43 protein-coding genes (2 of these 43 running past the window's edge) are annotated in these 57,671 nt (G+C 46.3%); 15 read left to right on the top strand and 28 right to left on the bottom strand.

Annotated elements, in window-relative coordinates; all coding sequences use genetic code 11:
* From BC643_RS11825 to BC643_RS11850, 6 genes are all read right to left on the bottom strand, one after another.
* Positions 1–1,376, bottom strand: partial view of a hybrid sensor histidine kinase/response regulator transcription factor gene (locus BC643_RS11825; RefSeq protein WP_170154532.1) — the 5' portion only. 2,824 nt of this gene lie to the left of the window's left edge; only the first 1,376 of its 4,200 coding nucleotides appear in the window; its start codon is at positions 1,374–1,376; its stop codon lies off the left edge, out of view.
* A 274-nt stretch (positions 1,377–1,650) separates the two neighbouring features.
* Positions 1,651–4,485 carry a TIM-barrel domain-containing protein gene (locus BC643_RS11830; RefSeq protein ID WP_120273284.1) on the bottom strand — a complete coding sequence of 945 codons (2,835 nt, stop codon included), beginning with the start codon at positions 4,483–4,485 and terminating at the stop codon, positions 1,651–1,653.
* 92 nt (positions 4,486–4,577) lie between these two features.
* On the bottom strand, positions 4,578–6,089 hold the full coding sequence (locus tag BC643_RS11835; protein ID WP_170154533.1) for a cellulase family glycosylhydrolase: 1,512 nt from the start codon (positions 6,087–6,089) through the stop codon (positions 4,578–4,580).
* Between the two features lie 116 nt (positions 6,090–6,205).
* On the bottom strand, positions 6,206–8,206 hold the full coding sequence (locus BC643_RS11840; protein WP_147377207.1) for a hypothetical protein: 2,001 nt from the start codon (positions 8,204–8,206) through the stop codon (positions 6,206–6,208).
* 16 nt (positions 8,207–8,222) lie between these two features.
* Positions 8,223–9,851, bottom strand: coding sequence for a RagB/SusD family nutrient uptake outer membrane protein (locus BC643_RS11845; RefSeq protein ID WP_120273286.1), 1,629 nt, complete (start codon positions 9,849–9,851; stop codon positions 8,223–8,225).
* A gap of 14 nt (positions 9,852–9,865) precedes the next feature.
* Positions 9,866–13,006, bottom strand: a complete 3,141-nt coding sequence (locus BC643_RS11850) for a SusC/RagA family TonB-linked outer membrane protein (RefSeq protein ID WP_245994925.1) — start codon at positions 13,004–13,006, stop codon at positions 9,866–9,868.
* Between the two features lie 452 nt (positions 13,007–13,458).
* Between BC643_RS11850 and BC643_RS11855 the strand changes: the two genes are divergently transcribed.
* Both BC643_RS11855 and BC643_RS11860 read left to right on the top strand, forming a co-directional pair.
* Positions 13,459–13,701, top strand: coding sequence for a GIY-YIG nuclease family protein (locus tag BC643_RS11855; RefSeq protein WP_120273287.1), 243 nt, complete (start codon positions 13,459–13,461; stop codon positions 13,699–13,701).
* Between the two features lie 98 nt (positions 13,702–13,799).
* A complete protein-coding gene (locus tag BC643_RS11860; RefSeq protein ID WP_120273288.1) occupies positions 13,800–14,315 on the top strand; it encodes an SPOR domain-containing protein in 516 nt (171 codons plus the stop codon).
* 93 nt (positions 14,316–14,408) lie between these two features.
* Here BC643_RS11860 and BC643_RS11865 read toward each other — a convergent pair whose 3' ends face one another.
* The 6 genes from BC643_RS11865 to BC643_RS11890 form a co-directional block, all read right to left on the bottom strand.
* Positions 14,409–15,572 (bottom strand): methionine aminotransferase, encoded by a 1,164-nt coding sequence (locus BC643_RS11865; RefSeq protein WP_120273289.1) that lies wholly within the window; start codon positions 15,570–15,572, stop codon positions 14,409–14,411.
* 86 nt (positions 15,573–15,658) lie between these two features.
* The gene (recO, locus tag BC643_RS11870; RefSeq protein WP_120273290.1) at positions 15,659–16,384 is read right to left on the bottom strand and encodes a DNA repair protein RecO; all 726 of its coding nucleotides are present in this window, start codon (positions 16,382–16,384) and stop codon (positions 15,659–15,661) included.
* Between the two features lie 11 nt (positions 16,385–16,395).
* Positions 16,396–18,720, bottom strand: coding sequence for a type IX secretion system anionic LPS delivery protein PorZ (gene porZ, locus BC643_RS11875; protein ID WP_120273291.1), 2,325 nt, complete (start codon positions 18,718–18,720; stop codon positions 16,396–16,398).
* 11 nt (positions 18,721–18,731) lie between these two features.
* Positions 18,732–19,304 (bottom strand): non-canonical purine NTP diphosphatase, encoded by a 573-nt coding sequence (locus BC643_RS11880; RefSeq protein ID WP_211338043.1) that lies wholly within the window; start codon positions 19,302–19,304, stop codon positions 18,732–18,734.
* Positions 19,305–19,727: 423 nt separating this feature from the next.
* The gene (locus BC643_RS11885) at positions 19,728–20,462 is read right to left on the bottom strand and encodes a LytR/AlgR family response regulator transcription factor (RefSeq protein ID WP_120273293.1); all 735 of its coding nucleotides are present in this window, start codon (positions 20,460–20,462) and stop codon (positions 19,728–19,730) included.
* Positions 20,459–21,541: a sensor histidine kinase gene (locus tag BC643_RS11890; protein WP_120273294.1), complete on the bottom strand. Its 1,083-nt coding sequence runs from the start codon at positions 21,539–21,541 to the stop codon at positions 20,459–20,461. Before BC643_RS11890 ends, BC643_RS11885 begins: the two co-directional genes overlap by 4 nt.
* A gap of 208 nt (positions 21,542–21,749) precedes the next feature.
* On the opposite strand from BC643_RS11890, the gene BC643_RS11895 reads away from it, so the two are divergent.
* From BC643_RS11895 to BC643_RS11915, 5 genes are all read left to right on the top strand, one after another.
* Complete coding sequence (locus tag BC643_RS11895; RefSeq protein WP_147377208.1) at positions 21,750–22,124, top strand: hypothetical protein; 375 nt, start codon at positions 21,750–21,752, stop codon at positions 22,122–22,124.
* Between the two features lie 123 nt (positions 22,125–22,247).
* On the top strand, positions 22,248–22,655 hold the full coding sequence (locus BC643_RS11900; protein WP_120273296.1) for a hypothetical protein: 408 nt from the start codon (positions 22,248–22,250) through the stop codon (positions 22,653–22,655).
* Positions 22,656–22,667: 12 nt separating this feature from the next.
* The gene (locus BC643_RS11905) at positions 22,668–23,519 is read left to right on the top strand and encodes a hypothetical protein (protein ID WP_120273297.1); all 852 of its coding nucleotides are present in this window, start codon (positions 22,668–22,670) and stop codon (positions 23,517–23,519) included.
* Between the two features lie 88 nt (positions 23,520–23,607).
* A complete protein-coding gene (locus tag BC643_RS11910; protein ID WP_147377209.1) occupies positions 23,608–24,480 on the top strand; it encodes a hypothetical protein in 873 nt (290 codons plus the stop codon).
* A 23-nt stretch (positions 24,481–24,503) separates the two neighbouring features.
* Entirely contained in the window at positions 24,504–25,058 is a 555-nt protein-coding gene (locus BC643_RS11915) for a DUF6515 family protein (RefSeq protein ID WP_120273299.1), read from the top strand.
* A gap of 208 nt (positions 25,059–25,266) precedes the next feature.
* Here BC643_RS11915 and BC643_RS11920 read toward each other — a convergent pair whose 3' ends face one another.
* The 7 genes from BC643_RS11920 to BC643_RS11950 all read right to left on the bottom strand — a co-directional run bounded on the left by BC643_RS11920 (position 25,267) and on the right by BC643_RS11950 (position 34,871).
* A complete protein-coding gene (locus BC643_RS11920) occupies positions 25,267–25,944 on the bottom strand; it encodes an ABC transporter ATP-binding protein (RefSeq protein ID WP_120273300.1) in 678 nt (225 codons plus the stop codon).
* 170 nt (positions 25,945–26,114) lie between these two features.
* Positions 26,115–28,532 carry an ABC transporter permease gene (locus tag BC643_RS11925; RefSeq protein ID WP_120273301.1) on the bottom strand — a complete coding sequence of 806 codons (2,418 nt, stop codon included), beginning with the start codon at positions 28,530–28,532 and terminating at the stop codon, positions 26,115–26,117.
* A gap of 263 nt (positions 28,533–28,795) precedes the next feature.
* A complete protein-coding gene (locus BC643_RS11930) occupies positions 28,796–29,356 on the bottom strand; it encodes a zinc ribbon domain-containing protein (protein WP_120273302.1) in 561 nt (186 codons plus the stop codon).
* Positions 29,357–29,533: 177 nt separating this feature from the next.
* Positions 29,534–30,670 carry a glycerate kinase gene (locus BC643_RS11935; protein ID WP_120273303.1) on the bottom strand — a complete coding sequence of 379 codons (1,137 nt, stop codon included), beginning with the start codon at positions 30,668–30,670 and terminating at the stop codon, positions 29,534–29,536.
* Between the two features lie 268 nt (positions 30,671–30,938).
* Positions 30,939–32,645, bottom strand: coding sequence for a sugar phosphorylase (locus BC643_RS11940; RefSeq protein WP_120273304.1), 1,707 nt, complete (start codon positions 32,643–32,645; stop codon positions 30,939–30,941).
* 72 nt (positions 32,646–32,717) lie between these two features.
* On the bottom strand, positions 32,718–33,944 hold the full coding sequence (locus tag BC643_RS11945; protein ID WP_120273305.1) for a glycosyltransferase family protein: 1,227 nt from the start codon (positions 33,942–33,944) through the stop codon (positions 32,718–32,720).
* 24 nt (positions 33,945–33,968) lie between these two features.
* Positions 33,969–34,871, bottom strand: coding sequence for an HAD family hydrolase (locus tag BC643_RS11950; protein WP_170154534.1), 903 nt, complete (start codon positions 34,869–34,871; stop codon positions 33,969–33,971).
* A 332-nt stretch (positions 34,872–35,203) separates the two neighbouring features.
* Between BC643_RS11950 and BC643_RS11955 the strand changes: the two genes are divergently transcribed.
* Entirely contained in the window at positions 35,204–36,382 is a 1,179-nt protein-coding gene (locus BC643_RS11955) for a multidrug effflux MFS transporter (RefSeq protein WP_120273307.1), read from the top strand.
* 283 nt (positions 36,383–36,665) lie between these two features.
* On the top strand, positions 36,666–38,189 hold the full coding sequence (locus BC643_RS11960; protein WP_170154535.1) for a hypothetical protein: 1,524 nt from the start codon (positions 36,666–36,668) through the stop codon (positions 38,187–38,189).
* 66 nt (positions 38,190–38,255) lie between these two features.
* Here BC643_RS11960 and BC643_RS11965 read toward each other — a convergent pair whose 3' ends face one another.
* The 5 genes from BC643_RS11965 to BC643_RS11985 all read right to left on the bottom strand — a co-directional run bounded on the left by BC643_RS11965 (position 38,256) and on the right by BC643_RS11985 (position 47,258).
* Positions 38,256–39,227 (bottom strand): DMT family transporter, encoded by a 972-nt coding sequence (locus tag BC643_RS11965; protein ID WP_120273309.1) that lies wholly within the window; start codon positions 39,225–39,227, stop codon positions 38,256–38,258.
* Positions 39,228–39,294: 67 nt separating this feature from the next.
* A complete protein-coding gene (locus tag BC643_RS11970; protein WP_120273310.1) occupies positions 39,295–40,842 on the bottom strand; it encodes a pectinesterase family protein in 1,548 nt (515 codons plus the stop codon).
* An 80-nt stretch (positions 40,843–40,922) separates the two neighbouring features.
* Positions 40,923–43,304 carry an ABC transporter permease gene (locus BC643_RS11975; protein ID WP_120273311.1) on the bottom strand — a complete coding sequence of 794 codons (2,382 nt, stop codon included), beginning with the start codon at positions 43,302–43,304 and terminating at the stop codon, positions 40,923–40,925.
* Positions 43,305–43,564: 260 nt separating this feature from the next.
* The gene (locus BC643_RS11980; RefSeq protein ID WP_120273312.1) at positions 43,565–45,838 is read right to left on the bottom strand and encodes a glycoside hydrolase family 20 protein; all 2,274 of its coding nucleotides are present in this window, start codon (positions 45,836–45,838) and stop codon (positions 43,565–43,567) included.
* A 67-nt stretch (positions 45,839–45,905) separates the two neighbouring features.
* Entirely contained in the window at positions 45,906–47,258 is a 1,353-nt protein-coding gene (locus BC643_RS11985) for an MATE family efflux transporter (protein WP_120273313.1), read from the bottom strand.
* Positions 47,259–47,478: 220 nt separating this feature from the next.
* On the opposite strand from BC643_RS11985, the gene nudC reads away from it, so the two are divergent.
* The 4 genes from nudC (at position 47,479) to BC643_RS12005 (ending at position 51,155) form a co-directional block, all read left to right on the top strand.
* Positions 47,479–48,351, top strand: coding sequence for an NAD(+) diphosphatase (nudC, locus tag BC643_RS11990; protein WP_120273314.1), 873 nt, complete (start codon positions 47,479–47,481; stop codon positions 48,349–48,351).
* A 44-nt stretch (positions 48,352–48,395) separates the two neighbouring features.
* A complete protein-coding gene (locus BC643_RS11995; RefSeq protein WP_120273315.1) occupies positions 48,396–48,596 on the top strand; it encodes a CDGSH iron-sulfur domain-containing protein in 201 nt (66 codons plus the stop codon).
* Between the two features lie 175 nt (positions 48,597–48,771).
* Entirely contained in the window at positions 48,772–49,962 is a 1,191-nt protein-coding gene (locus BC643_RS12000) for a hypothetical protein (protein ID WP_120273316.1), read from the top strand.
* A gap of 119 nt (positions 49,963–50,081) precedes the next feature.
* Entirely contained in the window at positions 50,082–51,155 is a 1,074-nt protein-coding gene (locus BC643_RS12005) for a sensor histidine kinase (RefSeq protein ID WP_120274255.1), read from the top strand.
* A gap of 73 nt (positions 51,156–51,228) precedes the next feature.
* Here BC643_RS12005 and BC643_RS12010 read toward each other — a convergent pair whose 3' ends face one another.
* Positions 51,229–51,885, bottom strand: coding sequence for a hypothetical protein (locus BC643_RS12010; protein ID WP_120273317.1), 657 nt, complete (start codon positions 51,883–51,885; stop codon positions 51,229–51,231).
* A 374-nt stretch (positions 51,886–52,259) separates the two neighbouring features.
* Between BC643_RS12010 and BC643_RS12015 the strand changes: the two genes are divergently transcribed.
* Both BC643_RS12015 and BC643_RS12020 read left to right on the top strand, forming a co-directional pair.
* The gene (locus BC643_RS12015; RefSeq protein WP_120273318.1) at positions 52,260–53,267 is read left to right on the top strand and encodes a YeeE/YedE thiosulfate transporter family protein; all 1,008 of its coding nucleotides are present in this window, start codon (positions 52,260–52,262) and stop codon (positions 53,265–53,267) included.
* Between the two features lie 305 nt (positions 53,268–53,572).
* Positions 53,573–53,779 (top strand): hypothetical protein, encoded by a 207-nt coding sequence (locus tag BC643_RS12020; protein WP_120273319.1) that lies wholly within the window; start codon positions 53,573–53,575, stop codon positions 53,777–53,779.
* A gap of 121 nt (positions 53,780–53,900) precedes the next feature.
* Here the strand turns inward: BC643_RS12020 and BC643_RS12025 are convergent, their stop codons facing one another.
* From BC643_RS12025 to BC643_RS12035, 3 genes are all read right to left on the bottom strand, one after another.
* Entirely contained in the window at positions 53,901–54,887 is a 987-nt protein-coding gene (locus tag BC643_RS12025) for a DUF4097 family beta strand repeat-containing protein (RefSeq protein ID WP_147377211.1), read from the bottom strand.
* A gap of 257 nt (positions 54,888–55,144) precedes the next feature.
* Positions 55,145–57,490 (bottom strand): ABC transporter permease, encoded by a 2,346-nt coding sequence (locus BC643_RS12030; RefSeq protein WP_120273321.1) that lies wholly within the window; start codon positions 57,488–57,490, stop codon positions 55,145–55,147.
* Between the two features lie 21 nt (positions 57,491–57,511).
* Positions 57,512–57,671 carry the 3' end of an ABC transporter permease gene (locus BC643_RS12035; protein WP_120273322.1) on the bottom strand. 2,165 nt of this gene lie beyond the right edge of the window, so 160 of the gene's 2,325 nt are visible here — the last part of the coding sequence; its start codon lies off the right edge, out of view — the gene reads right to left on this strand; it ends in the stop codon at positions 57,512–57,514.

The raw sequence follows: 57,671 nt of genomic DNA on the forward strand, positions 1-57,671 counted from the left end.
GAGGGATTATGTTTGTGATGATGGAAGACGTTGCCGTCAAAACGATCCAGTCCTCCGAAATAGGAACCAACCCAAAGCTGGTTATTCCGGTCGAACAGCAAAGTCACAATCACATTGCTGCTCAAACTTTGCGGATCAGAAGGATCGTTCTTATAAGTTTTAAAGCTCTTTGCTTTGCGGTCAAAATAAATCAGGCCGCCACCGTTGGTCCCAATCCAAAGATTGCCTTTGTTGTCTTCGGCAAAACAGTTCACATCGTCGTAGGGCAAGCTATTGGGTACCGACGGAAGGTAACTGTAGTGCTCAAATTGAACCAGGTTCGGGTGATAGTAGCTGATTCCCTTTTTGAAAGTTCCGGCCCAAACAATCCCTTCGTCATCACAATAAATGGTGTTTACACTATTCTGACAAAGGCTGAAACGATCGTCGCGATTATTAACCAGCGAAAAAGTCTTGCCGCTTTTCTTATCGAGCACATTAATTCCACCATGGTCGGAAGCAATCCAAATCAGCCCATTCTTTTCCTCCACAATCGACGACACCATGTTGGCATTTAATTGCAAAGGTGACAAGCCATCGGTGTAGTGCACAACACTACCATCTTTCGCTTTTATCTGGAAAGCACCGTAGGGTTGCCCCGGAGCCCAGATCCAAACATCGTCGTCGCTGTCAACAAAAATATTGCAGGATGTATTTTCGCCCGGAGGCTCCTCAAAAAGTGAAAACTTCTCGAGCACCTGTTTCCGCTCAGGATCTATTTTAAAAATCTCGAAATACCTGGAAACAAGCCAGCCTTGATTTTTCGAGTCGAATGCGATGGCCTCGAAGGAGTCATTTTTTGTTAAATCAAAGTTATCGGTTCCTACCGGAATCGAGTCGGCACGTTCCGCCTGGTGATCGTAATAATAAAGGCCTTTGCTTGCATTTACAAACCAGGTTCGCTTCTCCCGATCTTTTGTGATCGTTCGCAAATTCGCCAGAGCAATTTTACTTCCCTTGTAGTATGCTGGAAGTGACGAAAAAGAATCCTTTCCCGGGTCGAAAATCACATAATCATTGATTGATTTCAACCAAATGCACTGGTCGAAGTCTTCAAACAGAAAGTCTACCGAATTATAGGGGATTGTTGTTTCGTCAAACGAATCGTGCGTGTAAATCTTGAAGTTCGTTCCGTCAAAACGGTTCAGGCCTCTCCCTGTTCCAAACCACATAAAGCCTTGACTATCCTTCAAAATCGCTTTTACCTGGTTATTCGACAATCCGTCGTTGATCGACAATTGCATGAACTTGTACCTGTCCTGCTGTGTGTTGTCGGCGCCGAACAATTGATGCGCAGCTAAAACAAGCAGTACTATAAGTTTTATCGGATTGTTCATCGGGTTCATTTGGCCTATCTAAAGACAAAAATTACAAGAATTTTCGAATATCCAAGTTTCAATTCTGATAAAAAGCCGTCAGCGAATCAAATTATGTTACAAAACTTGATTTTCAGGAAATTCAGCAAATCACAAATAAGGGCAAATACAGACAAAGAAGCAGAGACTATTGCTACTGAATAGTCTCTGCTTCCTGAAAAAACATCCATCCTTTTTCGCTTCAACCAAATATCATTCTTCCAATTAGACTCAGATGGACTTTTAGAACCACATACTACAGGGAAACTTCCACTTTCTCGCCGTTATAATCAATCTCCTTGCCCGATACGTCCGAATCAAGGAAAGGCACGGCATTGTCGCGGGACACCACGATTACCCGGAATTTTCGATTGGCAACCATTCCCGGGAATTCACCCTCTCGCGCTTGTATTGTTAACTTCTTATCAGCTTCGTTATAGTTGAATTGAATGGTACTGAATGCACCGTTTTCATAATTGTAATTGGTGTTTTCGTCTTCGTACAATTCAAAACTAGCGTCTTTTCCGGCGTAAACGTACAGATCTAGTGGTGCATCCGGTTTCTCGGCTGCATACTCAATCTCCGGACCAACCGGGATAATTGAACCTTCGCGAACGAATAAAGGCATACGTTCGTAAGGTGCATCAACACTTTGCTTTTGGCCACCAGCCATGTATTTTCCGGTGTACAAATTATACCATCCGCCACTGTTCGGGAAATACACATCGCGCTGGCGATCTTTGAAATGATACACCGGGCAAACCATCAATGAAGGCCCAAACATAAACTGGTCGTCGATATTCAGCACGCGTTTGTCGCTTGCAAAATCCATCGCCAAACCACGCATCATGGTGTAATCGTGGTGGTAAACCGCACCGGTCAAGCTGTAGATGTACGGCATCAGGTGATAGCGCAATTTATTGTAGTACAACATCGACTGGTAAGCCGGGTGGCTTTCGGGAGCCAGGTTGTAAATCTCGCGGTAAGGGTACTGACCATGCACACGGAACAAAGGAACGAAAGCACCAAACTGGTACCAGCGGGTATTCAACTCGCGCCACTCCGCCATTTCTTCCGAACCTTCCTTCGCGTTTTCAAATTTCTTTTGAACGCTGAAACCACCAATATCCATGGTCCAATAAGGAAGGCCAGACATGGAGAAGTTGATTCCGGCAGGGATTTGAGCTTCCAAATCTTCCCAGCAAGTACCAATGTCACCACTCCAGGTTGTGGTTCCGTAACGCTGCATTCCGGCAAATCCGGAGCGGGTCAGAATAAATACACGGTCAACCGGATTCTTGGCGCGCTGTCCCTCGTAAATACCTTTTGCATTCATCAAGGCAAAAGCGTTGAAGTATTGAGTTGATGATCCCAATGCAGTTGGGTTCATCAGCTTTTTGCGGTATTCAACACTCGCATTCGACAGGATATCCGGTTCTGTAGCATCCAACCACCAGGCATCAATTCCTTTCGAATACAACTTTTCGTCGATTTGCTTCCAGAACAACTTGCGGGCTCCCGGCGAGTAGGCATCATAGAACGATCCCAGATGTCCCGGATAAATCCAGTCCAAAATGCTATCCTTAATGGCTTGTTGGTACATCCAGCCATTTTTGTCAAACTCTTTGTAGTGCTCTGTATTGGGGTAAAACTTCGGCCACACCGAAATCAGGATGTGCGCATTGTTATCGTGTACCGTTTTGATCATCGCTTCCGGATCGGTGAAACGTGCCGGGTCGAACTCGTGGCTTCCCCACTGATCAACTTTCCAGTACGACCAGTCCATCACAATATTATCAATCGGGATGTGACGTTTGCGGAATTCTTTCAAAGCGCCTTCCAGCTCATCCTGCGTTTTGTAACGCTCGCGACTTTGCCAGAAGCCCATCGCCCATTTCGGCATCACCTGAGCTTTACCGGTCAGCTCGCGGTAACGGCTGATCACGTCGTCCATCGAACTTCCTTTCATGAAATAGTAGTCGATCTGATTTCCCATTTCAGAGTAGAATGAAATATGTTTTTGCTGCTCCGGATCGACCGGAGAAAGCGCCTTCAACCCTATATAAGAAACACCACCATCCGGAATCCAGTCAAGCTTCACATGGAAACGCTGACCAGCCTTCATATCAACCTGAAACTTGGCAACAGATGGGTTCCACGCCGTACGCCATTTATCCACCATCAACTGTCCGTCGATGTACAATTTGGTGTAACCTGCGTAGTACAACAGAAAATTAAACACGCCATTTTCCTGCGCTTCAATATCTCCCTCCCAGGTAATTTGGGCATGATCGAAGCTGAAACCTTCCGGAAATTTATTGATGGTTTCCAGGTTTTCGTAGTCGATCGTTGGTTCCTGGCGTTCAACAAAGACGTGTCCTTTGCGCGAATCATCAATGTAGGTCGCTGTCAAGCCTCCTTCTTTCCCATCTTTGCCGTATTGGATAAACTGATCCATCTGTCCGTAAGGACGAGGATCTCCAAAGCGCGACAAAGAATAGTTGTCCCACAGGATCCCGTAATTCTGAGTTGAAAGGATAAACGGAACCGACACCTTCGTGTTGTATTGGAACAGCTCCTCGTTTTTGCCTTTATAGTTCATTTCGTCAGCCTGGTGCTGCCCCAAACCGTACAGTGCTTCATCATCCGACGAGTCGAATACTTGCTGAAGCTCGAATGCTTTCACACCATCAACCTCCATCGGTTTCATCGTCGTTCCGTTCTCGGCACCAGCCAGAATTTCATTTCCGTCCTGATCGAAGAAACGAACCACGCCGTTTTCTTTTGAAATTTCAACCGTTGTACTGGCTGTGGCGACTTTCACAACCTGATCATCTTCGCTGGTTGTGAATTCAACTTGTTTATCTTCAGGGAGAGCGATCAAGCTTGAATCAGCCGAAAACTGACCTGTTGCCGAAGCTGACACCCGAATTATCTCATCGCTAACGGGCATTACCCGAACAGCCTTCGCCCCATTCTCTGTTGTTTGTTTCGGGAATACGGTTACTCCGCTCTCATCTGCCTGGTAGCCCTTGGGGCTACACCCTGCAAAAAGAGCACACAGTAACGCTACTACTACTATTGTCTTCATTCGTTCTGTATTTAAAGGTTGATGGACTTCCTCAATGTTAGCTCGCTGAACTCCAGATTCTGCCCGTCAATTATGGTTTACTATTCAATTCCTTAGAAAGGATAAGTTCCGGCTGCCGCACCACGCGTCAAACCATCCAGTAACTGTTGGTCTCCAACTGCGTTTGTAGTCCGGTCGAAAATACCGGAAGCTCCCGCAGAGGTTGGTCCATTGTCCCAATAGAATGGCACCATACCGTGCGCTTTAGCTTGCTTAACGACGTACTCTGAAAACCAGGCGCGCGAGTCGTCGTGTTTCTGTTGCCAGCTGGCATCGTAAGCACTCAAATCACGGCGGATAGGTGCAAATTCGCCTAAAATAACAGGTACACCCTGATCGACAAACTTCGTTTTCATTTTCTTGAACTGCGCATCAACGTAATCCTCTTCTCCCCAGCTGGCATTCCGGTCGCCACCATCAGTCATGTGGTTGTCGGCTCCCCAAAAGTAGAACATCTTGCCCCAACTGGCATCTGCTTCCAAACCGCAGAAATTCCAGGGTGAATAATAATGCACTTCGGCCATCAAACGATTGGCTGTTGCATCAGTCGGCAAGCTCATCAAATCATTTGTCTTATCAATGTCAGTATTTGGGCCGGGAATGATCAGGTTACGGTAGGTATTTTTTCCTCCCGTTGCCCGAACCACATCCACAAATGTCTGCATATAAGTTTTCAAAACATCGGCTTGCTCCTGCGTATCGGCATTCGGTTCGTTGGCTCCGGCAAACAGCAAGTATTCGTCGTAATCGCGGAAGTATTTCGCAATCTGCTTCCAAATGGCTGCTTGCTTCGCATTCACTCCGTCCTTCGCTACTACGGTACAATTGTTTTCCAGCCAGCCACCATCCCAGTGGATGTTCAGAATCACGTAAACGTTGTTGCTGACACAATAATCAACCACTTCTTTCACGCGGGCCAACCAGGTGTCTTTTATCTTGTATGTTGTTTGATCTTCCAAATATTGGTTCCAGGCACAAGGAACTCGAACCGCATTAAAGCCGGCAGTTTTCACTGCCTGAATCAGTTCGCTCGTAGCCTTTGGATTTCCCCAGGCAGTTTCGCTTCCAATGGATTCCAGGGTATTTCCAAGGTTCCAGCCCAGGTAAAGTTTTGCAGCCAATGCTTCGGCATTGCTGTCCATCCCCGTCATGTCCGGGTCAACGGTATCGGGACTTTCCGGGTCAACCGGCTCTTCCTCGGCAGCTGCCTGTATGCACTGCAGAGTCACTGTTTCGGCACCGTCAGCAGTTAATGTCATCGAGAGATTTCTCTCTTCAGTGGTCGAATTTGCTTCGGCTGTCAACGTAACGGTAGCATTTCCTTTGGTCGACTGGATCGAAGGTTTGCACCAATCTGTTGAATTGAAGTTAATGCGCCAGGTTGTGTTGCTACTAATATCAAAACTGGCAGTTCCTCCGTCAGCCGTAAAGCTGAACGTTGTCGGAGTTGCCATTAGCGTGGCCTCCGGTTCTTCGATGATTGTTCCGTTGTTGGAACTACTGCAACCTGCGATCGATAAAACGACAAGTAGCAGGTAGATCCATCTGTTAATATCTTTCGTCATTTGCTTGTTGATTCAATGGTTTTATTGGTTCAGGCGGGAATAAAGCTTCCTCTCTTTCGGTTTTATGATCCCCGGATACCGATACGATATCCGGGGAATAATTCTTACTTATCTATCTATTCTGCTGGAACAAAAATATAGGTCATGTCAAATTCACCTTCGCCGGAAAGATCCGGATCCCGGGTTTCCTGCAACAACAATGCGTTGCTTTCAATCCGGTAGATCTTCAAAGCACCCCAGTCAGCAACGGCATAGTCGCAAGTCCATGGGTGTAGCATGCCAACCGACATGGTAATTGTGTTTGCATCCAGGTCGATAGCCCATGTACCGTTTAGTGTCACTACTTCATCGCTTTGCAATGTAAAGGCACCGTCGTCGGGATTTGGAATACCGTTAATGACAGAACCATCTGCATCTAAAGTATAAATCCGTTTGCGTTGTTGCACGGTAACTGTTCCGTCCATTTCAAATTTCACAGTTCCATAGTCAACTCCTTCTTCACCGGCTGCATACTGTTGCCCTGGCAGCGGGTTCCAGGCCCAGGTTGCATAATCAGAGAAGATAACCGGTCCCTGCTCAGCGCCCCAGCTGGTTGTTTTATCGTAAGTGCGATCTGAATCCAACTTCCATGTTTTTGCGGTGATGATCTTTTTAGTCGCAGTTACAACATCGTCTGCACCACTTCCGGCAACCGGACTCAAGTGCAAGGATAGATATTCTGCTTTATCCGTCGAACGTTGGCCCAGCCAAATTCCTTCGATATTACCTATCGCATCCTTTTCAGAGATAATAATCCTCAATGTATTCTCTGCAGTTGTACCAAATGTCAACCAACCACCAACGTTGCTAAAGAATGTTACAGGTTGACCGAAATCAATATTATTACTCTCGTCAACAGTGTAACTTCCCTCATAGGATCCATCAAGTGTTTGGATCGAATAAGTGCCACCATCGTCACCCTCTTTTGTCAAAGTCATCGAAACGGCGCCAAATGCAGCCTCGTCGTATGGAGGTGTCCATGTCGAAAATGCGAATCCACCATCACTGGCAGTCGACGCGACTTCATTTAAAGCTGAGCCATCCAGACCATGCCAATTATATGGAATATCCATATCAATTTTCCATGTCTTTGTAGTGCTCACAGCTGTTGTTAAATCTTCATTTGCATCGCCGTCATAAGGTGGTTCCGGGTCCGGTTGATCTGGAGCGACCCAACTATCCGAGTAATCTTTAGCAATAAAGTTGTACACTAACAAACAAGCTCCTTCACCAGACAAAGCCGCGTCGCGCAAAGCTGCCAATTGCATTGTATTTTCTGTCAACGACAAAACTTTCAAATCACCCCAGTCAATAACGACTCCGTCACGTCCGGCATCGTGCAAAATGTAGGCATCAGTCGTGCGCATGGTGTGGTTGGAAGCGTCAAGCATAAAACTACCGCTTTCCTGGCGACCCAAAATTTTGTGGTCAACAGTCATGTGCGCGCCACCAATCAAGTCAAAAGTCATCGTTCCATAGTCCAATTGTGTTTCGGAGCCGAACAACCAGCTACCGTTTCCGGCCCAGTCTGCTTTCCAGTTCCAGCTGTCGCCTTCAACAGTTTGTCCCTCGGTAACAGTTGCCCAACTGTCGTCGGTGCCGTAGAAATATAGCGGTCCTACGAAATATTTAGCATAGCTAGGCGCTTCGTCTTTCGGGAACAGGTCAAGAACCCAGGTCTTGCTTTCGCCAACACCACCGGTCAACATCGTCCATAGCGGGTCAGTCACATAGTCGAAATTATCCGTTGTAATATTCAACTGGTAAGTATCAGCTTGTACCAAACCACCGGCACTTTCAACACCGTAAACAAATTGGTACTCTCCGGCAAAAGGGAATCGCAAAGTGTCCTTCACCCGGGTTGAACGGCCCATTGGTGTAACCCACAACGGTGTAACACCCGGCGTTAAGCTTTCGAGAATAACCATGTTGGGGTCGGTGGCATCCTGCGTGATGCTGTATTGCAAATCGCTTTTCGACAACACACCGCCCAAGTTAAATTCATCGGGCTGACAGGCGAACATGGCCAGGATCAATCCCAACAAAAGGCTGTATAATTTAAAATTTCTTGTCTTCATAAGATTTTAGTTTAGATTAGTTCCAACCATCATTTTGAGTTAAAACACCGGCAGATAAACTAATCTGCGTTTGAGGAATCAACATTAAACCGCGTTTGGAAGTAATGTCTGAAGCACTGATGACTTTCTGGAAGTCAACTCCACCGTCCTGAACAGTGGTTGAAACAGCAATTGTACTGGCGGCAACAGAACCTCCCTGGCGCATCAGGTCCCAGTAGCGCAATCCTTCGAATGCAAACTCGAACCGACGTTCAGTCATGATGTTTTCTTTGCTCACCGCTTTTGAAGTCAAACCGGCACGTTCGCGAACCTGATCGAAATAGCTCTGCGCATTGGAACTTCCCAATTCAGCAGCCATCAACAACACATCAGCATAACGCATGACCACGTAATCCTGGAACTGACCAATCTGGAAGTTCACAGCACCATTGGCTTCTGCCACATCTTTCACCACGTACTCGCCGGTTTCCGTATCCAAAACGTAAGTCGACATCGGTGTGTATTTCTTGTTGGTGTAACCGGTGTATTCGCGTTGGTCCGAGTTGTCGAAATCCAAACCTTCTTCAGAAAAAGCAATTACCGAAGCTACTTTCCGTGTGTCGTCGGTTTCGTAAGCCTGGTACAATGAAGGTAAAACCGTGCAGGCTCCCCACCCTTTTCCGTAAGGAGTGAAATGCTGACCACGGGCACCCAACATCACCAACCAATGGTTGCCATCGGTATCGCCATCGTAGTTTGAAGTAATGTTGTACTTCACCGCGAACAGGGTTTCCATATTGTCTTTACCGGCATAAGTTGTTTCAATTCCGGTCATATCATCGTTCACTGTTGCCGCAGCAGCAGGCCACAGGTTTTTATACTCGGGTACCAAACCGTAACCGGTTGTTCCAACTGAAGAAACAATGTCTTCCAGCCCCTGCAAAGCTTCCGACTTCGATACCAATCCAACCAAATCAGATTTTGCATAGTAACCGGTATAGTACAAATAAACTCGTCCCAACAATGCTTTTGCAGCCCATTTATTCACGCGGCCCGGCTCAACCGATTCAGCTCCGTTTTCGGCAGCAAACATCAGGTCTTTCGTGATAACCGTGTAGGTTGAATCGGCAGGCGATTGCGGAATATTTTCGTCTGAAGGCTCAGTCAGCAAAGGAACACGTTCCCACAAACGAACCATGTCGAAGTATGCGAAAGCACGCAGGAAACGAGCCTGAGCTTCAATCTCATTGCGATAGTCTGTATCGTCTTCCCAATCAATTTGATCCATTTTCTGCAGCAATACGTTGCAACGGTAAATTGACTTGTAATAGGCAATCCAGTTATTATTCAAGGCATCAACATCACCCGGAGAAACCTGCAAATCGAACTGGTCCAGCATCCGGTAATTCAAACCGTCAGTATTCCCGGTACCGCCAAAGCAGTTGTCTGATACGACTTCCGACAACACGGGGAAGGCAATGCCGTTGTTGTAGATTGCCTGAACACCGTCGTAGCAACCTACGATCGCCAGCTCAGCATCTTTTTTGGTTTTATAGAAGTTCCCGTCGGTCAACGAAGTTGTTGGCTCACTATCCAGGAAACTTTCCGAACAGGCGCTGAATAGCAGAGTGGTCAGCGCCAGCATATATATTAATCGTTTTTTCATTGTTCCTTCAGTTTTTAAAATTTGATATTTACACCAACCATCATTGTTCGCGGACGTGGGTAGTAACCCAAGTCAACACCAGATGAACCGTTTTCAACACCGTAGCCAATTTCAGGGTCCATACCGTTATACTTGGTAAAGGTGATAGCGTTCTGAACAGAAGCATACACGCGCAGTTGGCTGATGAAATCTTTTTTCACCAACTTCTTGGCAAAGTCGTAGCCTAGCGTAATGTTGCTGATGCGAAGGAAATCGCCGTCTTTCACAAAAACGTCAGAGAACAGGTAGTTCACGTTCGTTTCTGTTACGCGAGGAATTGTGGTTGAAGTTCCTTCGCCATGCCAGCGACTCAAAATCTCAGTAGTGTAGTTCGCATAAGCATTGGCATGGTTGCGGTACGATTGTACAATCTGGTTGCCGGCAACGCCGTTGGCATCCACCGTAAAGTCAAATCCTTCGTAATCGAAACCTACCGAGAAACCAAATACATAGTCAGGGTTCGGATCACCAATGTTTGTTTTGTCGCTCTCGTCGATAACACCGTCTTTATTTTGATCTACATAACGCAAGTCGCCTGGTTTGGCGTTTGGTTGAGTTACTTTGCCGTTGTTGGTATAGGCCTGAACTTCTTCTTCGTTTTGGAAAATGCCATCGGTTTCCCATCCCCAGAAATATCCGATTGGATACCCGGTTTCGGCACGATGGTAGAATTCAAGTGAGTTATCGTAAAGCATATTGGTTAACCCGTGTACAATACCATCTGTTGTTGGTACTTCCGACACTTCGTTTTTGTTTTTCGCGATGTTACCGGCAATGCGGTAGTTGAATTTGCCAATGTTGTTGTGGTACGAAACCGACAATTCAATACCGGTGTTATCCACGTTACCACCGTTAATGTATGGAGCATCAGCACCGGCAGTTGCCAGGATCGGAGCTTCAATCAACCAGTCTTTTGTTGATTTTTTGTACCAGTCCAAAGTCAGGTTCATGTGACCGTCTAACAGTTGCGAGTCGAAACCGATGTTGATTTGCTCTGAAGTCTCCCATTTCAATTCCGGGTTCGACAAGCGGCTTGGATAAGCACCAACAGTATTTCCGGAAGCGTCGAAATCGTCAGTACCAAAATAGTAGTTGGTGTTGGAAGTTTGGATCGGAGCCAGATACTGCCAAGCATCAATATTTTGGTTACCAACCTGTCCCCAGCTGGCACGCAATTTCAGGAAATCGAGGAAGCTTGCTGAATTTTCCATGAACGATTCGTTGGTCAAAACCCATCCGGCAGATACCGATGGGAAATAGCCCCAACGATTACCTTTTGCAAATTTCGAAGAACCGTCAGCACGGAAAGTCGCATTCAACATGTAACGTTCCTTGTAGTTATAGCTCAAACGACCGAAATACGAAAGCAACATGGCTTCATCGTTCGGAGCGCCGCCGTAGCTCAGCAGCGTGAAATCGGTGTTTGTGGTATTATCAATGTAAGCGTGATCCAGGTCTGAAGTGACCAAATCGGAGTTGCTAACGCTAACCCAAGAACCTTTGTTCTGGTAGATTGAGTTACCGGCCATCACCGTGAAAGCGTGCTCGTTCAGGTCGAAATCGTAAGTCAATACGTTGTCCCAGGTCAAAGCCAAACCTTTGCTCATGCTTTGGCTGGCACCGTCATTCAGGCGGAAGGCATAAATCGACAATTCGTAAATCGGGCGGTATGAACGTCCTTCGCTCACATAGTAGTCGAAACCGGCAGTAGTGCGGAAGCGAAGATTTTTCATCGGGTTCAGCTCGAAATAAACGTCACCAAAAATCTTTTGGTTGTTATTCTTGCTTTGGTTGTTCAGAATCATCGATCCGTATGGGTTGTTTTCTCCTTCGGCCCAAGGATCCCAAACTTGCAAATCGCCGTTTTCGTCGTAGTATTCAACGCCCGCTTTGTTATTCAGGAAGTCGCCGTTTACATCGTACATCGGTAGGAACGGGCTGGTGTTTAATGCACCACGCAAACTGTTGTTATACTGGTTGCCAACGCCGATACCATTTTTCTCGATATAACCCATTGTCAGGTGCTGTCCTACTTTCAGGAAGCCGTCGTACAATTTGTGCTCGCTGTTAACGCGCAGGTTGTAACGGTCGTAATTCGAAACTTCCGGTCCGCCCACAATACCTTCCTGTCCAGTGTATGAAAGCGACATAGAATAAACTGAGTTGTCAGAACCACCGGTCATCCCTAAAGTGTAGTTCTGTGTCACGGCGTTGTCGTAAAGCATGGCATCAACCCAATCGGTACCTTCGCCCATTGCTTCCAGTTCCGAAGGGGTAAAATAAGGTGCTTTACCCGAGTTGATCGCTGCTTCATTCATAATCACTGCATATTCTTTGCTGTTCAGCATGTCAACTTTGCGAGCAACATTTTGTAAGCCGTAATAAGCGTCGAAGCTGATTTTTGCTGTTCCTTTTTTACCCGTTTTGGTGGTAATCAAAATAACACCATTCGCAGCCTGCGAACCGTAAATCGCTGCCGAAGCAGCATCTTTCAAGACATCGATACTTTCGATGTCCGCATTATTTAAATAGGAAATGTCGCCGGTTTGCACACCGTCAACAATATAAAGAGGTCCGGAGTTACCAATTGTACCCTGACCACGAACAACAACTTTCAAGCCTTCGCCCGGCTGACCGGAAGTAGAGGAAATCTGAACCCCCGAAGTTTGTCCTTGTAATGCCTGTAAAGCGTTTGTTGTATTTCTTTTTTGAAGGTCTTCACCATCCACCTGTACCGTAGCACCGGTCACCAGCTTTTTCTTTTGAACACCGTAACCAACCACGACTACTTCGTCAAACAAAGCCACTTCTTCTTCCAGTAGAACACTGATTGTTGTTTGGCCATTCACCGGAATTTCCTGCAGGGTGAAACCAACAAATGAAACCTGAAGAACGTCGCCATCGGAGACCTGAAGAGAAAATTTACCATCCAAATCGGTGGATGTTCCGTTGGTGGTTCCTTTGACAACGACTGCTGCACCCGGAATCGGTTCACCAGTGTCCTTCTCAGAAACAACACCTGTTATTGATCTTTGGGCTTGCGCAAAGCCTGAAAAGACCAGAAGCAAAGCAAAAATCAAACAGAAGCTCCGAAAGAGCATAACTGTTGATTTCATGAAGAAACTTTTGGAAAAGCTTCCATCACTGCGTTTTTCTTTCATACGTTAAAGTTTAATAGTTAGATTTTATCAATTCACTTAGAGCAATTGTCTTCGCACTTTTGGTGTTTAAAAACCATCCCGTATCAAAAGGAGGATATTTAAACATAAAAGATCACGATAAAACTAGGTGTTTATCCTCCAATAAAAGGGGTGAAATTGTTTATAGAAAGCGGACAAATTGATAAGTCCGCACTACCAAAATGTTTCCCAGAGGGTATAAAGTTGTTAATCCAGCACACAAACAATCGCGCAATACACAACCATAAAAACCTGTATTTATGCACTTTAAATGAATTTCTCATTCACAACCTCTTCAAATACTTTCTGCCGGTGGGCACGACATGGAAAAAAAAAGATTAGCATGCTTCGGAAAGCGGAAAATATATCCGTTTTTCTATTTTTGTACCATGTATTATTCGTACGTACTATACAATCTCGAAAATCATCGCTTCCATTATGGATTTACGGTTGATTTGAAGCAAACGGAAAAAGCACACAACGAAGGTTTGATTGAAGATACCCGGGGCATTAAACCGTGGTCGATTATTTACCAGGAACCTTGCGGAAGTAAAAATGAAGCAATTCGGCGGATACGTTTCTACCGGACAATTGCCGGTCAGCGCTTTCTGAAAAGGATCTTAAACTTTTAGATTTCAACACCATTTGGTTAATAATCATTTATTGACAACCCGTTAAGCTGGCTTGGTTTTTCGTAGATTTGTTAATTGAAACTCTAAAAAGACTAGAAATGAGAAGAATTATTATTGGAGCATTTGCTTTGGGCCTATTTTTCACCGGATGTAAATCGATGCAGCGGATGAAAAGCAACGAAGCTGCTGAACCTGCCCCGCAGGAACAGACGGAAACAAAGGTGTTCTCGGTTGCTGAGCCTCAGCGTCCGGTGACTACAACACCTGCACAACCAACACAAACAGCCCCGGAATCAACTTACCAAGCCCCTATAAAGCCCGTAAGAACACAAACTGAAACATTTACTTTCGACCAAAAGGACGACGCAACCAAATACCAGGGAAGTACTTTCTTTGTGATTATTGGAAGTTTCAGTTCATTGGAAAATGCCAACAAGTATAAGCAGGAGTTGATCCCTCAAGGATTCAACCCGATTGTACTGCACAGCGAAACCGGTTATTACCGCGTATGTGTTAACTCGTATGCAGCCGAAACAGCGGCACGCCAACGTGTGAACCAAATCCGCACTGATTTCCCGAAATACGCAGATACCTGGCTATTGATTAAAAAGTAAGTTCCAAGCTCACAATATTGAAAAAGCTTATTCCTCGCGGAATAAGCTTTTTTTATGGTATCAATTCTGGATGAATCTAATTAAAGCGGTACACTACAAATCCTCGACAATCATCGACGGCACGCTTAACAACAGCGAAGCAGCTTTCTCCAACTTGTCGTTTTCCTTTGCAAAACAAACGCGAAGTAACTTGGCTTTTGTTTTTTCGTGGTAGAACGCCGAAACAGGCACAACGGCAATTCCGAAATCCCGGGCCAACCGATCGATAAAGATTTGATCTGAATCGTCCGACAAACGGGAATAATCGATTAACTGGAAATAACTTCCCTGCGTGGGAATGAACTTATACAGGCTATTTTCCAGTAAACGCAGGAAATAGTTCCTTTTTCCCTGGTACAACGCCGACACATCGTCGAAGTAGTGATGATGCGGAATATATTCAGCCAACGCGTATTGCATTGGTGTATTAACGTTACATAATTGAAACTGCTGCATTTTTCGATACTCGATCATCAGTTTCTCCGGTGCCAAACAGTAGGCTATTCCCCAACCATTGATATTGTACACCGCACCAAAGGATGAAACAATGAAGCTGCGATCAATCAATTTCTCGTAGCGGGCAATACTCTGGTGAACCTGGTTATCGAACACAATCGACTCAAAAGACTCGTCGCTCAGGATAATGATGTTCGTACCATTGGTCAACCGCTGCAGCTGCATCATATCGGCTTCGGAAAGCACGCTTCCGGTCGGATTGTGCGGCGAATTCAGAATGATCATCTTTGTCTTTGTCGTGATCATTTTCCGCAGCTCTTCCCAGTCGATGGTAAATCCGGGAGCCTTCAACTCCATGTAGACCGGTTTTCCACCGTTCAGAATAATCGAAGGCACATATGACTCAAAAGCCGGTTCAAAAACAATCACTTCATCGTCATCGCGAACCACCGCACTAATCGCTGTGTGAACAGCCTGCACGATACTCGCAGAGACGGTGACTTCTGTTTTGGGATTATAGCGATTTCCGTAGTTTTCCTCAACCAGGTCGGAAATAACTTTTCTCAGCTTCGCGATACCCTCCAGAGGTGCATAGTTATGGTCGCCGGACTTCATGTATTCAACCGCCAAATCGACCAGGGCCTGAGGGGTCGCAAAGTCAGATTTACCAATCGCCATGTCCAGTGCTCCGGTTTCTTCAATCAGCGAATACACAGAAGAAAAGATGCTCTTATTCGTATTGGGGAGTTTCGATTGTACCATATAACTAATTAGACTGGAAAGATACAAAAATACCGCGTTTAAGGCGGCGCCAAACCAAATTTAAAGAATAATAAAATAACATCCTTTTAACCCAACACCTCTTTTAAAACGGAGAGTGATTTCAGATCACCCCCTAAATCCAGGTGAATCCGATAGTAATCAACCAGATGGTCGAGCAAAACGCGACGATGCCTGTTAGTGAAATTTAATTTTTCGAGCTCGCTGAAATCGCAATTGAAAAGCTCGGTGAACTTGTGTGTTATTTCGTAGTTCATGAACTGATTATGTGCCGGTTCATTTTCGCGAAACGAGGCAGAAACGAGGTCGAAATAGCGGAAAGGCGCTTGAGGCGGCGCCTGCGGGTCAACCCCCAAATACCGGGTCAGACGGAACAAAAAACTAACCAGAAAATTGCAGTCACCATCTTCGGCCAAGTCGAGCAAACAAGCCGCATGAAACAAGAAATCGAACAATTCCGGATTGCTTTCTTCTTCCTTCAGGCATTTCATCAGCAGCTCCGAAAGAAAAATAGCCTGTGAGCTTTTGTACACATCGAAAGGCAGCTGGTTAAATGGGACTGAAAGTCGTGCATTTTTTAAGCGCTGAATCCCTCGTCCATCCTTGTGGTAAACCTCCAGATCCAGCAAAAATAAAGGCTGAAAAACGTTGATCCGGGTCGACGACTTTTTAGAACGTATTCCGCTGATAATGTAGGATTGCTGCCCGAATTTCTCGGTATAAATCTTCGCAATCACCGACGAATCGGAATAGTTGATGTAATGCAGAAATATGCCTCGTGTTTTTTCCAGCACCGCAGTTTCCTCTAATGAATAAACAGAATCTTTGTCACAAAACTTTGCTCACCGTAGCGATCATTTCCAAACACCAGGTAAACGCCTGTTGCCACCCGATGTCCACGCAGGTTTTTACCGTCCCAGGTTGCCTGTCCGCCCAGCGAAGTCGTTTTGTAAACCAAATTTCCGCTGATATCGGTGATCTTGATGTCGGTATCTTCAATCAAACCGGTAATCACAATGTCGCCGGAATATGTTTCCCGAACCGGATTCGGATAGGCATAAACACCACTGTAATCGTCATTCCCCTCCGTCGCTGTTCCCATGTACGAAATCAATCCTTTTGACGTCCCTATGAATACTTCTCCCGTCTGATCATTGATCGTCAGGCTGGTAATTTCATCCGATAACAACGGACTGTCGTCGGTTGTAAAATGGAGCAGCTCTTCGGTTCCGTCTTCGGAAATCAGGTAAACGCCGGAGGTCTTTGTGCCAAACCATTTTCGGTTGGCGCCATCCACTGCAATAGCAGTCACGGTTTGGGTGCTCAGCAAAGGATGATACAAACCATCTCCCTCATCCAAGCCTGGACGAGAAGCGTAAAACGAACCACCATCCCAAATATCCTCCGGATCGGAATAAACGCCGACACCAACGGCAGTTCCAAACCAAATAGCACCATCCTGATCCATTGCAATCGAGTAAATATCCGTCATATCGGTATAAACCTCATTTGAACCACTGTTGTAGTAGGCAATCACCGACAACTTTTTACTCGTGGAACTTTCGGCATTACGAACAATCATTGTGTTTTGGCTACGCGGAATTATGATCCACATGTCGTCATCTTCAGTCATCACCATGGTACCAACATCGGTGCTCGACTGAACGCCAGACAATGAATAGGACTCCCACTCTCCGGAAGTGGTCAAAACCGACAAGGGTTCATCAACGATCGAGTTTACCACCCAAAGGTTACCATTGCTATCGAATTTCAAGTCGCTAATTCGGCAATAAGGCTCGTCGGGTTGCGACGGAATCGCCGTTTGCAAACTGGAATTTTTGTTGTTGTACCGGGCGACAAACTGATTATCCTGAAATTCGAGTACACCTCCACCCCACGATCCGGCAAACACATGGTCCGCGTCGTTCGGGTCGACGGTTACACAAACAATATCGTGAAAACCACTCAAGTCACTGTAGGTCTCTTTATCGAAAGCTTCCCACTGGTCTCCTCTCAAAAGCTGAAAGCGTGGCGTATAAAACATGTTGTTCCAGGCTGAAGTTCGTCCTCCATCGGCCAGCCATAAATCCGAACCGTTCATGGTCAAAGCAAAAACATAGTTGCTAGCCGGCCCTTCGGGCTCTATCTGTTCCGACGATGCTCCGCTCACCTTCACGAGCGAATAACCGGCATCGGCAACCCAAAGCAGACCGTCATCATCCGTCACCGCACTTTGAGCAGCAATCGTACTAACCAATACATTATTTAGCTCATAGGAATTCACCCGGGCCGCCAGCTGGTCGCCGGCGCTGTATACTTCGACTTTCGTTCCGGATGATACGACCAGCTGATCGGCTGAAACCTGTACATCAAGAACCTGGTTGACCGAACTCAAATAGCGACTCCAATACGAACCATCCCATGCGTAAAGAGCGTCGCCGCCAGTACTCTCGCTGTTGTAGTTGACAATCACTTTCCCGTCGAAATAATCCGCCTGGTCAAATTCACTGTCAGCATTGGGGAGGGACGTCTGCTTCTCCCAATTGCCGAAATACTGTAGGTTCGACGAATTGATGTCGGCTTTGTAGACACCATTTTCAGTAGCGGCATAGAGGTATGTCCCATCAAACGCCATGTCGTTAACACGGATTTGAGCCGCGTTGTCGCCAATGTAATACGTGTCTTTGATTTCCCGCTTCTCCAGATTCACGGCAACAATCCCGAAACCACAGGATAAATAAGCCACCTGATCGACCACCAAAATATTGTAGATTGTCTTATCTCCCGAAATTTGCTTGCGTTTAATGTCAGACATGTTGTAAACTTCGCCGGAGTAGAGAAGGTCGAGATTACTATTATCATAGGCAACCACAACCACATCCGACTGCTCTCCATATCCAATTGCGGCAATGCCAACATCCGACAAACCTTCAATCATATTCAACTTTTGCAGGCTATTGTCTGACTTATCGAAACTGAATAAACCACCGCTGGCAACACAATAAACTTTGCCATCTGCAACAATGACTTTTTGAGCAGAACTGTAGGAAAGGTATTCCGTCCACTGTCCGACCGAAAAACCCGACGCACAGAGGAGTATCAATTGTATAAACAGCAGCGCTTTTCTCATACCAGTCAAATCTATCGATTCAGAAAAGCCACCAATTTCTCAACAGCACGGGCACGATGGCTAATCTTGTTTTTCTCGGTCAAATCCATTTCTGCAAAACTGATATCGTAACCATCGGGTTGAAAAATCGGGTCATAACCGAAACCTGCTCCTCCTCGTTTTTCTGTCAGAATGATTCCGTCCACCTCGCCTTGCATCAGAGTCGATTTTCCGCCGATCACCACTGCAATCACCGTCTTGAAACATGCTTTGCGGTTCGTTTCGTCACCAAGCTTTGCCAACACTTTATCCATGTTCGCCTGCGCATCCTTGGCTTCACCCGCATAGCGAGCCGAATAAACCCCGGGCTCACCGCCCAAAGCTTCAATCTCCAAACCGGTATCATCGGCGAAACAATCCAGTCCGAAATTTTTGTAAACGTACATCGCTTTTTGCAAAGCATTTCCTTCGAGCGTTGGCTCCGTCTCCGGAATCTCCTCTTTGCAGCCAATATCCTCCAAGCCAACCAACTCGACCTGACTTCCAAGTTTATGCTGTATCTCTCGTAATTTATTCGGATTGTTTGTGGCAAACACCAATTTCATGTGCAGTTATTTTTTGGGAGCATCTTCTGCCCGATTTTAACGTGACCAAATTAACAAAAATCAACAGATCTGCCGTTCGAATGCTGAATTTAAGCCTGTCACCGAACCTATAAATAAACAAAGGTCCGGACGGAATTTCATCATACGCTCGCCAATCGAACCCCGAATAATTTTCGGTGGATATTATCGACAAAAGGAAAGAAACCTTTTAAAATTCCATGACCAATTTTAGCAAACCCGAACGAAAGATTCTCGCTATTATTATCAGAGTTTTAAAATATATTCAACAGGATTAACTCAACCGGTGTCAAAACATGAAGATTAAGTGAATATTTCGAAATTGCGAACATTGATTTCTGCATTGCTCCTTTGGGCTATTCGCTCAAATTGCACGCAAATTTAGAATAGCAAAAACCGCAGATTTCAAGAGTTCATCCCAAGGACTTTCTCGATCTCTTCTTTATAGCTTCTTCCAATGGGTAATTGCAGACCACCGAGCTCCACTGTATTTCCGAAAACGGCTTCAATAGCGCTAATTGCAACAATATATGATTTGTGAATCCGCAAAAATCCTTGCCCCGAAAGCAGGTTCTCCAGGTTTTTCATTCGATCCAATTTCGTGTATTTTTTGTCTTTTGTGTGGATCACAACGTACTCTTTGAGACCCTCGACATAAACAATTTCCGACAAATTCACTTTGACCGATTTATATCCCGATTTCACAAATACAAAATCCCGACTCCCAGCGCCTTGCCCATTACTATCATAATCATTATTTTGCGCCTGAATTAATTGCGAAGACCCTATTGGGTTGATTTTACTTACAGCCTTCGCAAAGCGACTGAAGGGGATCGGCTTTAGCAAATAGTCTGTGACATCCAATTCATAGCCTTCAAGTGCATATTCTGAATAAGCAGTGGTTAATATGACCGCAGGCTTTCGCTGCAACGTGCGCAAAAACTCGAGCCCGGTAAGACCCGGCATCTGAATATCGAGGAACATCAAGTCAACTTTTCCTTCTTCTACAACCGGAAAAGCATCGGCCGCCCGCGAAAACGAAGCTAACAACTCCAACTGCGGCATTTTTTGCACATAGTCGCTTAAATACTGACGAGCAATCGGCTCGTCATCCACGATAATACATTTGATTTTTGTCATAACTCGTCTTTTTTACCGAACACCGGAAATTGCAGCGATACAAGGTATTCGTCATCCTGCTTCGTTGTTTGAAGCTCGTAGCGATGCCCGTATATCAGCTCCAACCTTTTTTTAACATTTGTGAGCCCTATTCCTACTTTACGACCAATCGGCGTTTGAGACATAAAACTGTTCTTACAGACAAAATACAACTTCCCGTCCTCGTCCCAAATATCCAGCTCCATCCAACCATCATCTTCCTTGCCTACCGTACCGTGTTTAAAACAGTTCTCAACAAAAGGTAAAAGCAACAACGGAGGGATGAAGGCGTTTTCCTGCTGAACATGTACCGAGGCGCGAATGTTCTCGGGAAAGGAAATCCGCATCTTTTCCAAATCAAGGTAATTGCGGATAAAATCCAGCTCTTTATAAATAGGTACCAGTTTTTGCTCCGTCTCGTAAATCAGATAACGCATGGTATCGGACAGACCTAAAACCATCTGCGGTGCGAGGTCGGACTTAGCGTAGGTGAGTCCGTATAAGTTATTCAAGGTGTTAAACAGAAAGTGTGGGTTGACCTGCGATTTAAGATAGAGGATTTGTGCTTCCTGCGAGCGCTGCAGCTTTTCTGCACTATCCCGCTCCACATCGGCTTTGTGTTCGTACAACCGCAAAAGCACCGCAATAACAGCAATTACCGAATTCAAAATTAAACCGACAAAAACCGGTGATTTGCGGGAATTCAAGCGTTCCGCCAACCAGATATTCCGATCGGTATCTAACCAAGCACTATTCTCCAACGCATCGTTCCAGCTCGTCCCAATGCCTCCCGGAAATACCACAAGAAACCGACTTCGAGCCACTGCTAAAACAAAAATCAAAACAAAAATGAGAACGCCAAATAGCAATGGACTTTGCCGTTTTATCAAAAACTGCTGGGTTAGTACTTCGCCCGATAAATAAAACATCAACGCAATAAAAAAGATACCCGGCAAGGTTCGCAACAACGCCTCCGTCCATGGCAGGAACAGGCTGAAAGAGACGTAAAAAAGGTAAGTCAACACAGCCCAGATAATCAAGTGGATGATCGCTTTCTTCATGCAACAATATTACGAAGAATAACGCTTTCAAAAGGGCTCCTTCAACCAACGGACAAAATTCATCAATCAACAACAGAAAACGACTACCCTGCCGTTTATTGAATAGCCTGGTCATTCGTGTAAGCGAATTCGTCGTTGGATGAAAAGATATCGGCAGAGCATGAGGAACACCGTAAGTTTGAACCAGAAACTTCAAAAAACACGAAAAATGAAAAAATTAGTTTTAACCCTTGCAGTCGTAATCGGACTGATAATTAACTGTAGCGCACAACAGGAAAATGGGCAAAGAACCCCGGAAGAACGTGCAGCCGCTCAAACGGAATGGATGAAAGAAAATATGGCTTTAACAACAGAACAACTTTCTACCGTTGAAGCGTTAAACCTTGAGTACGCAAACAAAATGGAAGAGGTTCGCGCTATCGACGGAAATCTGGCCAAATTAAAGAAAGCCAGAAGTATTACGGATGAGAAAGATGCCAAGCTGAAAACCGTGTTAAACAAGGAACAATTTCAGCAATACGAAGAAATGAAAAAAGAAATGCGGGCCAAAGCCAAGCAGATGCATAAAGAACAGCAACAATAGCTGTTGCTAGTCGAAACATTTCAATTTAATACTTATCCTCAACTCACTACCGATATCCAATTAAGGGGCTTGGCGAAGCTATGCCCTCGAAATACAAAGTCATTCAATTAAAAACAAAAAAACATGAAAACGAAACACTTTTTTACCGGAATGCTTGCTCTACTCGCAATCGTGGTACTGAGCAGTTTTATGGCCGCAAAGGGCTTAGATCCGCAACGATTCTTCCAACGTAGCCCTGAAACCAGGGCCAATGTGATTACCACTGTCATGAAAAACCGCCTAGACTTAGACGACGACCAGGCTGAAAAAGCTTACGCGATCAATCTTCGATATGCGCAGTTAAACCAAAAATTTATTGAAAACAATCCCGATTTAGAGATCCAACCCGAAATGGTTGCCCTGAACAAACAGCGAAAAGATGAACTGAAAGCCCTGCTCACACCGGAACAGGAAGAAAAAGCCGAAGCTCTTCGAGATAAACTAATCAACCGCCTGGAATTTGTATTAAAGCAATTGAAAGAAAACAATTAACAACGAAGCACCATGAAAACAAGAAACTTTCTAGTGGTCGGAATACTAATAGCCGGTGCAACACTTAGCTTCAGTGCGTGCAGCAAAGACGATAATAATACACCGGAAGACGAACTAAGCGACGAAACCATTGCCCTGGTTCAGGAATCGGCAAACGGCGACATGCTTGAAGAAGAACTGGATGCCAGTGTACAGGAGGCAATCGCCTATACCGAAGAAAACGCCATGCAAACCAAATCAGCTTCCGCAGAATCCGATTGTGCTGTGATAACCTACACTCCGGAAGACGGCACATTCCCGCGTACAATTTCCGTCGATTTTGGCGAGGGTTGCGAAAGCATCCGTGGAGTAACGCGTTCCGGCTCAATAACAATTCTACTGACTGACACTTTAAAAAATACAGGAGCTGAATACACGGTAACTTTCAACAATTACCAAGTTGAAAACACGACAATCACTGGTAGTAAATCGGTAACAAACATCGGAACACCCGCTGCTCCTTCTTTTACAGATGAAAGTCAACTGGAGTTGACCACACCAGCCGGGATTGTGATTACGAAAAGTAAGTCAATTATCCGGGAACAAATCGAGGGCATAGACACCTATTCAGTCGTTGATGATGTATTTCTGATCTCCGGTTCATCGGCCACAAGTTCGTCAGCCGGACGGTCCTACTCATATATCATTGTCGACCCACTAAAAGTAGCCCGTACCTGCGAAAATATTCTGTCAGGGGTGGCTGAAATTAACTGGAATGGTCAATCCGAACCAGTGACTATTGACTACGGCGACGGCGATTGCGACTGGAAAGTTTACGTATCTCGGGCACGTCGAATCATCCGCCGACAAGTTCTTTTAAACTAATTACAAATTCCCTACAGTGTTCGATTTCAATACACATATCGAACACCGTTAATAAACAAGATTATTCATTCATCAAACTAAATTTACTATGAATTTTTCCCTCAAATTATTTTCAGCTGCTCTTATCGTGCTTAGCATGGCAGCTTGTAGCAAAAGCGATGACGACAGCGCATCGAACATCAGTACCGAAAACGTAGCATTAGCAGAAGAATGCCTGACTACCGAAGCGATCGATAACGAAATCACCGCTAGTATCAACACAGCATTGCTCGTATCAGAGAGCAGCTATTCAACCAGCTCTACAACTATTGAAGAAACTGCAATGACTACCAAGTCAGCATCAACCCTGCCCGACTGTATGACTATCAGTATCAAACCGTTGATTGGTGGTTTCCCGAAAACAATCACACTCGACTTCGGCGATGGTTGTGTTGGAGATGATGGATTTACCCGCAGTGGATCGATCGCTGTTACAATTACCGACACGCTCCGCGCCCCAGGCGTTTCGTACAGCGTAGTTTTCGACGACTTTGCCATTGAAGGCTATTCGGTAGCCGGTACCTTGTATGTTGAAAACACCGGAACCGAAACAGTTCCTTCTTTTTACGAAGACATGGAACTGGTCTTCACCGGAACCAGTGGGCTGACCATCACCAAATCGAAAACAATCGAACGCGAATGGTCGGAAGGGGCGTCAACCGATGATCTGACCGATGATGTTTTCACCATTACCGGATCAGCCGATTCGCAATCGTCAAGCGGCTATTTCTACAGCTACGACATCACAACCCCATTGGTGATGAGCTATGACTGCGATCCGATTAGCGAAGGAGTGATGGTATTGACGATTTCGGGCCAAACCGACCCAATCACTGTTGACTTTGGTGACGGAACCTGCGACTGGAAAGCAACACTTTCGCAAGCCGGAAGGAGAAGCATTGAAGTCGATTTAAGTAACTAACAGAGAACAAAAATTTAAAAGCCATGAAAACCCTCTCGATACTTGTAGTTATAATTAGCCTGACACTTTCAGTTGAAGGCCTCTATGCCCAACGAACAGTTGTCAAAACGCCCCGCCGAACAGTAGTCCATTCCCCTCGTGGCACTGTTGTATACCGCAATCCGGTTGTAGTTCGTCCGGTAACCCGGTTGCCCGCATCGGCGGTCGCCATTCACTACCGCAACACAGCCTATTATTTCAATGCCGGAGTCTTTTACGCGTCGCAATCAGGAGCTTACGTCCGTGTCGCCCCCCCCGTGGGCATCCGACTGGCAGTTCTCCCAGCAGGCTATGCCCGCGTTGTTACAGGAACCGTACCCTACTACTATTATTCCGGCATTTTCTACACTTCAGCACCTGGCAACGAATACGTTGTTGTTGAAGCTCCGGTTGGTGCGGTGATTGAAACAGTTCCAGCCGAAGCGGTGGCTATTGAACTGGAAGGTCAAAAATGCGTTGAGTACAACGGTGTGATTTATCGCCCGGTTTACCGCGACGGAAAGAAATATTACGAGGTCGTGGGGCAGCTTGAAGAATAAATTCAGCTATCCGCGACTCTTAAACAAGGCCGGTCTTTGGGGGAAGATCGGCCTTTCTCTTTTGGGTTGAGGAGCGCCAATACAACTTGCTCTAAGGAAAATGACGAAAGGAGTCACCGAAAACCACTGTTTCCCATGCCCCTTTCGAATCAAATTTAAACGTATCAAAGAAAAAATCACAAAAAACTCGTATTCGGATTGGAATCGATTAACGAACCTCCTCGTCGCTTTCAACCCGCCCGTCCGCTATCCGGATAATTCGCTTTCCATAGCGGGCAAACTCCTCGTTGTGAGTCACCTGTATAATGGTGATTCCCTCTTCATTCAATGTTTGCAGCAACGCCATAATTTGCTTGCCCTGGTCCGAGTGCAGGTTGCCGGTTGGCTCATCTGCCAGCAACAGCTTTGGTTTCCCCGCAATGGCTCGGGCAATGCCTACCAGCTGCTGCTGTCCGCCGGAAAGTTGCGAGGGAAACAGATCTTTTTTGGCCACCATATTGAATCGATCCAACAGGTCAGCTACAATCGCCTTCCGCTCCTTCGACTTCACGCCTTTGTACACCAGCGGAGTTTCGATGTTTTCATAAACGGTCATCTCATCAATGAGGTGAAAGGCCTGAAAGATGAAGCCAACCAAATGGCGGTGGAATTCTACTTTTTGTTTTTCTTTTAACTGATGAGCCGCTTCGGTATTGAAGAAGTACTCGCCTTCGCTGGGCTCGTCCAGCAAACCGATAATATTCAACAAGGTTGATTTGCCGGCACCGCTGGGCCCCATGATCGACACAAACTCGCCTTCTTCAATATGCAGGGAGATATCCTTCAACACAAAACTGCGCTGAAACTTGTGATCGAAATACTTAAAAATGTTGTTTAGTTGTATCATAATAAAAGTCTGAATCTGGATTATAGTGATTTATTGATTACCAGGATTAATGGTTTTGGAAAAGCTTTCCTGTCTTCTGTATGTGTTCATATATTGAATGATAATTGACTCTATTCTATCTAAATTAAATCGTGTTCATCCTTTAATTCTGTCAATCCCAATTCTGACATTCACTCGTAGCGCAACGCCTCAACGGGATTTCGGACTGCCGCCCGCCAGCTTTGCCAACTAATCGTGGCCAGTGCCACCAGGATTGTCAGCAATCCACCAACGGCGTAGATCCAGTAACTGATTTCGGTTCGGAAGGCAAAGTTTGCCAACCAGTTGTTCATGACCCATATCGAAACCGGCGTAGCGATCAACAGGGCAACCAAAATCAGGAGCAGAATTTCGCGCGAGAACAAATAGAAAATATGATGTTTGTTGGCGCCGAGCACCTTTCGAACGCCCACCTCTTTTACCTTCTTCGAAGCGGTAAATGCGGCCAATGCCCAAAGGCCAAGCATCGAGATTAAAAATGCAAGCCCGGTGAAAACGCTGACAATCCGGCCAAAACGACGGTCGGCTTTATACTGGTTATCGAAAAACTGATCCAGGAAAAAATAGTCGAAACTGGCTTGCGGGAAATAGACATTCCAACGATCCTTTATCAATTGAATCGCGGTGTCATAATCCGCGGAACTCGTTTTCAAAGCGATATATTTCAGCGGTACCCAGCCAAGCCGACCATTCAGGATAAACATGATCGGCGTATAGCCATTGCTCAGCCCACGCTGGTGCCAGTTCTTCACGACCCCAATAATTTTTACCGCCTCAGCTTCACCCTCCAGTAAAACCATTTTCCCAATCGCTTCATCAGCAGTTGGAATCCCCAAAAGCGGAAGCGCAGCTTCGTTCACCAGCAAATTCGAAGGTTCGTTACCGAATCCCCGTTGAAAAGATCGGCCTGCGACCATTTCCAGCTTGAACGTATTGAAAAAATCATAGTCAACACTCATCATTTCGTACAACCGATACTGATCTACCGGCGCACCCTGCAACCGATTCGATGCATAAAAGGCTACTTCCATTCCGGGAACAGCGTCCGTCACCGTAACACTCGAGAATGCCTGCTCTTCCCGCAAATTCTCTGCAAAGCGCGCAACTGCATCATTCACATTCTCGCGGCTAACAGGGAATTTCAACACAATGGTCTGGTTGATATTCACCCCAAGTTCCTGCCGTTGCATAAACCGCACCTGCTTGTAAACAATGAAGGTACCGCAAATGAGGAACAGTGCAGCAGCAAACTGAAAAACCACCAACACACGCCGCATCATTCCAGCCGATCCCGAGTTGAAATAATTGCCTTTTAAAATGATTGCCGGTTTGACCTGTGTCATCACAAAGGCCGGGTAAAAGCCGGAGAGAAAAACGCCAAGCAGTAAAATAGCAACACTCGTCAGCCAAAATACGGGCTCGTGAAAAATAAAAAAGCCAATGGACTCGCCGGTCAAATCATCAAACAGAGGCTTCAACAGGAAGATTAGCAGTACTGCAAACACCACTGCAGTTAGATTCACCAGCCACGATTCGGCTAAATATTGCCGGATCAACTGAATGCGATGTGCTCCCGAAACCTTCCGGACACCCACATCTTTGGCCCGTTCCATTGAACGAGCCGTAGTCAGGTTAATGTAGTTGATCCAGGCAGTCAGCAGGATGACAATTGCGATCACAATCAGCGTGTACAGCGAGCGTCGGTTACCCTTCGTCTCCCGCTCGTATTGCTTTTGCGGAGTCAGATGAATATCGGTCAAGGGCGTTAATTTTGCGGCCCAGGTTTTATTGCTCAAAACATCTGTCGGACGGTATTTATCGGCCACTGCCGGAAAACCGGCTTCAATGTCTTGTGGATTTTTTCCGGGCGCCAGCAGCAAGTATGTATAAGCTTCGTGCAGTAGCCAAAACTCCCGCATCCAGTCGGGCAAAGTGGCATAAGATATGAGGTAATTGAAACGAACATGCGAGTTAAGCGGAAAGTCTTCCAGCACACCGGTTACTTCACATTCCTGAAAGTTGGAACCACTGGCGAACGTCAACAATTTGCCAATTGGATTTTCATTGGGAAAGAAATTTCGGGCAGCCGACTCCGTAATCACAATCGTATTTGGCCTGGTGAGCTGGTCGTTAAGATTTCCCTCTTTCAACTTAAAATCGAACACTGAAAAAAAGGAAGGGCCAGTGTAGGCAATGCCGGTTTCACGCAATCGCTTTTCATGATAGATTACCGTTTGCTCCGGGTTTTGGACTCCAATCCGCACATAGTCTTCCACACCACTCAGTTCGTCAGCAATGGCTTTGCCGTAGCCAAACGAACTGGTACCCCAATCATCAGTTAACTGATCGCCTTCGTAAAACTGACTTTCAACCCGGTAAATCCGATCACCTTTACTGTGCATCCGATCAAAGCTAAACTCGAAACTCACATAATTGATGATGAGAACCGAGACTGCAATTCCGAGGGCAAGTCCCAAAATATTGACCAGGGAGAACAGCTTATTTTTAAGCTGATTGCGGAAGGCCATTTTTACAAAATGCAGGTACATGATTTTTGTTTAGTGGTTCGTGATTGGCATTTCTGGTACAGAAAGATCAAAAAGGGTGCCCTCCAACTAAACTACTACATTCCTGCAAGTTAACAAATCAGACAATCGAAAAACTGTCAAATATTTTAACAAAAGCTGTCTAAGAATTAGACTGACATTTAGAAATTTATACAACTAATAAATCCCAAATCAACGAACACTTGGTGAAATTACGGGACGACATCTCTTTAAAAAGATGTCATTCTCCAACGGCAATTCAGCATTTACGATTCATAATCTTCCGGAGTAACCTCAACGGTAAGCAAATACACCCCAAACTTATCCTTGTATAAATAATTGAGTTTGACTTTCAACTCGCGGAACTTTTCCATATCCGGATTCGTCTTCACCCAATTTGTGATTTGCGGTGTCAGGTATTCCCTCAAGCTATCAATATCGATAGCATCTTTCTCCGCGTTTACCAGAGTGTAGGTATACTGAAATGTATTGTCAGGCATTGCCATGGCGTTGTCCAGCCGGGTATCGCTGTCAATCATGATCGGACAGGATTCGTTGATCTGACTGGCCATCTCCACCATTGCCTTGTCAAACATCGGGCGCTTAACTACATAATCAAAAGCCCAATTTCCGAGTGCAGAAAACACAGAAAAGGCAACAACAAATCCGATCCACTGCGCAGCAGAAAACTTTTTCTTCTTTGGTTTTTCGGGTTCTTCAACCTTAACTTCGGGTTGATAATTGGGAAGCGCGTAGCCACAATTCATGCAGTATCTGGCGCGTGTCGAGTTATCGGTACCACAGTTGGTACATTGGTTCTTTTCCATGAGGCAGGTTGGTTAATTTGGGTTTTTCGCGATACTTTCAAGAAAGAATCGTCATCACGAAATTACCAATTCTGCCCGGTTACTTTACAAAATTTCAATTAAAATTTTACGCCAGTCGAAATAAAAAATTGAATGAAATTCCCCCAATTTATCTTTTCCGACCCGGGAAAAAGGAAGTTACGATTTTGCTGGAAGTTTTAACACCCGAAACACCTGTTCAGCTGTATCAGCCAACAATTCTGGAGCATTGGCAATGCAGGCATCGAGCGAAGCGGGGCCATTGGGCAAGGCAAATATCGACGTGAATCCTTCATCGTACAGCTCCCGGTAACCATCGCCGAGGAAGCCTGCAAAAGCGAACAGTGGTTTACCATATTTTTGAGCAAGCTGAGCCACACCCCAGGGCGTCTTTCCCTGTTTGGTCTGCCCATCCATTTTCCCCTCACCTGTCAGGACGATGTCAGCAACTTTAACAGCCTCTTCCAAATGGGACTGCTCCTTTACGATATCGAAACCAGCCTGCAAACGACCTCCGGCAAATGCGACCAAACCTGCACCGAGTCCACCTGCCGCGCCACCGCCCGCTAAATCCAACACGTCAATGTTGAGGTATTTTTTGATCATTTTCGCCAGGTGTTCTAAGTTTGAGTCCAATCGTTCCACAAGTTCGGGAGTTGCGCCTTTTTGCGGACCGTAAACTGCCGACGCGCCACGTGGGCCGATCAGCGGATTGTTTACATCGCAAGCCACCCAGACCGCAGTCTCTCCCATCAACGGGTTGACCTTTGAAAAATCGATTGACTGAATTTCACTCAGACTACCGCCCCCGGGAGGAACTTCCATGCCGTCTTTATCCAGAAACCGATAGCCCAAAGCACGCGCCATCCCCACGCCACCGTCGTTGGTCGCACTTCCGCCAATACCAATAATGATTTTACGGCATCCGCGCTCCATGGCATTCAGCATCAATTGCCCCGTTCCGATTGTCGTTGTGATCAGCGGGTTACGTTCCTCACGCTTCAAATGCTCGATTCCGGATGCCGCGGCCATTTCAATAACAGCTGTTCCGTCGGGCAAAATGCCGTAAAAAGCATCAACGTCGCGCATCAGCGGATCGAAAACCCGTGTAATTATCTTCTCGCCACCCATTGCCGAGAGCATCGTCTGCACAAAACCTTCGCCACCATCAGCCACCGGGATCGAAGTGATTTCAGCGTCGGGAATCACACGGCGAATTCCTTCACCCAAATAACGGGCAACATCTGCGGCTTCCAAACAATCTTTAAATGAATCGGGTGCTATCAGTACTTTCATCAGTTTTTGAGTTTTGAGTTTCGGGTTATGCGTTACGAGTTTCGGGTTTGTTCAGCGCTCTTTCTTTGGGTCTGGTCGTCAATCTTTGCATCTAAATATTCAGCTTTGAGCAACATTGCATGACCAATGGAATGCACAATTTTAGACAGTAATGCCAACCGCTCCGCGGTTTTAATTGTCAATGGTAAATTGTAGATCGTAAATTGTTTTGCCCTTGGCTCTCCTCGCTCTTGTCTAATATCTGGTATCTAAAAATCTAACAATCCGGTTACAGCACAAAGCGCGTACGGAGCCAATAACATTGATACGGCCTCATTTCAATATGATCCGGATCAACCAGTTCCCATGTCAGCATATCACGGCAAAACTCGGTGAGACCTGCAGGTAACATCACTGTTTGCCGCTTGTTCGTAAGGTTATACAGGCAGACAATCGACTCCTCCATCCTGTCTGTTTTGCGGAGCACGCAGAAAAATTGATTTCCCAAGTCGATCACAATTTGCTGCGTCTCGGGCGAAAACGCCACCATACTGCGGCGAATACCCGTTCGTTTATTCAACTCCTTCAAAATATCAGCGTGCTCAGGATAATTTTCAAGGAGTCCATTCAATTCACCGAGCGTAAACTTATGCCGGTTGATGGAACGATTCACTCCCGTTTTTTCCACCCCTGAGTAATCGTTCGGCATTCCAAAGAGATTCAGAAAATAGAAAGCCGGAACGCCCTGGAGCGACAACATGATCGTCTGAGACATCAGAAAACGTCGTACCTGAAACTGGTCTTCACCGTCTTTTGTGCCTTTCAACGCATCAAAGTAGGTCACATTTATTTCGTAAGGCACGTGCTTGTCACCCAATTGGCGGGTTGTCACACGGGCTCCAAATTCCTTCAGTTTCTCAATCATTGGCAGCTTTTCCTCGTCGGGCATGATACCTTCCAGCGGGCGCACACCAATACCATCGTGCGACGAGGTAAAATTGAGGTAGGTTGTGCCACGACGGGGATCACTCAACTCCCTTGCCCAATTGGTAAAGTACGAACCATTACCGGTGTGCAGCGCATGCAAAACCAGCGGTGGCAGCGCAAATTGATAGATCAGGTGCGCCTCGTCGCCCAAACCGAAATAGGTAATATTTTCGCGATGCGGCACATTTGTTTCTGTCAGCAGCAAGGCTCCCGGATAGCAATAGTCCATCACATCGCGGAAAAGGCAAACAATCTCGTGCGTTTCGTGCTCGTGCATGCAGGCTGTTCCTGAAGTCTTCCACAAAAAGGCAATCGCATCCAGACGAATCACCTGAATTCCCTTTGCCATATAAAAAAGAAACACGTTCAGCATTTCTTTCAGTACTTCGGGGTTGGCATAATTCAGATCGACCTGATCGGCGCTGAAGGTCGTCCAAACATTCTTCGGACCGTCAGCAGTATCGACCGGCGTTAGCAGCGGACTACTACGAGGACGAATGACTTTGGATGTGTCGAAATCGTCGTCCGGAACGAAAAAATAATCTTTCCCCGGGGCTTTGCCTTCCTTAAACTCGTTGAACCAAACGCCAATACTGCTGGCATGATTGGCCACCAAATCCGCCATCAGGATGAAATCATGCTCCAACCTTTCCACGTCGTCCCAACTTCCAAGTTCCGGGTTGACGGCATAAAAGTCCATCACCGAAAAACCGTCGTCACTGCTGTACGGGAAGAAGGGCAAAATGTGAATCGTCGAAATCATTCCTTTCAACTTATCCATGGCAAAACGCCGCAACGTTTCCAAAGGCGCTTCACCTTCCTGTTTAATCATGTCTCCATAAGTGATCAGGAAAACCTGTTTCTCGTCCCAGCCCGGGCGTTTGCGCGGAGTTTTGTTTTTGCGCTCATCAATAAAGTCGCATAAATCATCAATCCATTCGTCGGAAAGCGTTTTTCTGTAAACCCGGTTTAACCGGGCTCTTATTTTCGATTTGGTACGAATATCCATATGTCAGTTCAAATTTTTAAGTTTCGAGTTCCAAGTTAAGTGCTGTTCCGGAACTCGCGACAAATATGATTGTCAGACCTCGCTGTTATCCAACTCAACAATCTCGTTGAACTGATCCAGCACATCCGGTATCGCGTCAATGACACGTTTCCACGACGGGATGAACGGAACGAGATCCGGATTATCCAGAAAATCGATCCCGGCCCGGTAAATATTTTGGGCAAACATGTCCACCGACTGTTCTTCCTTGTGTCGGTCCATGCTCAGTCCGTTGATTGAAGCATCGGCCGCATATTGTTCTACCATGTCCAGGGCCATGCGCAGGTAAACAGCTTTCACGGTGCGAACCGTTCCTTTGCTGAAAACAGAACCTTGTGTGGCTAGTTTGGCAAAAATACTGCGGGCAATATCGAAGCTCATCTTCGACAAGCCTCGTGTTGGGTCATTATTAGATTCCTCCTGGTGTTTGTGATCGTAAGCATCGGCAATCTCCACCTGGCAAATGCGATTGATAGCATTGTTCCGTTGCACTTCGGAAAGAATACCCACTTCGAGTCCCCAGTCGGAAGGAATGCGGACCGTTTTCATAATATCAGCACGCATCGAAAACTCACCTGCTAAAATATACCGGAAGTGATCCAGAAAATCGAGGTAATCGTTCGCCGGGAAAACCTTTTTTAGCGAGCGAATCAACGGCGTAACCATCAAGCGGGTCACGCGGCCATTCAGCTTTTTGCCGTCCGAGCGGTAATAATAACCCTTACAAAATTTATAGTTGAAGGTCGGGTCTGCCACCGGGTAAAGCAAGCGAGCGAGCATTTCCCGTTCGTAAGTAATCACATCGGCATCGTGCAGCGCAAGAGCTTCCGAACGCCCTGAGGCAATCATATAACCAAAGCACAACCAAACGTTTCGCCCTTTGCCTGGGTCGCCGATAAAAATCTTTTTTTCTTCAAACATCTTCCGAAGTTTCATCATGCGCGGGCCATCGTTCCACAAAACCCGGCAACGACAAGTCGTTGTGTTCAGGCCTGCGAAATACTCTTTCGCGTGCTGGTATTGTTTCTTGTTAGCCTGATCCAAACCAATGGTTATCTCTGTCAAATAGGGTACTTGCTGCAGGGTTTCAACAATGTGTTTCAACGCCGGTTTCTCCAGCTCGGTGTACAAAGCCGGGATAATCAATCCCATTTTTCGTTTTTTGGAGTACTTTACCAGCCGTTCCTCCAGGTATTCAAGGGTTGAATAATTGAGGTTGTGCAGGGTGGTGATACTACCGTTTTGATGAAAATCGCCCATGGTTGGTTTTATTTAGGTTAACGTTTATACAATTTCTAAAAGCTGCGAAAGCTCTGTGATGACATAGTCAGGTTTGGTTTTCGAAGCGTGAGGATGATCCTTCCGCAAACGGTAAGCGCGCATGTCGCCGGCATAAAAGCAGGTTTTAAAACCAACTTGTTGCGAGGCGTACATATCTTTCAGCATATCGTTGCCTACATACAAAACGTCAGATGGCTTCAGTCCTCTTTTTGCCAGTGGCTCAACCAACGCTTCGTAAACGGCGGTGTCGGGTTTTCCTTTCAACATTTTATAACTAAAAACAGAAAGGTCGCGTTCAAATCCGTCCAAGAATTCTTCCCCATGGATTTTACCTGAGAAGAAATAATTCATCATCACCGGTGTGTAAAACTGGGCGTTCGAAACAATTCCGAGTGGATATCCTTTTGCCTTCAACGCATCAATTGTCTCCGTCATTTTAGGCATTGGCCACACCTGGTTACTGCTCAATTCAAAAATAAAAGTGAAAAGTTTCAAATCCGCGTTGTCGATTCCTTTTATCAAGCCGCGGTCTTCGGCCCGGGTTAGTGTTTTGCGCCAAATCTCAACAATATTCAGCTCGGGAAAAGGAATTCCTGACGCCTTGGCATCTTCTTTTCCCTGGATAACTTCTTCTTCAAACAACATGTGAATCGTCATCAAGCCTGAATCGGGGACCAGAATCTCAAATCCCGAAGCATCCAATGAACGCCGGAACATGGACGCATCATAGCCGGCCTGCATAATGTCGCCGGAAGCCGAAATAATGAGGGTTCCGTATATGTCGAAAATAACAGCTTTAATACTTTCGTCCCGTTTAAAGGAAGGCACTGCCCCGGTGGGGATCAGCTCCATGGGTTCGATTTGCTTTAGAAAGGGTTCAAGATGATCGAGATACGCTAGCGTCATAACGGTGTCAAAAATTGTGATTCTGCAGTTGAATCGATTTGAAAATGGAAAAGAACTTATGCTTTTCGTATAGTGCGTTCTCAATATATCAAAATCCAGCGAATTTCTACAGGCTAAAACGTCCCTAGCCCGCATTTGTGGCGAAAAATTAACAGTTACAAGACGCGCTTAATGGTCGAATTTGACATCTCAAAGCAGCTACATTAACTGTTTCCCAGGCTCAAATCTGAAGCAAATATTACCTCTTCTCCGCGTTCCGGACATTATCGGCCTTATGAAAAAAAGACCCGGATGTTCTTTTTATTTTTGCCGGCGAAAGGAAAAACAATTCAATGGACGTTCAGAAAAATTCGCGACTCTACCTACTGTTAGTCATGGGTATGCTTTCAGCTTTTGGCCCTTTTGTAACCGACTTTTATCTCCCGGGCTTTCCGTCAATCACCGACTATTTCAAAACCTCTGCTTCGATGGTTCAGTTGAGCCTGACATCGAGTATGCTCGGACTCGGCCTAGGGCAACTCTTTGTTGGTCCACTGAGTGACAAGTACGGACGCAAACCGGCCATCCTCGGATCGCTGGTATTATTCCTGCTGTCAACCGTTGCCTGTATCTTTTCGCCAACAATCGAGCTCTTCATCGTCTTTCGATTCATCCAGGGTATAGCTGGTTCGGGTGGTGTGGTTGTTTCCAAGTCAGTTGCTGCCGACCTCTACAAAGGCAAAGACCTGACTGCCTTTTTCTCGATGCTGATGGTCGTTAATGGACTGGGACCGATTGCCGCTCCGGTTTTCGGTGGTATTACCATCAAATTCACCAACTGGCAGGGAATTTTTGTTGTTTTGCTGGCCCTAGGGGTCATCCTGCTTATTTCAAACCTGTATTTAAAGGAATCACTTCTGCCTGAGAAACGAGCTAAGGGTAACATTTTCGCTACCTTCCGAAACTTCGGTCCAATACTCCGGAACAAACAGTTTATGCTCTACGTGTTAAGCCAAACCACAGCCGTTGGTTTCCTGTTCGGATACATTGCCTCGTCGCCTTTCATCTTCCAGAATCACTACCAATTGGGACCGATTGGCTACGCGCTTTGTTTTGCAGTTAACTCGCTTGGGGTAATGCTGGGCAGCCGGATTGCGACGTTCTTCCGTCTTCAAAAATCGTTGATAATTGGCGGAATAAGCCTTTTCGTTTTAGGCTGTTTACTGGCAACCATTTTATTTTTAGAAGGTGGGCTGATCGTTTTCGAGCTTGCTATTTTCGCTCAAATGACCGCCTTAGGAATTATTCTTCCAACAACGTCGTCATTGGCTTTGGACATCGAACGCAAAAATAGCGGCGCAGCTTCCGCCATCCTGGGATTTCTACCTTTCCTGTCCGGAAGTATCGTTTCTCCATTGGTTGGATTGGGAAATATACTGACCTCTACAGCACTGGTGATTTTTGTGAGTTGCCTGCTTTCTCTCGTATTTACCATGGTGGCTATTCGCAACAGCCGGGCAAACGAAGTATAGCGTTTTATAAAACTCCTGATCCATTCGATACAGAACATTCCTAGTTTTTCATAATTAAAACCAGTCGAATTAGCCCCGAATTGAAGCTTCATCGTCAACAATGCATTGACCGACACTATTCATGAAAATCCGGGTTGCGAAAAACCCAAAATCATACTAAACAATAATGTGATTTCTGCACGTGACAACGGAGTGTTAAGAAAGCTTAAAGCCTGATTTTCAAGGCACAACAAATTGAAAGATCGCCTACTTTTGGATCAGAAAAACCAAAAATGCGAAACGAATGACAATCCGCAGGCAACTAAAATTCAAACTGACGACGGCTGCAATCCTGGCTATTCTTTTAATTGGCCCGGCATGCAGCAGCTCAAAAAAAACACGACAAAACGGCAATAACGAACAAACGGCAATGAATCAACCGGACATGGCCAACCGGGGAGATATGCCTCCCGGACCTCCTCCAAACGGTGATCAACCCAACGGAACACCTCCGGGACCACCTCCGAACGGACAAAAGCCAAACGGAACACCACCCGGACCTCCTCCGGATGGAAAAGGACCTCAGGGAATGCCACCGGGAGGGATGAATGAGCAATTTGACAACTCCCTGATAAAATACGCCGTCCTTGCCGACAAGGGAAAAACCACCAAAAGCGGAGAAACCATAACCGCTAAAGACGAAAATCAATCAGCGGTTTATGCCGACAACAAAGCTACAGCGACGCTCAGCCACAACCGGATCACAACCTCCGGCAACACCACATCCAACGATTTGAGTAGCTTTCAAGGCCTTAACGCAGCTGTTCTTGGTCGCGACGAAAGTGTCATCAAAATGGATCACAACACGATTACCACGAGTGGCAAAGGAGCCAACGCGATTTTCGCTTACGGCAAAAGCACCATCTACACCGATAGCGACATTATTGACTGCACAGACGGTGGAGCTCACGGGATTATGGCGAGCGGAGGAGGTACCATCGTTGCTACCAATGTGCAAATGATCACCAGGGGAGCCAACTCGGGAGCTGTTGCGACCGACCGCGGCAGTGGCACGATTACCGTTGACGGCGGAACAATTAAAACCACCGGACCGGATTCTCCCGGAGTCTACTCCACCGGAAAGATAACAGTGTCGAATGCCGAAGTTTCTTCAACAGGTGCGGAGGTTGCGGTTATCGAAGGCTCCAACTCGATTGTCCTCAACAACTGTCAACTCGAGTACAGCTTCCAAAACAAATGGGGTGTGATGATCTACCAGAGCTTCTCGGGTGATGCCGAAGGCGTGGATGGTCACTTTGAAGTGAATGGCGGCAAACTGACTAGCACCGACAAGAAAGGTCCGCTGTTTTTCGTGACGAACTCGAACGCCAATATTTACATCAACCAGGCAAAAGTTGAAACTGCTTCGGGCATCTTGCTGAACGCAGCAGCTACCAACCGCTGGGGGCACGAAGGATCAAACGGTGGTAAAGCACATTTGATGGCAAAAAAACAAGTACTGCAAGGCGACTTCGTTGCCGACAAAAACAGCACAATCGAACTCGATCTGGAAACCGGGTCCAAACTGGAAGGAAAAATCAACGCGGAAAATTCGGCGCAAAATGTAGCGGTGAAAATTGATGACAGCTCCAACTGGTCACTCACCGGCGACTCATACGTCAATCAAATTGAAGTATCTGTCATTAGCGGAAAAATTGAAAATATTAGCGGAAACGGCCACAACATCTACTATGCCACAGCCGATTGCCCAAGCTTACGCGGCAAAACATACCAACTAAAAAACGGTGGTTCTCTGATACCTCGATAGCAAACACGTCACCCTTCGATTTATGAGCCATTAGGAGTTCCTTCGGGAATTCCGGATGGCTCTTTTTTATGCCTTTCGATTGCGAACCGGGCTCAATTCCGGCTTCAACTCTGAATTATCTTCTGTCTCAGCCGAGTTATCGCGTGCCTTACTTTGAGTCACAATGTACACGCCGACAAACACTAAAACAATGGCCAGGCCTTTGCGCCATCCAAAGGTGTCGAGCTGCCAGAAGACGGCCGCAAACGAAGCCACCACCGGTTGCACGTTGTTGTACATGGTTGCCACCGTCGGGCGCAAAAACTTTTGCCCAATGGGGATCATGAGGTAAGAGAAGAAGGTTGCACCGAATACGACGAAAGCAATATCTCCCAGGATGCTGGTCGGTACCGCGCTGAAATCAGTCGCCGTAAGCTGGTTAAAGTTGAACGGCAAATAGATCATTGCCGCAAACAGGAACATCCACTTCATTTGGGTAATCGGATGGTATTTACTGACTGAATTTTTGAAAAGCACAAAATAGCTGGCATAACTCACCTGTGAAAACAAGCAAAGACCAATCCCCATCAAACTCTGTGTTGCATTGACGGCGCCACCGGCAGCTGTACTACTCAAAATCAACAACAAAGCCCCCGACGCCCCAACCACAATCCCGGTGAACTTCGTCCAGGTAATCGGTTCTTTCAAATAAATGGCGGCAATAATCATGGTGACAATGGGCAGCGTGGTAGTCACGATTGACGCGTTGATCGGCGAAGTCAGCGATACCCCGAAGATGAATACGCCCTGGTTTAAAATAATTCCCAGCAGCGCAGCAATGGCTAACAATTTCAAATCAGCCAACGGCACTCGTTCACGCTTCACAAAAAGTGAAGCAATCCAAAATGCCACCGCAGCACCAATTACCCGGAACGATACCAACATCCACGGATTAATGGCCGGATTACCCATCGCCAGTTTCGATAAGGGCGCCATCAGTCCCCACGCAATATTCGCTGCAATCATCGCAGCATGTCCCTTCAGCTTATCCTGATTCATTCAACTAAATTTGGGCAAAAGTACATGTTCTGCCTTAGCTGAATACTGCCTTAGGGTGAAGCAATTGTTAATTCATCGAAACCGGCATCCAACCACCTAATACAAACGATGGTGTTGAATAATTTGTAATCAACGCTTCGTCTTTCGGCAAGTTCAACTGCTTGGAATAAACCGCGCGTTGCGAAACATCCGCAGGGGAACCGTCTGTGATATTCGTACTGTTGAATTCCCAGTAATGCAGATCCTTGGTTTCGTCTCCAACCTGCCCCCATCCTTCCGGCCGGATATTTTCAATGGCACAATTTATCAAAACTGCTTCGGCAAAGGGATAACCGTATTTTCCCTGGTTGGTCGGAGCACGGGCAAACGTACTTCCCCCTTCTCTGGTTCCGTGAAAGCGACAATTGACAAACACATTTCCGTGATTGGCGTCAGTGTTTCGAATCCACATAAACGGACCGGGCGAGTAAAATTCGCAATCTTTGAAGAATGCCGGCCCACGTCCCAAAACCATATCACCACCACCATCAATCGTTACATTTTCGAAATAAGCCGAACCATTGGTCTGCAGTGCATCACCCGAACCAACGAGGAACACATTACGAACCTGAATCTGATCTCCATTGATCAGCAAACCTTCGGCTTGTCCTTCCAACAGTGTCTTCACTGTCAAATCCATCAGCTGAATATTGGAGCAATTATCAATGGCGAAAGCAGCTCTGCGTGACGGGAAAGTTCCCAGCCACTCGTTGGTCTTCACATTCCATGGATGCGGGTTAAAAACTTCGCTGTTGGCATATTGCACAATCACACTGTCCCGACTTTCACCTTGGATAACCAGGTTCGATTTATTGCGGAAATAGATCAGCTCTTCGTACACGCCATTCTTCAGGAAGATGGTAATAGTATCCTTGCCGTTATCGGGAATGAAATCCAGCGCGCCCTGCAAGGTATTGAAATCGCCATTGCCCTGATCATCCACAACCAATCGCTTTGCCGAGAGATCTGGTTGTTGTTCGCGTGTTGTGAAATTCCAAACCGACTTCTCGTAAACACCTTTGAATTCCTGATCCGGCGTCCGAATCACCGTACTATCCATCAACACGTAATAACGTTTGTTGTATTGAAGTAGGTTGTGATGCAGATAAATTGTAGCTGTGGAGTCGTGCACGATTATTGGGTAAAAGTGAAAACCATCGGTAAAACCACCGATGATCGTCAGCTGATAATCATCGGGCGTAGGCAGCGCTGTTCCCGATGGAGTTCCGGGTTTTGTGTTCGCATTGGTGAAGTTTCCCGATTTGTACTCGTAGGGAACAGCTGTGTAATCCGCATCCGGATTTTTCCAGGGTTCAGTCGGTCCGGAAGGGATACTCAAATCCAGCGAATCAACCAAAGCATCCGTCTCCCAGTCGTAAACGCGGATCATGCCAGTGGCACCAACTTCCGGAACACTCTTAAACGAAATCTTCAAATGGGTATCGGGGCTAATTTCCTTTTCGCCATTAGCGGGGTAGGTTTGATAAACGGAAGACTGCTGATTGGAACAGGAACTGAAAAAAGCTGCGCTAACGGCTAAAACGCCGAACAGCCGGGATGCTTGTGAAAATTTCATATGCTTTGGTTTTGAGGGTGAAATAAGTTAGTCGACAGCTATAAAGTTAGACTTTATTCTGTAGAATACCACTTATTGAACTACTCGTAACGAAGCGCCTCGACCGGATTTCGAACAGCAACTTTCAACACATGATAACTGATGGTAAGCTGAGCAATGACCGCAATCAGCACAATTCCGGTTACAAACACCATTGCCGACAGCGGCTCCTTGTAGGCACCGGGCATAGCTTTGTAAATGTACCAGGCCGCCGGACACCCAACCAAAATCGCAACTCCGAGCATCCGGATCACTTCAGACGACAGCTGCCAGTAAACCGACAATACCGAACTACCCAAAACCTTGCGCACCCCGATTTCCTTGGTTCGCCGGTCAACGGTGAATAGAATCAAACCGAAAAGCCCGATGGTTGAAATGATGAGTGTTACCACCGCGAAAAACAGGAACATCCTTTTCATCGATTGCCAGAAACCAATCGCCTGATCCAGGTAAAAGGCCACACCAAAATCCTTGAACTCGAAAGGATCGTTTGGAAGTATACTTTCGAGCTCCCGGCTGACAATCGCTTTTGCCTGCTGCTCATTCCCGTCTGTAAACCGAACACTGATCAGGCTCGAACTGGAAATGACATCGCTATTGAGAAAAAAAACATAAGTTGGAATGGGGTTGTGCACCGAGAAAGGGTGAAAATCCTTGACCACACCAATAACCGGATAAAATCGTCCATAAAAGTTGACCCTCTTGCCAATGGGATCGTCCCAGCCGAACACCTTCAGGGCTGTTTCGTTGATGATGCAGGCCTGCCTATCTGCCGGATAATCTTCCGAAAAATTCCGACCGTAAACCAACTTCAGATTATAGGTGGGAATGAAATCGTAGTTCACGTAATTGCGGCTCACCATCTCGCGCTCGTCAGGTGCAGCCCCCTCCCAACTCACATAGCCACCAATATTTCCGACAAACGGGATGGTTGATGAAAACGACGCATCTGTTATTTCGGGATGTTGCAAAAAACGATTTCGAATGGTCTCGAAACGAACCGGATTATGGACATTAATTTCGGTGTAAAGAATGTTTTTGCTGTCGAATCCCAGATCCTTGTTCAGAATAAAATCGACATGATTGAAAAGAATAAAGCTGACGATGAGCATGAACAACGAAATGGAGAACTGCGCAGCAACCAAGACCTTTTTAATGCTGAATGCCTTGCCGACATTACTGAAGATCTTGCCTTTCAAAACCTTCACCGGGCTGTACGACGAAATGACCAGCGACGGGTACAAACCTGAAAGAACACCAACCACTAAACTCACCAGGAAAATAAAACCCAGCAGCGGACCATTAGTCCAAAGCGTCAGGTCGAGATTCTTATTCAAGATCCGGTTCAACACCGGGAAGAAAGCCTGTGCAACCAGCAGTCCGAGTAGGGTTGCAACCAGAACCTGCAAAATTGTTTCGGCCATAAACTGCGCAGCAATCATCCGCTTCGACGAGCCAATCACTTTTTTTATACCGATTTCAGTTGAACGTTGCGTGGAATTCGCCAGCGACAGATTGACGTAATTGACCGACGCCAAAATGAGCACCAGGATCGCAGCCAAAGAAAGAATACCCAAACCCACGATCATATCGGGCTGGCTGTTGGGCGACAAATGCCATTTCGACATCGGGTGCAAATACGGAAAGCTTTTCTCGAAATTCTTGACATGCGCAAAAGCATTCTTGATTTTCGCCTCAACGAGAGCGGGATCAGCACCATTTTTCAACAACACAAAGTTGTCGAACTCAATGGCCGTCCAATTCTCGTAAAAGTTGGGTTCTCCCGATAAAATCGGGTAAGTCGGCATGGAAACCATATAAGTTGGCCGCAAGGATGAGTTTTGCGGAAAATCGGCGTACACCGCCGAAACCGAGAGCAGGTAATATTTCCCGATGGTCACTTGTTGCCCAACCGCGTTGCCCTGTGGAAAAAGTTTATCGGACAGCGTCTGCGACAGCGCGATCGTATTCGGTTCAGTCAAAGCATTGCGTTTATCGCCTTCCAGAAGTTGAACCGAGAAAATATCGAAAACAGAATTTTCACTCCAATAACCATCCAGTTCGTTCAGCTGGCTACCATCCGGGAGCGTGAAAAACTGCCCTGCCCCGTGAGCACCACCCGACACTTCACGCATCAGCAAAAGCTTGTCAACCTCCGGCACATCCTGCATGAGATGATACCGGAAAGCCGCCGGGCTGTACGTGCAATAATTGATTGGATAAGAGTCCTCCTGCCGGGTTTGAACCCGATAAACATCGTCATAGTTGACGTTGAACTTGTCGTAATCCAAATCATAGTTGATCACAACGCTGAACAAGATAAAAACAGCAAAGCCAACAACCAGGTTGAACAGGTTGATCGCCGTAAAGACCCTGTTGTGAAGGATATTGCGAAAAATACTGACGAAGAAGTGTTTTTTCATCGGACTCAAGTTAAGCGTTTACCCAACAGTCAGCACAGCTTATACCAAAGCTACAACTTTTTCGCTTTCAACAACTTGCCAGAAAATCAAAAAAACTGATTGTCAAAAAACAGGACAGCAAACTGTCAATTATTTTGTCACCGAGGGCGGAGAGCAGAGAGCGAGGCGCAGGGGGCCAAGGGCGAAGAGATAAAAATAAAAAAGGGAGAGCGCGCCGGATTTGACGTGTTCTCCCTTTTCCCGATTTCGATTGAAAATTATTAGTTGATCACCAACTCATCGACAAACAGAAAAGCTTTTTTACCGTTGCGAGCGAAGACTTTTACATAGCGCGCACTTTCGCCTTGAAGAGAACCGGAAAAGTTTTTAAATACCAGTTTCTTCTCTTCCGGCGAAATGTCGTTTTCAACGTGTAGCACATTTTTGTAGGTCAAGCCGTCTTCCGAAACAGCGACTTCCACAAAATCGGGCATAAATACTCCGGGGCCAATAATTTGCATGAATGTCGCCGAAAACGAACTCAACGTTTCCACTTTTCCCAGATCAACAGTTACATCCAGGTCGTTGGTAAAACCCTGCCACATACCATCGTTGTAGCTGTCGCCGCCACGAAGACCGTCCGTCAATGCGCCCGCATCACCAGCCGGGTAAGCCGGGTTCCAAGGTGTTTGGTAGCTCACCGGTTTGCCAATCGCTTTGTGATAGTCGACCTGTTTGTGCAACACCGGTTCTGTCAATTTTCCATCCTCAAATACAGCAGCACAAATCGACGCGCTCCCGCTCACGAAAAACTGCCCGCTGTACAAATTCGACGCTGTTGTTGGCTGCGAACCGTCAGTTGTGTAGTAAATGGTCGGTTGGCTGATCTCACTTTCAAAGCTAATTCCAATCCGGTGCTCAACGGTATCCACATCCATAAACGGCAGCAACTCCGCTGTTGGTTTGTAATAGTAATTCACACCCAAACCGTCCAAACGTTTCAGCTGCTCTTTCATGCGTACTTTAAAGGCATCCCAGTTCAACTGGCTACTGTCCGTCCAGGCACGCTCGGCCAAAGCCAGTGCACGCGGAAAAATCAACTGGTCGGCAACCTGCTCCGAGGGAACAGTCTCTGACCAAACGCAGGCCTGCAGCCCCTTGATCTGATCAACCTTATCGAGCGGAAAACGGGAACCGTGCAACTTCATGTTGTAAACACTGAACAAGCGTGTGTCGGGCCGCGAAAAATACAGGGGATCGCCCGGCGTTAAAATCAGGTCGTTGCCATTGTTCACCACTTTCTCGGGAACGCCGGCCACCCAATTTCGCCAGTACATGACATGCAATGTCGAGTCGATTCCACCCTCCAGCGCGTCATCCCAAACCACCACTTCTTTTCCTTTCGCTTGCAGAAACTTAGCCACGCGATCGACAAAATAGCCCTGCAGATGCTCGTAATCTTTGATGCCGTTTTTCAACATGAAAACGCGACATTCCTGCGACTCCTCCCAACTGTGTTTCTCTACTTCGTCGGCACCAATGTGGATGTATTTTGACGGGAAGATGTCGACAACCTCGTTCAAAACATTCTCAACAAACGTGTAGGTATCCTCGCTAACCGGGTTCAGCGGTGTTGAGAACACCTTGCCCCAGGCCGATTTACCCGTAGTTGAGAGGTTCGGAAAAATACTGATGGCTGCCATCATGTGGCCCGGCATGTCAATTTCGGGAACAATTTCCACGTGTCGCTCCTGCGCATATTTCACAAGGTCGCGCAACTGCTCCTGCGTATAAAAGCCGCCGTAATAAGGAACACCGTCGCGCATTTCAATATGCTTCGGGTCGAGCGCATAAATGCTGTCTTCTTTCGACTTTTCAATACACACCGAATCCTGTGCATTGAAGGTTCGCCAGGCGCCTTGCTCTGTCAATTGCGGGTATTTTTTGATTTCGATCCGCCAGCCCTGATCATCCGTCAGGTGCAAATGAAGTTTATTCAACTTGTACAAGGCCAAACGGTCAACATAGCGCTTCAAGTAATCGATTGAGAAAAAGTGCCGCGAAACGTCCAAGTGCATTCCCCGCCAGCCAAACCGAGGCTTGTCGTAAATACTCAGTTCCGGCAAACTGTATGTTTCCGAATGTTCTCCGTTTTCAACAGATGGAGGCAGCAATTGCCGAAGCGTTTCAACCGCGTAGAAAATCCCGGCTGCATCGCCTGCTGCCATGGAAATCTTTTTCGATGTAATGTTGATGGCGTAAGCTTCGGGCGCAGAGAAGGTATCCGATTGCAAGATCTCGATACTGTTCTCTCCTTTTTCAGTTGACAGCGATTGCCCCAACGCTTTCTGCATGAGCTGCTGAAACTGATCAACTTCGCCTCCAAACTTCCCTTTGTCGGCAACGACTAACTGTGTTTCGGGCTTCAAGTCGAACTGCCCTTTGGCTGTTTTTAACTGTGCCGGCCAGGGCACTATCGATACATTGGTTCTTTCGGGCGTCGTGCAAGCCGAAGCCAGCAACGCCAGAACCACAATTAAATAAGTGTACTTCACGGAATAATGATTTAGGTAGCCTCAAAGATAAAAAGAACGGGCACACCCGAAAATTAAACGCCTGTTGTCACGACCGAGATAACATAGAAATCTTCTTCCACGACTTGCGGAAGATCGGTAGTTCATAGGCCAGCATGCAGATCCAGCCAACCAGGCAAGCCAAGGCGAAACCTCTCATACCCAGGAAATGCGCCAACGCGTAGGCCGCCACCACCCGGCCAACCATTTGCGCAGTAGTTGCTCCCAGCGTCACTTTCAACCGCCCTACTCCGCGAAAATAGCCTTGCAGCAAATTGGTCAGTCCCGGCAACAAATACAGAAAAGCCATGATGCGGAGATATTCGACTCCTTCGCTAATGAATTGAGGATCTTTATCGCTCACGAATGCGCCGACCAATTGGGGCGCAAAAACGAAAACCGGAACCATGAGGACGGCTGTGTACAACAGGACAAGTTTCAACCCAACCAGAAAGCCTTTTCGCATACGGTCAACTTTACTGGCACCGTGATTTTGCGCCATAAAGCCAGTTGTCCCGTGACCAATGTTTTGCTGTACCACCATGATCAGGTCGTCAATCCGGGTAACGGCGTTGAAGGCACCGATGGTGTATACTCCCAGCGGGTTGACCGCGCCTTGAATGAGAAACTTACCGATTTGCAGGGTAATTTGCTGCAGGGCAGCCGTTGCACTGAAACTAACCGTTTGCCGAAACAGGCTCCAATCGAAGACAAACTCGTGGCGCGCAAATTTGAGGATCGGGAACTTTTGATGCACGTAAACCATGCAAAAAACAGCCGACAGCAACTCGGCAATTACCGTTGCAACAGCAGCTCCCCGAATGCCGATTTTCCAAACGGCTACAAAAAGAATGTCCATTAAAATATTCAATACGGCCGAAATAATCAGGAAATAGAGCGACGCACTGGAGTTGCCCATGCTCCGCAAAGTAGATGCGTAAATGTTGTAGATAAACGAAAAGACCAGCCCCCCAAAGATGATCTGCAGGTAGCTTGTTGCGTCGCCCAGAATATTGGACGGCGTTCGCATCAGGCGCAAAATATCGCGGGAAAAGAACAAGCCCATGATCACTATAAACAGAGTGAAAACTCCCCCGGCGATCATCGAGGTCGAGATTTCCCGTTTCAATTTGGGAATATCGCCCGAGCCGAAAAAGTGCCCCATCAGAATGGACATGCCCAGGCAAATACCGACCATCAGGAAAAGCATGATGTTCATGATCGGGCTGGCTGCACCCAAGGCCGCCAAAGCATCAGTGCCTACAACACGGCCAACAATGATGGAATCGGCCATGTTGTAGGTGAGCATGCACAAATTACCGATAATCAATGGCACAATGTAAGTGACAATCTGCGGCGTTATCGGCCCCCTGGTCATATCGACAATTTTTCCTCTGCTCATATCCTACTCTCCAAAACGCAAAGGTAGCAATCAACATTCGTTCCGCTTATCCACAGCGATTATTCAGCCGTAGGTTGCTTTAATGTTACCAGGAAGGAAATACGCCCGTTTCTAAAGTCTAGTTTAAATAGCGGTCCAATCCGGCATTTCGAATGACAACGAGGGACAATGTGAACTAATTTTGATCTCCACAACGTCAACTTAAAGTCGTTTAAACTGTATGATCCAGGATATTTTTCCACACCAATTCGACAATCAATACAAAGCCAACCAGCTTGTTGCTGATTCAGACTGGCTATTTTATTTCGAAAACAATCAACTGTTAGTAAAACCGACAGGAGATCAATTCTTCATTCCGAAGAAAAAGGATTTTCCCGCTGTTGACACAACATCGGCGACCTTCCTTTTTTCACTGAACGAGGCCTCCTGTTTTTTGATTTCGGGAAAACCGGAAATCGACTCGGCTGATTTCGAATACAAGGACATGAATTTCATACGGGCCATCGACCAGCCTGAAATTGCGTGGACTGCACTTGCAGCTTTTCAGCTGATGAACTGGTACAAGCAAAACAAGTTTTGTGGTAAATGCGGATCTCCCATGCAACTGAAAGCTGACGAACGTGCCATTGTGTGCCCTTCCTGCAAAAACTTGGTTTTCCCAAAAATATCGCCGGCCGTGATCACTGCGATCATTTGCGACGACAAAATCCTGCTGGCCCGAAACGCCAGTTTCACCAACAACCGTTTTGCACTAATTGCCGGGTATGTGGACATTGGCGAAACGCTGGAACAAGCTGTTTGCCGGGAGATCAAGGAGGAAGTTGGACTGGAAATCACCAAACTGCATTATTACGCGAGCCAGCCCTGGCCCCTATCGGGCTCGCTGATGCTGGGCTTTGTTGCGGAGGCCGACGACCGGCAGCCAATCGTGATCGACAACAAGGAGATCGTTGAAGCGGGCTGGTTCTCGCGGGGGCAGTTGCCCAACGTTCCGAACAATACCAGCATCGCCGGCGAGATGATTGAAAAGTTCGAAAAGGGTGAGCTGAACATCGCTTCGCTTGCCCTTGTGGAAAAGCAACTGCAGCGCTAGAGAATAGAAGATTTACAGAATCACAATATTTAAATTCATTTATCATGAGTCAAGAAGCAAAAAAAGAAGCTGTGACTATCAAACTTTTTAAAGATGGTCCTTACCTGGTTGAAGGAGTTGTAAACATCACCACCGTTGATGGTGAAACAAAAGAGTACACCAACCCGCATCTGTGTCGTTGCGGTGGCTCGTCGAACAAGCCCTTCTGCGATGGTACACACAAAAAGATCGGCTTCAAAGGGTAAATCTTTTCGTTACAATCTCAAATCAACTTAAAAGACACAAACCGGATTATCCGGTAATGTCGAAAGCGGGCAGATGACTTGCAGCAAAAGCGGCAAACCATCTGTCTTTTTTTTGTGCCTCAATCCCAGCTTACCATTAGGTTAGTATCTTTGAGTTTCAATAGAAGTCTTCACCATGTCCTTTTCGTCAAAAGCTATCCTACTCGTCTGCCTGGCAATTTTCAGTTGTTTGAGCAGCTGCCATTCTTCAACTAAAAAAGAAGCAATAAGCCCACAACAACAGCAGACTGCGACAAGCGATGACTATGAAGTGTATTTACCGGAAGACAATCAACCGAAAAACGGGTGGCCTTTGCTTATTGCCATTGATCCTCATGGTTCCGGAATAACAGCGATGCAACACCTGCAACAAGCCGCCGAACAATACCCGGCAATAATCATCGCTTCCAACCGAATTCAGAATAACGATCCGAATTTCATGGCGGAACTTGATAAACTGATTACCGATGCCCGAAAACGCTACCCGGTGTCAGATCGCATCTATCTTGCTGGTTTTTCGGGCGGTGCGCGAATGGCACTGGCTTATGCCGGCTCGCACCGGGTGTCGGGTGTTATTGCTGCAGGTGCGTTTGCCCAACCGGATGAACTGCGCACCATTCCCTGCCCGGTGATCGGCATCCTCGGCATGGATGACTTTAACTTTTCGGAAGCAGCTCAATATCTTTTCAATCCGGAACTTTTACCGGTTAATGTGCATATCGAGCTCACGCATGCCTCGCACGAATGGCCAGGTGCAGATCGTCTGACTGATGCCTGGGGATGGTTTCAATTGTCCAATGAATCAAATAAAGACAAGCTGACAAATTACGTGGAACGGCAACAACAGCGAATCGATTCATTGATGCTAACGGGCGACTTACTGCAGGCGGCTTGTAGCAGTCGAAACATGGCTTCGGTTCCCGCTTTCGAAGCGCTTGTTCCTTTTTCTAAAAACACCAACGAACTGACCGGCTCCACTGCCTACCAACAACAGCTCGAAGCACTTGGGAAAAGTCTGCAGTTTGAGATGAATACCCGCCAGGAGTTGAGCCAGGCGCTGATCGAAAAAGATGCGCTTTGGTGGACGAATGAGATCAGTGTTCTACAGAAAAAGGCCGAAACGGAGCCCGATGTCATTCAGCAAATGGCCTATAAACGCCTGACTGGTTTCCTTGGCATCGTTTGTTATTCCTATTCGCGGCAGTTTGTTGCCCGTGGCGACGCCGCTCAGCTAGAGCAGGTGCTCATGGTATACCGGCTGGCAGAACCAAATAATCCGGACGTTCTCCGCTTTACGGAGGAACTGAAAAAGCTGCAACAGCCGTAACCTCCTAATTTGCTCTGAAATAAACTTTTCCTCCCTCGCCGCTGTTTTTGAAGGAGTGTTTTTTGTGCGCCTCTAAATGATCACAGTTTCCCAAAAACTTTGTACGCAAATTAATGAAGATGAAAGAAACAGGGTTTAACTACGAGCATTTCTTCGAAATCTCTCCGGATTTGTTATGTATTGCCGGCTTCGACGGATACTTTAAGAAGATCAATTCGGCAGTCACTAAAGTCCTAGGCTACTCTTTTGAAGAGTTGTACGCGAGACCAATTAATGACTTTGTGCATCCGGAAGACCAGTCGCTGACCGATAAAGTCCGCAGTGAATTGCATAAAGCACGACCACTTTACAATTTCGAAAACCGTTACATTACCAAAAGCGGCGAAATTGTATGGCTGGCCTGGACCTCCTTACCAGTTCAAGGAGAGAAGCTGGTATTTGCGATTGCCAAAAACATTACGCACAAAAAGAAACTGGAACAAGATCGCAGCGAACTACTTACCCGGCTCACCCACGTCAATCAGGATTTGAAGCAATTGACATACACGACCTCTCACGATTTGCGATCGCCGGTAAACAACGTTTTGGCCGTGCTGGATTTACTCGATATCTCAACGATCGACGATCAGGACGCGGTTGAGCTCATCAATATTTTAAAACTGTCGGGGGAATGTCTGAAAGAAACGCTGGACAACTACATCGACACCTTAAATCAGAAACACGAAACTCTCGCCAACTACGAAGAAGTTGATCTCGAAGAATGTCTTCAGAAGGTACTTCGTTCGATCAGCACCTTACTCGAGACATCGAAAACAGAACTGCAGGTTGACTTTTCCGAGGCTCCTAATATCAAGTTCAACAATGCTTACATGGAAAGCGTGTTTCTGAATCTCCTGACTAACTCGATTAAATACTCTCGCCCGGGTAGTAACCCGGTCATTCAGATCCGCTCGCAACAGGACGACAGAAGAATACGTCTGACTTTTACCGATAACGGCCAGGGATTTGACATGCCCCGAGTTCAAGACAAAGTTTTCGGACTGCAGCAAAAATTCAACGACTCCAAGGACGCCAAAGGAATAGGCCTATACCTGGTACACAATCACATTACCACCATGGGCGGCGAAATAAGCCTCGAAAGCGAACTGGATCAAGGAGCAAAATTTATCATGCGTTTTTTAAAGGACGTATAACTGAATAAACCAACCTTTAGGAGTTGGGAAGAGAAATTCAGAAGGATGCCTGCCTTATTATTCATCCAGAACATCACCGCTTGTAAGGGAAATGATAGCCAATATTGATCCCGATATTAAAGCCCCTGAATCCGCCCGAATAAGCGACATTATAATCAACATAGGGAGCTACAACAAAACGCTTAAAATAGTTATTGATTTCCAAGCCCAAGGCGAAACAAATCGGACTTTGGAGTCCGTCCGGACTCTCAGATTCGTCCAATCCCGAAAACTCTTTAATCCTTAAAAAGCTGACGTAGGGCGAAATGTCCAGCCGACTGTTGGCCGGAATATGGTAGGCCATATGCTCAGCCGACAGTAGCATTAAAGCCCCCAGAAAGAGCGCTCCCTCCCACGACCCGTCCTCCGTGTCAATAATGCTCGCACCCAGCAACCATAGCGGAATTCCCAGGGTTCCGACACCAAACTGGTTATGGTCCTTGCCGAACAGAATTTCTGAATCGAAACTGAAATGCTCACCCAAAAACATTCGAATTTTCATTCCTCCTGCGTAGGTAGAGGGATAGGGTTCGTTGGCTGACAAATGCGCAGCCGACAGAAACAGCGTAAATGCTTTTTGATGCGTTTGCGACGAATCCTCGAAAAGATCGCTTGCGTCGAACTCCGATTGCCCCACCAACAAAACAGGCAGGCAAACCACCCACAGAAACAACCATACTTTCCCTTTCATGACAGCGTTTTTACGATTACTTAAATTACAATAGAAATGATAGAAAACAAAATGCTTGCTGGAAGGGAATTGAGTCCAGAAAACTGGTTCGACAGTTATGCAGTAGACTTGGATCAGCATCCTGCCTCTTGCTAAATCTTCCCTGGCAAAACCAAGATATCATTTAGAGCAAATGCTCATTTATTAACTTATCCTTAAACCACACATACAATTATCTGCATTTATTAATAAATCATAACAAAAACGGGAAATGAAGCTTACATTTACTGGTACAAAAATGCTTCAGGCGACAGGACTCTATTAATTGTTTCCAACCATTTTTGCCTGCGATTAATTCCTTCCCTGCCTCTTGACGTCCACAAAACAAGAGAGATATGACAACATTTGTAATTTTATTATTGGGATTTTTATTCGGAGCGATTATCGCCTACGCGAACCTGAACAAATACAACGTTATTAGTGGCATGGCTATGCTCCGGGACTTCACCGTTGCCAAAGCCATTCTAACAGCCATTGGCCTTGGTTCCGTATTATTGGCACTCGAAATGCATTTCGGACTGACGATTTATCACATTAAACCCTTTATCGCAACGGGCATCATGCTCGGCGGATTTATTTTTGGCGTCGGTATGGCCATTTTGGGATACTGCCCTGGAACAATGGTGATATCGTTGGGACAAGGATCGCTGGATGCATTGGCAGGTCTGGTCGGAGGTTTGCTTGGTGGATGGATCTTTACCCAACTTTATCCCTCTCTGCAAGGGGTACTTGGACCTAACTGGGGCGCACTTTCCATCTCTGGATTAATTGAAAGCCCGGTGCTGTTTACAGTTGTTGTCATCCTGTTTGCCGCAACGTTACTGTTTATCGCTTTCAAATTGAACACCAAAAGCGAGAATCCGAAAGACAAAAAATGGCTTTATGCCGGAATCGCCCTGGCGGTGTTAAATGGTATTGTATTTCTGAAGGCCGGGCAGAACAGACCGATCGGAGCGTCCACATCTTTTCCGTACATGGCAGACTCGCTGACCTGCAGTACCGCGAACGAATATTTCGCAAAAATCAAAACCCCGGGAAACTGGGAAATGATCTTCCTGCTGGGAGCGCTGTTGGCAGGCTTTGTCATTGCAAAGCTCCGGGGCGAATTCAAGTTTACCGTTGTTCATTCCAATTGGCAACAATATCGTAGTTCCTCCAAAGCGAGTCGTACTATTTGGGCTTTCTTTGCAGGCCTGATCTTAATCTTCGGAGCACGAATGGCCGGAGGATGTACAAGCGGTCACGTCATTTCGGGGGGAATGCAACTGGCTGTGAGTAGCCTCGTTTTTGGCGCATTTGTATTTGCAGGCTTGTTGCTTACCGGAAAGTACTTTTATCGGTAAATATAAATTCTGGTTGCCGCACGGAAGCCATATTTACGTTCGAAAAACATATCGGTTATATCGCTTGCTGAATCTTTAGTTTTATATTCGTAAACTAAATGCTACCACAGTCCGACTAAAAGAACTTTTGTTCTTCTATTTGACGTTAATTCGGTTGGTTAATTTTGTTTTAAATGACTCACTTCCTGAGATCTTAAAATTCCCTTTTTAAATACCTTTACCCGCACATTATTCCGCCAAACTAGCAATGATTTTAAGTCTAAGATCATTGAACTAACATTGTTATTTTACTAAATTAAAAAATTATGAAAGGTGTTGTTAAAAAAACTCGTTTAGATGGTTTTTACGAAGTTCAAACCGACAGTATTGTATCTGTTTTCGAACTAGTTGGATGCTCTATCGTCAATGTTGGCGATGAGATTGAAGGAGGTTTAGATAGTCTGGGAGGTAAAGAACTGACGAATATCACTCAAAACGAATCGTTTGATGCAGTTATCCAGGAGATAAACTAAGCAATATTTGTTATGGCAAAGTAAGCAATTGAAAGCCCGATGATTGACTTCCGAATTGCTTACTTCGCAATTTATTAGAAAGAATACTTACTATGCTGTGGCAAGCCGTCTAAAAGGAATACTAATCGCCATAAGTCACGTTCACGTTGCCGCCTGATGCATGCATGTGAACCGGGATACCGCCGCCATTCATTGTTCCCTCAACTTTATTCTTTTCTGACTTTCCGGAAAAATTGGAAAGCTCAATATGAACATGGTCAGAATGCAGATCGAGGTCCATACCCAGTTTCTCGCCACCATGAATGACGGCATCAACGCCACCACCACTCGATTCGAGGTACAATTCTTTGGTGAGCCCGCTAATGTCAACCTTCACAGAGCCACCGCTCGATTTGGCTTTCACGGCCGATGCCTCGCCCGAAACGGTAACGCCGCCGCCACTGCTGGAAGCTTCTGCTTCACCGTGAATATTTTTAAGGTGCACACCACCACCCGAGCTGCGGGCATAAACACGCCCATCTGCCCCGTCCACCGAAACGCCACCGCCGCTGGAACTTAAGCGGACATCTCCATTTTGGTTAGTAGCCTTCACGCCACCACCCGACGATTTGGCTTCGGTTGTTCCGCTGACATTCGCCAGTTCCACACCACCACCACTGCTCGAAAATTCGTGTGTACCTTCAACCCCATAAATTTTTAAACCGCCACCACTCGACGAAACGTTACACGACATTTCTCGCGGAACGGTAATGGTTAACGAAATGCCCACGTTATTCCAGAAGTTCATCCGCGATTTGCGCTTCACAACGGCCGTGATTACCGAACCGCTTTTCGAGAAGTCGAGATCGAAATCCTCGAGTATCTCCTTCAAGTCATCGTCCGAAGGCGACAGGAGGCGACCACTCTTCCGCACGTAGGCCTGAATGACTACAGTAGCCTCGTTGTGGCTTTGTACCACAATTCCGCCACCCGACGACGAGGCATTCAATGTTCCCGGTTGGTTCAAATCAAAGGTCTTGGTAATCGTGGCCTCATCGGCTTTGGCATATCCGTTCAGAGACAACAGTGCTGTGAAGAGCGCTATCATCGCGTACAATTTTCGTTTCATCGGTTTTCTCATAACTTGTTATTTACGTGTTTAATCCAGGCTATCAATCCAATGACGTTTAACTTTCCAATCCGTTACAATTATTTGATCAGGATTTGCTCGATGAAAGGAATTTCAGGATTAATACTTCCGAAATAATCTTTTTACCACCCAACTGTTTGAGCTAAGATTGTCAGTTATTATTTGATTCGTCTTTTATTTTCCGTCTTTTGAAATCTTGTCTATCTTTTCTTCCTGCAAATCCTGATTCCGACCGTTTATTCGTACCGCAATGCCTCAACCGGATTTATGCGCGACGCCTTGAGTGATTGGTAACCACTTGCAACGATGGTCACCAACAACGAGATCCCCAAAACGATCAACAAATCGAAGCCTGTAAATTGGTATTTAAACTGCCCTGGCGTGACGTTCTCCATCAATTTTGCCAACGGGTAGACAATCACATTGGCTGCAAACACGAGGATTAAAAACTGCCGGGTAACCAGCGGAAGAATTTGCTCGGCTTTGGCCCCCTGCACCTTTCGTATGCCAATCTCCTTCACCCTCCGTTGCGATGCAAACACCACCAGTCCAAACAAGCCGATTGCCGCAATGAAGACAGCAAGGATGGTAAAAAAAGCAAAGGTGTTTTTGGCACTGCCCCATATTCGAAGATCCAGCCTGTTTGTATCTGCATCGTAACCATTCACCTCAAATAACACCCCCGGAAAGCTTTCTCTAAGCACCGAACGAATATGAGCCAGGCTACTTGCTGTTGTGTTCGGATTGACTTTAAAGGTGAGGTCGTTGTGCCCCGCGAATCCTTCGTCGCGCAACAATAGAAAATAAGGTAATATCGGGTTATGCACGTCGTCATTATTGAAATCCTTGATCACACCGATAACGGTGTATTGCTGCTCACCGTTGTCAATCCATTTCCCAATGGGATTGTCCCAGCCAAACTTCTGCACGGCCGTTTCATTCACCAAACACGAATTGCCATCGGCCGCAAAATCATCGGAGAAATTGCGCCCTTGAACAAGCTCCATTCCCATGGTTGGAATAAAGTTATCGCAGGCCGCGTTCCATCGTACAAAAGTACGATCATCAACCGGCCCTCCTTCGTAGCTGACATCTCGCCCCCAGGTTGAATGAAGCGGTGCATTGATCGAAAGCGTCATATCTTCAACACCGGGATTCTGCAGAATACGCTCGCGAACCTGGGTATAGGAAATGTTGGTTTTCATACCTGGCAGCGCGCAATGCAACAGGCTTTCTTTTTGAAAACCCAGGTCTTTATTTTTCAGAAAATTAACCTGTTTAAACATCCAGATGCTCGAGGTAATTAACACGACCGACAAAATAAACTGCAGGTAAACCATGGCATTTAATCCGCTCAGCTTACCTTTCTTGAGCGGACTTTTTCCTTTCAGAACCGTTACCGGCTTGAAGCTCGACAAAATGAGCGCCGGATAACTGCCACCAACAAAACCACTGGCTAAAACTACGGTTACTAAAAACAGAATCAGCAAAGGATTTTGTACCAGCTGAAGTTGGATACTACGGTTAACAACAAGATTAAACACCGGCAAAATTAAATAGGCGATCAAAATGGCCAACACAAAGGCCAGCAAGGCAATCACGATGGCTTCAGTTAAAAACTGCAGGCGAATCGTGTTGCGATTACTGCCCGATACTTTACGGATTCCAATCTCGACCGATCGCATGGTTGAAAAAGAAGTCGTCAAGTTCATAAAACTGACACAGGCCAGCAAAAGGGTGAGAATCCCGATAAACGAAAAGAAATAGATCACGGCACCACGATCATCGCGAGCTGTTTCCTTCAGATGTAATTGACTCAATGGCTGCAGGTAAGCCAAATGTTTTGAATTGGGATCGTGTTGCTGAAGGACATCGGAAATCTGGGCCGACACTGCTTCAAAATCTGTATTCTTACGAAGCAAAACATAGATCTCGTACGAACTGTTGCCCCAGTTACTCCCCTGCCTTTTCACCAAATCAGCATTCGACCGAAAGTAAGACGCACTTAGCGATGATTGCTCGGGTATGTCTTTCATGATCCCGGTAACGGTCAACTTCTTTTTTTGCTCATCGAATAGGTTTTTCCCCATGGCGTCCTGACCCGGGAAATATTTTTCGGCCATTGTTTCGCTCAACACAATCGAATTGGGATCGTCGAGCGCCGTTGCCTTATCGCCCCGTATCAACTCAAACGAAAACAGGCTGAATATTTCGGATGGAGCAACAATCCCGAAGTGCTCCATGTAAACATGCTTATTGTCAGGCGAGAGATATTCATCCCAGCTTTCGTTGGTAGCAATGGCCAGTTCAACGGCCGGGACATTTTGATTCAGGTAGTTGGCCATGGGAACAACCGACTGCCCGGTATCAGCTAGCCGATCGGTCTCTTTATACGATTGAAGCCTGTAGATTCGTTCATAGTTCGCGTTAAACTTATCGTAGTCTTTTTCATATTGCACGTAGCGGGCAACCAGGATAAAAGCCGCCAGACCAACAGAGAGACACAAGATCTGGATGACAGAAAGTGTTTTTCGGCGCTTGATGTTCCGGAGTGCAATTCGTATAAAATGTCTAATCATCATTCGTTCGTTTTGAAGTTAGGGCTACTCGTATCGTAATGCTTCAACCGGGTTTCGCGTAGCCGCTCTATACGACTGAAATGAAACCGTCAATAAAGCAATTCCCAGCGCCAGAACGCCAGCCAACGCGAAAATCCACCAGCTGAGTTCCGTTTTATAGGCGAAGCTTTCGAGCCATTTCCTC

The organism is Mangrovibacterium diazotrophicum, from assembly GCF_003610535.1.
Taxonomy (GTDB): Bacteria; Bacteroidota; Bacteroidia; order Bacteroidales; family Prolixibacteraceae; genus Mangrovibacterium; species Mangrovibacterium diazotrophicum.

Excerpts from the sequence above, each read along its gene's own strand:
- BC643_RS11950 (WP_170154534.1), bottom strand. The coding sequence starts at position 34,871 with ATGACGCTAGCGTATCTCGATCATCTTGAACCCTTTCTAAAGCAAATC.
- BC643_RS11890 (WP_120273294.1), bottom strand. The coding sequence starts at position 21,541 with ATGAAGAAAGCGATCATCCACTTGATTATCTGGGCTGTGTTGACTTAC.
- BC643_RS11900 (WP_120273296.1), top strand. The coding sequence starts at position 22,248 with ATGAAAACGAAACACTTTTTTACCGGAATGCTTGCTCTACTCGCAATC.
- BC643_RS11855 (WP_120273287.1), top strand. The coding sequence starts at position 13,459 with ATGTATTATTCGTACGTACTATACAATCTCGAAAATCATCGCTTCCAT.
- BC643_RS12020 (WP_120273319.1), top strand. The coding sequence starts at position 53,573 with ATGAAAGGTGTTGTTAAAAAAACTCGTTTAGATGGTTTTTACGAAGTT.
- BC643_RS12025 (WP_147377211.1), bottom strand. The coding sequence starts at position 54,887 with ATGAAACGAAAATTGTACGCGATGATAGCGCTCTTCACAGCACTGTTG.
- BC643_RS11985 (WP_120273313.1), bottom strand. The coding sequence starts at position 47,258 with ATGAGCAGAGGAAAAATTGTCGATATGACCAGGGGGCCGATAACGCCG.
- BC643_RS11895 (WP_147377208.1), top strand. The coding sequence starts at position 21,750 with ATGAAAAAATTAGTTTTAACCCTTGCAGTCGTAATCGGACTGATAATT.
- BC643_RS11840 (WP_147377207.1), bottom strand. The coding sequence starts at position 8,206 with ATGAAGACAAGAAATTTTAAATTATACAGCCTTTTGTTGGGATTGATC.
- BC643_RS11880 (WP_211338043.1), bottom strand. The coding sequence starts at position 19,304 with ATGAAATTGGTGTTTGCCACAAACAATCCGAATAAATTACGAGAGATA.
- porZ (WP_120273291.1), bottom strand. The coding sequence starts at position 18,720 with ATGAGAAAAGCGCTGCTGTTTATACAATTGATACTCCTCTGTGCGTCG.
- nudC (WP_120273314.1), top strand. The coding sequence starts at position 47,479 with ATGATCCAGGATATTTTTCCACACCAATTCGACAATCAATACAAAGCC.
- BC643_RS11885 (WP_120273293.1), bottom strand. The coding sequence starts at position 20,462 with ATGACAAAAATCAAATGTATTATCGTGGATGACGAGCCGATTGCTCGT.
- BC643_RS11925 (WP_120273301.1), bottom strand. The coding sequence starts at position 28,532 with ATGTACCTGCATTTTGTAAAAATGGCCTTCCGCAATCAGCTTAAAAAT.
- BC643_RS11845 (WP_120273286.1), bottom strand. The coding sequence starts at position 9,851 with ATGAAAAAACGATTAATATATATGCTGGCGCTGACCACTCTGCTATTC.
- BC643_RS11930 (WP_120273302.1), bottom strand. The coding sequence starts at position 29,356 with ATGGAAAAGAACCAATGTACCAACTGTGGTACCGATAACTCGACACGC.
- BC643_RS12005 (WP_120274255.1), top strand. The coding sequence starts at position 50,082 with ATGAAAGAAACAGGGTTTAACTACGAGCATTTCTTCGAAATCTCTCCG.
- BC643_RS11970 (WP_120273310.1), bottom strand. The coding sequence starts at position 40,842 with ATGAAATTTTCACAAGCATCCCGGCTGTTCGGCGTTTTAGCCGTTAGC.
- BC643_RS11865 (WP_120273289.1), bottom strand. The coding sequence starts at position 15,572 with ATGGTACAATCGAAACTCCCCAATACGAATAAGAGCATCTTTTCTTCT.
- BC643_RS11830 (WP_120273284.1), bottom strand. The coding sequence starts at position 4,485 with ATGAAGACAATAGTAGTAGTAGCGTTACTGTGTGCTCTTTTTGCAGGG.
- BC643_RS11945 (WP_120273305.1), bottom strand. The coding sequence starts at position 33,944 with ATGGGCGATTTTCATCAAAACGGTAGTATCACCACCCTGCACAACCTC.
- BC643_RS12030 (WP_120273321.1), bottom strand. The coding sequence starts at position 57,490 with ATGATGATTAGACATTTTATACGAATTGCACTCCGGAACATCAAGCGC.
- BC643_RS11955 (WP_120273307.1), top strand. The coding sequence starts at position 35,204 with ATGGACGTTCAGAAAAATTCGCGACTCTACCTACTGTTAGTCATGGGT.
- BC643_RS11940 (WP_120273304.1), bottom strand. The coding sequence starts at position 32,645 with ATGGATATTCGTACCAAATCGAAAATAAGAGCCCGGTTAAACCGGGTT.
- BC643_RS12000 (WP_120273316.1), top strand. The coding sequence starts at position 48,772 with ATGTCCTTTTCGTCAAAAGCTATCCTACTCGTCTGCCTGGCAATTTTC.
- BC643_RS11860 (WP_120273288.1), top strand. The coding sequence starts at position 13,800 with ATGAGAAGAATTATTATTGGAGCATTTGCTTTGGGCCTATTTTTCACC.
- BC643_RS11905 (WP_120273297.1), top strand. The coding sequence starts at position 22,668 with ATGAAAACAAGAAACTTTCTAGTGGTCGGAATACTAATAGCCGGTGCA.
- BC643_RS11910 (WP_147377209.1), top strand. The coding sequence starts at position 23,608 with ATGAATTTTTCCCTCAAATTATTTTCAGCTGCTCTTATCGTGCTTAGC.
- BC643_RS12010 (WP_120273317.1), bottom strand. The coding sequence starts at position 51,885 with ATGAAAGGGAAAGTATGGTTGTTTCTGTGGGTGGTTTGCCTGCCTGTT.
- BC643_RS11920 (WP_120273300.1), bottom strand. The coding sequence starts at position 25,944 with ATGATACAACTAAACAACATTTTTAAGTATTTCGATCACAAGTTTCAG.
- BC643_RS11975 (WP_120273311.1), bottom strand. The coding sequence starts at position 43,304 with ATGAAAAAACACTTCTTCGTCAGTATTTTTCGCAATATCCTTCACAAC.
- BC643_RS11850 (WP_245994925.1), bottom strand. The coding sequence starts at position 13,006 with ATGAAATCAACAGTTATGCTCTTTCGGAGCTTCTGTTTGATTTTTGCT.
- BC643_RS11915 (WP_120273299.1), top strand. The coding sequence starts at position 24,504 with ATGAAAACCCTCTCGATACTTGTAGTTATAATTAGCCTGACACTTTCA.
- BC643_RS11995 (WP_120273315.1), top strand. The coding sequence starts at position 48,396 with ATGAGTCAAGAAGCAAAAAAAGAAGCTGTGACTATCAAACTTTTTAAA.
- BC643_RS11835 (WP_170154533.1), bottom strand. The coding sequence starts at position 6,089 with ATGACGAAAGATATTAACAGATGGATCTACCTGCTACTTGTCGTTTTA.
- BC643_RS11960 (WP_170154535.1), top strand. The coding sequence starts at position 36,666 with ATGACAATCCGCAGGCAACTAAAATTCAAACTGACGACGGCTGCAATC.
- BC643_RS11935 (WP_120273303.1), bottom strand. The coding sequence starts at position 30,670 with ATGAAAGTACTGATAGCACCCGATTCATTTAAAGATTGTTTGGAAGCC.
- BC643_RS11965 (WP_120273309.1), bottom strand. The coding sequence starts at position 39,227 with ATGAATCAGGATAAGCTGAAGGGACATGCTGCGATGATTGCAGCGAAT.
- BC643_RS12015 (WP_120273318.1), top strand. The coding sequence starts at position 52,260 with ATGACAACATTTGTAATTTTATTATTGGGATTTTTATTCGGAGCGATT.